This window comes from Massilia sp. DD77, assembly GCF_036961685.1.
In the GTDB taxonomy this organism is placed as follows: domain Bacteria; phylum Pseudomonadota; class Gammaproteobacteria; order Burkholderiales; family Burkholderiaceae_D; genus Telluria.
The window spans coordinates 1-57,671 of the sequence record NZ_JBAMDH010000033.1 but is presented as its reverse complement, the minus strand read 5'-3'; the positions used below and the strand labels follow the sequence as shown (position 1 = coordinate 57,671).

45 protein-coding genes and 1 pseudogene (1 of these 46 running past the window's edge) are annotated in these 57,671 nt (G+C 65.5%); 19 read left to right on the top strand and 27 right to left on the bottom strand.

Annotated features, from left to right (window positions below; all coding sequences use genetic code 11):
- From V7778_RS19270 to V7778_RS19240, 7 genes are all read right to left on the bottom strand, one after another.
- Positions 1-4,025 carry the 5' portion of an NAD-glutamate dehydrogenase domain-containing protein gene (locus V7778_RS19270; protein ID WP_335558216.1) on the bottom strand. Its footprint begins 691 nt before the window's first position, so only the first 4,025 of its 4,716 coding nucleotides appear in the window; it begins with the start codon at positions 4,023-4,025; the stop codon falls past the left edge of the window.
- Between the two features lie 189 nt (positions 4,026-4,214).
- Positions 4,215-5,555, bottom strand: coding sequence for an N-succinylarginine dihydrolase (astB, locus tag V7778_RS19265; RefSeq protein WP_335558214.1), 1,341 nt, complete (start codon positions 5,553-5,555; stop codon positions 4,215-4,217).
- A 3-nt stretch (positions 5,556-5,558) separates the two neighbouring features.
- A complete protein-coding gene (gene astD, locus V7778_RS19260; RefSeq protein WP_335558212.1) occupies positions 5,559-7,028 on the bottom strand; it encodes a succinylglutamate-semialdehyde dehydrogenase in 1,470 nt (489 codons plus the stop codon).
- Positions 7,021-8,055, bottom strand: a complete 1,035-nt coding sequence (gene astA, locus V7778_RS19255) for an arginine N-succinyltransferase (protein ID WP_335558210.1) — start codon at positions 8,053-8,055, stop codon at positions 7,021-7,023. Before astA ends, astD begins: the two co-directional genes overlap by 8 nt.
- Before the next feature lie 11 nt (positions 8,056-8,066).
- The gene (locus tag V7778_RS19250) at positions 8,067-9,095 is read right to left on the bottom strand and encodes an arginine N-succinyltransferase (RefSeq protein WP_335558208.1); all 1,029 of its coding nucleotides are present in this window, start codon (positions 9,093-9,095) and stop codon (positions 8,067-8,069) included.
- 91 nt (positions 9,096-9,186) lie between these two features.
- Positions 9,187-10,428, bottom strand: coding sequence for an acetylornithine/succinylornithine family transaminase (gene astC, locus V7778_RS19245; protein ID WP_335558205.1), 1,242 nt, complete (start codon positions 10,426-10,428; stop codon positions 9,187-9,189).
- Between the two features lie 362 nt (positions 10,429-10,790).
- The gene (locus V7778_RS19240; RefSeq protein WP_335558203.1) at positions 10,791-11,732 is read right to left on the bottom strand and encodes a GlxA family transcriptional regulator; all 942 of its coding nucleotides are present in this window, start codon (positions 11,730-11,732) and stop codon (positions 10,791-10,793) included.
- A 152-nt stretch (positions 11,733-11,884) separates the two neighbouring features.
- Here V7778_RS19240 and V7778_RS19235 point away from each other — a divergent pair, with 152 nt between their 5' ends.
- The 4 genes from V7778_RS19235 (at position 11,885) to V7778_RS19220 (ending at position 15,553) form a co-directional block, all read left to right on the top strand.
- Positions 11,885-12,364 (top strand): MarR family winged helix-turn-helix transcriptional regulator, encoded by a 480-nt coding sequence (locus V7778_RS19235; protein ID WP_335558200.1) that lies wholly within the window; start codon positions 11,885-11,887, stop codon positions 12,362-12,364.
- Positions 12,361-12,642: a hypothetical protein gene (locus V7778_RS19230; protein WP_211519966.1), complete on the top strand. Its 282-nt coding sequence runs from the start codon at positions 12,361-12,363 to the stop codon at positions 12,640-12,642. Before V7778_RS19235 ends, V7778_RS19230 begins: the two co-directional genes overlap by 4 nt.
- A 90-nt stretch (positions 12,643-12,732) precedes the next feature.
- Positions 12,733-13,566 carry an HDOD domain-containing protein gene (locus V7778_RS19225; RefSeq protein WP_335558197.1) on the top strand — a complete coding sequence of 278 codons (834 nt, stop codon included), beginning with the start codon at positions 12,733-12,735 and terminating at the stop codon, positions 13,564-13,566.
- A gap of 169 nt (positions 13,567-13,735) precedes the next feature.
- Positions 13,736-15,553 carry a DUF4214 domain-containing protein gene (locus V7778_RS19220; RefSeq protein ID WP_335558195.1) on the top strand — a complete coding sequence of 606 codons (1,818 nt, stop codon included), beginning with the start codon at positions 13,736-13,738 and terminating at the stop codon, positions 15,551-15,553.
- A gap of 604 nt (positions 15,554-16,157) precedes the next feature.
- Here V7778_RS19220 and secF read toward each other — a convergent pair.
- From secF to queA, 5 genes are all read right to left on the bottom strand, one after another.
- The gene (secF, locus tag V7778_RS19215) at positions 16,158-17,180 is read right to left on the bottom strand and encodes a protein translocase subunit SecF (RefSeq protein ID WP_335558193.1); all 1,023 of its coding nucleotides are present in this window, start codon (positions 17,178-17,180) and stop codon (positions 16,158-16,160) included.
- Positions 17,181-17,182: 2 nt separating this feature from the next.
- Positions 17,183-19,072 (bottom strand): protein translocase subunit SecD, encoded by a 1,890-nt coding sequence (gene secD / locus V7778_RS19210; RefSeq protein ID WP_335558191.1) that lies wholly within the window; start codon positions 19,070-19,072, stop codon positions 17,183-17,185.
- A gap of 51 nt (positions 19,073-19,123) precedes the next feature.
- Positions 19,124-19,456, bottom strand: a complete 333-nt coding sequence (gene yajC / locus V7778_RS19205; protein WP_442920739.1) for a preprotein translocase subunit YajC — start codon at positions 19,454-19,456, stop codon at positions 19,124-19,126.
- Positions 19,457-19,787: 331 nt separating this feature from the next.
- Positions 19,788-20,927 (bottom strand): tRNA guanosine(34) transglycosylase Tgt, encoded by a 1,140-nt coding sequence (gene tgt, locus V7778_RS19200; RefSeq protein ID WP_335558187.1) that lies wholly within the window; start codon positions 20,925-20,927, stop codon positions 19,788-19,790.
- Positions 20,928-20,936: 9 nt separating this feature from the next.
- Positions 20,937-21,959, bottom strand: a complete 1,023-nt coding sequence (gene queA, locus V7778_RS19195) for a tRNA preQ1(34) S-adenosylmethionine ribosyltransferase-isomerase QueA (RefSeq protein WP_335558185.1) — start codon at positions 21,957-21,959, stop codon at positions 20,937-20,939.
- A 105-nt stretch (positions 21,960-22,064) separates the two neighbouring features.
- Between queA and recG the strand changes: the two genes are divergently transcribed.
- The 7 genes from recG to V7778_RS19160 all read left to right on the top strand — a co-directional run bounded on the left by recG (position 22,065) and on the right by V7778_RS19160 (position 30,112).
- Positions 22,065-24,125, top strand: a complete 2,061-nt coding sequence (gene recG, locus V7778_RS19190) for an ATP-dependent DNA helicase RecG (RefSeq protein WP_335558183.1) — start codon at positions 22,065-22,067, stop codon at positions 24,123-24,125.
- 24 nt (positions 24,126-24,149) lie between these two features.
- Positions 24,150-24,608, top strand: coding sequence for a GNAT family N-acetyltransferase (locus V7778_RS19185; protein ID WP_335558181.1), 459 nt, complete (start codon positions 24,150-24,152; stop codon positions 24,606-24,608).
- A gap of 629 nt (positions 24,609-25,237) precedes the next feature.
- The gene (locus tag V7778_RS19180; RefSeq protein WP_335558180.1) at positions 25,238-25,579 is read left to right on the top strand and encodes a hypothetical protein; all 342 of its coding nucleotides are present in this window, start codon (positions 25,238-25,240) and stop codon (positions 25,577-25,579) included.
- A gap of 91 nt (positions 25,580-25,670) precedes the next feature.
- Entirely contained in the window at positions 25,671-26,180 is a 510-nt protein-coding gene (locus V7778_RS19175; protein ID WP_335558178.1) for a hypothetical protein, read from the top strand.
- 21 nt (positions 26,181-26,201) lie between these two features.
- Entirely contained in the window at positions 26,202-27,092 is an 891-nt protein-coding gene (locus V7778_RS19170; RefSeq protein WP_335558176.1) for a hypothetical protein, read from the top strand.
- Positions 27,092-28,825: a hypothetical protein gene (locus V7778_RS19165; protein ID WP_335558174.1), complete on the top strand. Its 1,734-nt coding sequence runs from the start codon at positions 27,092-27,094 to the stop codon at positions 28,823-28,825. The genes V7778_RS19170 and V7778_RS19165 overlap by 1 nt, the downstream gene beginning before the upstream one ends.
- A 6-nt stretch (positions 28,826-28,831) precedes the next feature.
- Positions 28,832-30,112 carry an MFS transporter gene (locus tag V7778_RS19160; protein WP_335558172.1) on the top strand — a complete coding sequence of 427 codons (1,281 nt, stop codon included), beginning with the start codon at positions 28,832-28,834 and terminating at the stop codon, positions 30,110-30,112.
- 158 nt (positions 30,113-30,270) lie between these two features.
- Here V7778_RS19160 and V7778_RS19155 read toward each other — a convergent pair whose 3' ends face one another.
- From V7778_RS19155 to V7778_RS19135, 5 genes are all read right to left on the bottom strand, one after another.
- Positions 30,271-30,639: a glyoxalase superfamily protein gene (locus V7778_RS19155; RefSeq protein WP_335558171.1), complete on the bottom strand. Its 369-nt coding sequence runs from the start codon at positions 30,637-30,639 to the stop codon at positions 30,271-30,273.
- A gap of 12 nt (positions 30,640-30,651) precedes the next feature.
- Positions 30,652-31,644 carry a Gfo/Idh/MocA family protein gene (locus tag V7778_RS19150; protein WP_335558169.1) on the bottom strand — a complete coding sequence of 331 codons (993 nt, stop codon included), beginning with the start codon at positions 31,642-31,644 and terminating at the stop codon, positions 30,652-30,654.
- Entirely contained in the window at positions 31,637-32,449 is an 813-nt protein-coding gene (locus tag V7778_RS19145; RefSeq protein WP_335558248.1) for a DUF3025 domain-containing protein, read from the bottom strand. The genes V7778_RS19150 and V7778_RS19145 overlap by 8 nt, the downstream gene beginning before the upstream one ends.
- A 16-nt stretch (positions 32,450-32,465) precedes the next feature.
- Positions 32,466-33,515: a dihydroorotase gene (gene pyrC, locus V7778_RS19140; protein WP_335558167.1), complete on the bottom strand. Its 1,050-nt coding sequence runs from the start codon at positions 33,513-33,515 to the stop codon at positions 32,466-32,468.
- A 94-nt stretch (positions 33,516-33,609) separates the two neighbouring features.
- Positions 33,610-34,335 carry an amino acid ABC transporter ATP-binding protein gene (locus V7778_RS19135; protein WP_335558165.1) on the bottom strand — a complete coding sequence of 242 codons (726 nt, stop codon included), beginning with the start codon at positions 34,333-34,335 and terminating at the stop codon, positions 33,610-33,612.
- Positions 34,336-34,567: 232 nt separating this feature from the next.
- Here V7778_RS19135 and V7778_RS19130 point away from each other — a divergent pair, with 232 nt between their 5' ends.
- From V7778_RS19130 to V7778_RS19120, 3 genes are all read left to right on the top strand, one after another.
- Positions 34,568-35,836, top strand: a complete 1,269-nt coding sequence (locus V7778_RS19130) for a dicarboxylate/amino acid:cation symporter (RefSeq protein ID WP_335558163.1) — start codon at positions 34,568-34,570, stop codon at positions 35,834-35,836.
- A 78-nt stretch (positions 35,837-35,914) separates the two neighbouring features.
- Positions 35,915-37,198: a metal-dependent hydrolase family protein gene (locus V7778_RS19125; protein WP_335558161.1), complete on the top strand. Its 1,284-nt coding sequence runs from the start codon at positions 35,915-35,917 to the stop codon at positions 37,196-37,198.
- Positions 37,199-37,261: 63 nt separating this feature from the next.
- A complete protein-coding gene (locus V7778_RS19120; protein WP_335558159.1) occupies positions 37,262-38,341 on the top strand; it encodes a type II asparaginase in 1,080 nt (359 codons plus the stop codon).
- 147 nt (positions 38,342-38,488) lie between these two features.
- On the opposite strand, the gene V7778_RS19115 is transcribed toward V7778_RS19120, so the two are convergent.
- A complete protein-coding gene (locus V7778_RS19115) occupies positions 38,489-40,351 on the bottom strand; it encodes an ABCB family ABC transporter ATP-binding protein/permease (RefSeq protein ID WP_335558156.1) in 1,863 nt (620 codons plus the stop codon).
- A gap of 62 nt (positions 40,352-40,413) precedes the next feature.
- Here V7778_RS19115 and V7778_RS19110 point away from each other — a divergent pair, with 62 nt between their 5' ends.
- The gene (locus V7778_RS19110; protein ID WP_335558154.1) at positions 40,414-40,851 is read left to right on the top strand and encodes an acyl-CoA thioesterase; all 438 of its coding nucleotides are present in this window, start codon (positions 40,414-40,416) and stop codon (positions 40,849-40,851) included.
- Positions 40,852-40,855: 4 nt separating this feature from the next.
- Positions 40,856-42,424 (top strand): alkaline phosphatase D family protein, encoded by a 1,569-nt coding sequence (locus V7778_RS19105; RefSeq protein WP_335558153.1) that lies wholly within the window; start codon positions 40,856-40,858, stop codon positions 42,422-42,424.
- 151 nt (positions 42,425-42,575) lie between these two features.
- Here V7778_RS19105 and V7778_RS19100 read toward each other — a convergent pair whose 3' ends face one another.
- The 4 genes from V7778_RS19100 to V7778_RS19085 all read right to left on the bottom strand — a co-directional run bounded on the left by V7778_RS19100 (position 42,576) and on the right by V7778_RS19085 (position 49,419).
- Positions 42,576-44,261, bottom strand: coding sequence for a long-chain-fatty-acid--CoA ligase (locus V7778_RS19100; RefSeq protein ID WP_335558151.1), 1,686 nt, complete (start codon positions 44,259-44,261; stop codon positions 42,576-42,578).
- Positions 44,262-44,358: 97 nt separating this feature from the next.
- Positions 44,359-46,041 carry a long-chain-fatty-acid--CoA ligase gene (locus V7778_RS19095; protein WP_335558149.1) on the bottom strand — a complete coding sequence of 561 codons (1,683 nt, stop codon included), beginning with the start codon at positions 46,039-46,041 and terminating at the stop codon, positions 44,359-44,361.
- A gap of 161 nt (positions 46,042-46,202) precedes the next feature.
- Positions 46,203-47,279 (bottom strand): aminopeptidase, encoded by a 1,077-nt coding sequence (locus tag V7778_RS19090; RefSeq protein WP_335558247.1) that lies wholly within the window; start codon positions 47,277-47,279, stop codon positions 46,203-46,205.
- Between the two features lie 25 nt (positions 47,280-47,304).
- Positions 47,305-49,419: a molybdopterin-containing oxidoreductase family protein gene (locus V7778_RS19085; RefSeq protein ID WP_335558147.1), complete on the bottom strand. Its 2,115-nt coding sequence runs from the start codon at positions 49,417-49,419 to the stop codon at positions 47,305-47,307.
- Positions 49,420-49,588: 169 nt separating this feature from the next.
- Between V7778_RS19085 and V7778_RS19080 the strand changes: the two genes are divergently transcribed.
- The gene (locus V7778_RS19080) at positions 49,589-50,782 is read left to right on the top strand and encodes a M20 aminoacylase family protein (RefSeq protein WP_335558146.1); all 1,194 of its coding nucleotides are present in this window, start codon (positions 49,589-49,591) and stop codon (positions 50,780-50,782) included.
- A 115-nt stretch (positions 50,783-50,897) separates the two neighbouring features.
- On the opposite strand, the gene V7778_RS19075 is transcribed toward V7778_RS19080, so the two are convergent.
- Positions 50,898-51,803, bottom strand: a complete 906-nt coding sequence (locus V7778_RS19075) for an NAD(P)-dependent oxidoreductase (protein WP_335558144.1) — start codon at positions 51,801-51,803, stop codon at positions 50,898-50,900.
- On the bottom strand, positions 51,803-52,504 hold the full coding sequence (locus V7778_RS19070) for a suppressor of fused domain protein (protein WP_335558143.1): 702 nt from the start codon (positions 52,502-52,504) through the stop codon (positions 51,803-51,805). The genes V7778_RS19075 and V7778_RS19070 overlap by 1 nt, the downstream gene beginning before the upstream one ends.
- A 155-nt stretch (positions 52,505-52,659) precedes the next feature.
- Between V7778_RS19070 and V7778_RS19065 the strand changes: the two genes are divergently transcribed.
- Together V7778_RS19065 and V7778_RS19060 are read left to right on the top strand one after the other, a co-directional pair.
- Entirely contained in the window at positions 52,660-53,214 is a 555-nt protein-coding gene (locus V7778_RS19065) for an acyloxyacyl hydrolase (RefSeq protein ID WP_335558142.1), read from the top strand.
- 114 nt (positions 53,215-53,328) lie between these two features.
- Positions 53,329-54,783: a DHA2 family efflux MFS transporter permease subunit gene (locus tag V7778_RS19060; RefSeq protein WP_335558141.1), complete on the top strand. Its 1,455-nt coding sequence runs from the start codon at positions 53,329-53,331 to the stop codon at positions 54,781-54,783.
- A gap of 45 nt (positions 54,784-54,828) precedes the next feature.
- Here V7778_RS19060 and V7778_RS19055 read toward each other — a convergent pair whose 3' ends face one another.
- The 3 genes and pseudogenes from V7778_RS19055 to V7778_RS19045 all read right to left on the bottom strand — a co-directional run bounded on the left by V7778_RS19055 (position 54,829) and on the right by V7778_RS19045 (position 57,423).
- Positions 54,829-55,857 carry an aspartyl protease family protein gene (locus tag V7778_RS19055; protein WP_335558139.1) on the bottom strand — a complete coding sequence of 343 codons (1,029 nt, stop codon included), beginning with the start codon at positions 55,855-55,857 and terminating at the stop codon, positions 54,829-54,831.
- A gap of 179 nt (positions 55,858-56,036) precedes the next feature.
- Positions 56,037-56,147, bottom strand: a pseudogene (locus V7778_RS19050) (DNA-binding response regulator); the annotation flags it as partial.
- Positions 56,148-56,151: 4 nt separating this feature from the next.
- Positions 56,152-57,423 carry a PQQ-dependent sugar dehydrogenase gene (locus V7778_RS19045; RefSeq protein ID WP_335558137.1) on the bottom strand — a complete coding sequence of 424 codons (1,272 nt, stop codon included), beginning with the start codon at positions 57,421-57,423 and terminating at the stop codon, positions 56,152-56,154.
- Positions 57,424-57,671 lie beyond the last annotated feature (248 nt).

The window sequence follows — 57,671 nt, the reverse complement described above, 5'->3', positions numbered from 1 at the left end:
TTGACCACTTCGGTTTCGTCGACGCGGTGCTCGGCGGCCAGGTCGCGCAGCATCAGCGGACCGCAGCGGTTGACCGCTTCGTTGGCCAGCACGGTCGCCAGGATGGCGTTGGCCAGCGGATGATCCAGCGGATCGCGGGTGGCGACCAGCTGCGCCGGGAAGTAAGGGCGCAGCAGCGAATCGGCCCAGGATTCCGAGGTCAGGTCGAGCGCCGACAGGGTGCGCTTGAAGCGGTTCTTGACGTTCGCGACCACGACCGCCAGCTCCGGCGCGGTGAGGCCCAGGCCCAGGGCCTTGCGGCGCTGCAGCTCGGCGTCGCTCGGCAGCTGCTCGAGGTCGCGGTTGACGGCGCCCTCCGACTCCAGGTTGGTGATCAGGGCGGCGTAGCCGTCCACCACCGAGGCGCTGGTCTGGGCCTGCGCTTCGCGGGTCAGCAGGTGGGTCTGCAAGGTGTTGTCGCGCAGGACCAGGTCCTCCACGGCGCCGGTCATTTCGTTCAGCACGCGGTTACGGTCGGCTTCAGGCAGCTTGCCGGCGTTGACTTCGGTATCCAGCCAGATCTTGATGTTGACTTCGTGGTCCGAGCAGTCCACACCCGCCGAGTTGTCGATCGCATCGGTGAAGATGCGGCCACCCGCCAGGGCGAACTCGATACGGCCGGCCTGGGTCGCGCCCAGGTTGCCGCCTTCGGCCACCACCTTGCAGCGCAGTTCGTTGCCGTTGACGCGGATGCGGTCGTTGGCGCGGTCCTTCACTTGCGCGTGGGTTTCGCTGGACGACTTGATGTAGGTGCCGATGCCGCCGTTGTAGAACAGGTCGACCGGGGCCAGCAGGATGCGGTGCATCAGTTCTTCCGGCGCCAGCGCGGTCTCCTCGATATTCAGCGCGGCACGAACCTCGGGCGACAGGTCGATGCTACGGGCCGAGCGCGGGTACACGCCGCCGCCCTGCGAGATCAGGCTCTTGTCGTAGTCTTCCCACGAGGAGCGCGGCAGCGCGAACATGCGCTCGCGTTCCTTGAACGAGACTTCGACGTCCGGGGTCGGATCCAGGAAGATGTGGCGGTGGTCAAAAGCGGCCAGCAGCTTGAGCTGGCGCGACAGCAGCACGCCGTTGCCGAACACGTCGCCCGACATGTCGCCCACGCCGACCACGGTGACCGGGGTGGTGTTCATGTCGTGGCCCAGTTCGTAGAAGTGGCGCTTGACCGCTTCGAACGCGCCCTTGGCGGTGATGCCCATCTTCTTGTGGTCGTAGCCGTTCGAGCCGCCCGATGCGAAGGCGTCGCCCAGCCAGAAGCCGCGCTGCACGGCGATGCCGTTGGCGATGTCGGAGAAGGTCGCGGTGCCCTTGTCGGCCGCCACCACCAGGTATGGATCGTCCTGGTCGAAGCGCACGGTGTTCTCCGGCGGGACGATGGCGCCACGCACGCGGTTGTCGGTCACTTCCAGCAGGCTGGCGATGAACAGGCGGTAGACTGCCTCGCCCTCGGCCGCCACGACTTCACGCGGGGCGCCCTGCGGCATCTGCTTGCAGACGAAGCCGCCTTTCGAGCCGGCCGGCACGATGACCGCGTTCTTGACCATCTGCGCCTTCACCAGGCCCAGCACCTCGGTGCGGTAGTCTTCCATGCGGTCCGACCAGCGCAGGCCGCCGCGAGCGACCGGGCCGCCGCGCAGGTGCACGCCTTCGAAGCGGCGCGAGAACACGTAGATCTCGCGGTAGGGACGCGGTTCCGGCGCCAGCGCCAGGTTGCTGGTGTCGACCTTGAAAATCATCTTTTCGCCGTCGTTTTGGAAGTAATTGGTGCGCACGGTCGCCATGCACAGGTCGACCAGGGCGGCCATGATTTCCTCGGTGTCGGCGTGGTTCACGCTCGACAGGCCGGCCTTGAGCGCGGCCAGCTTGGCGGTGCCCGCGGCGCGCTCGGTTTCGCCCAGCGTCGGATCGAAGCGCAGCAGGAAGCCGGTGACGAATTCCTTCACCAGGGCCGGCTGGGTGCGCAGGGTCTCGGCCATGTAGCGCACCGAGAACTTGGAGCCGAGCTGGCGCCAGTAGCTGATGTAGGCGCGCACCAGCTGCACTTCGCGCATCGACAGGCCGCCTTCGACGGTCAGGCCGTTCATGCGGCCGTCTTCGGCTTCGTTATTGAACAGCGCGGTGAACAGCTCCTCGGCCACTTCCATGATGCCCGGCTTGACCAGCTTGGCGCCGCTCTCGTCGTCCACGGCCAGCGCGGTGACGTTGTGGCGCACGCCGTCGGCGGTCTTGAACGACCAGGTCTGCTCGCGGTCGACGGCGATGCCGGCGTTCTGCAGCGCCGGCAGCAGGCGCGACAGCGAAGGCACGTTCTCGCCAGAGTAGATACGGATCGAGGCGTCGGCGGCGGCCTTGCCTTCGCCGCTGCCCGGTTCGATGCGCACGGTGACGCGGTCCTGCTTGCCGTTGTTCAGCACGGCCTGCAGGTCGCGGAAGGCGATTTCAGGCGCGGTGGAGGTGACGAAGCTGACCGGCAGGTTGGCGCCCATCTTGCGCAGGGTGCTGCGCTGGACGCCGTCCTCGATGCCGTTGGTGAGGACTGCGAAGCGGTCATGCCAGCCGTCCAGGACGGCCAGCAGCGGCTGCTGGATGTCGGTTTCCAGGTCGAGCGGATAGCGCGCGGCGTGAGCGATCAGGTAGACGCGGGCCAGCGGGCCGTCGGCCACCAGCGGCTGCACGCGCACTTCTCGCGCGCCCGAGCTGTCCTGCAGGGCCTGGGCCAGGCTGGAGCCGACGGCTGCGCTGTAGCGCTCGCGCGGCAGGTAGACCAGCACGTTCAGGTGGCGGCGGTAGACGTCGCGGCGCGCGAAGACTTTCGGGCGCGGCTGCTTGTACAGCGAGACCACCGAGCTGCACACCTGGGCCAGCCATTCCGGCTCGGCTTCCAGGGCTTCGGTACGCGGCAAGGATTCCAGGATCTCGACGAATTTTTCGGCGCGGAAGCCTTCCTGGCGCACGCCGGCGATCGACAGCACCTTGGCCACGCGGCCGCGCGCGAACGGCAGGCGCGCCAGCGGGGTCAGGGTGGCGGCGCGGGTGAACAGGCCGATGAAGCAGTGCTCGCCCAGGATCTTGCCTTGGGCGTCGGTGTCGCGCACGCCGATGAAGTCCAGCGGCTGGTCGCGGTGCAGGGTGCCTTCGACGTCGGCCTTGACGATCGACAGGGTATCGGCGCGGCGCGACAGGGTCTCGAAGTCGCCAGGGATGTTGGCCAGGCAGGTGCCGTAGATCGGGTGCGCGGTGTCCTGCAGCACGCCGATGCGGCTCGGAATGTCGCGCTCGAGTTCGCGCGCGTCCGGCTTGACCACGTAGTAGGCGTAGCCGAAGGGCTCGAAACCTTCGTTCTTGGCCCATTCGAGGAAGGCGGCCACTTCCTGGCCCTCCGGGGTGGCGGCGGATGCGGCGGCGGCGGCCACGGCGGTCATGCGGTCGCCCATGGCGAGGGCGTCGCGGTGCACGATGGCGGCGTCGTTGGCGACCATGCGGATGCGCGCGGTCAGCGCGTCCAGTTCGCCGAATTCGAGTTCGTCGCTCATCAGGATCAGGACGATCGACTCCAGCGGCGCGCCGGCTTCACCGACCGAGACCGCGGCGCCGCTGGCGTCGCGGCGCACCGGCAGCACGGCGTTCATCACGCCGGCGGCGGTCTGGCGTTCCTTGCGCAGGGCGATCACGAAGGAGTCGACCAGGTATGGCATGTCGTCGTTCAGGATCAGCAGGGCGGTCGCCTTGCCGCCACGGCCGTCGGAGTACGCCATCGAGGCGATCTGGCAGCCGGGGCCGGTGCGCTTGGCCAGCTGCGAGAAGCCTTCCCACAGCACGGGCGCCAGGCTCGCGGGCGCGGTGCCGGCCAGGTCTTCGTCATCGAGCGATCCGAGCCACGCGCCGATCAGCGCATTCACCTGTCCGGTGGAAGCGGCGGCTGCGTGGTTCGCGTTGACCAGCGAGAGCGTCTGGTTACGCAGGTCTTGCGACATGTCATTCATCTTACTTCTCCAAAGTTGTTTGCCTGGCGCGCTCCGGCTTGTGGCCCTGGCGCCGCCCTGCCGTATGGGACGGGGGTGTCCCGTCCGAATTCCCTTGGCGATCCGTCTTACCGCGAACGCGCCAATCCGTTATTAGAACATGCCCCGCGGGCCGGGTCACCCGTCCCGCATGGGCTCCGTGACGTGTCTTTACAGGTCGTACAGGCCCGGCAAGCCGAGGATGCGGGTCAGTTCCTCGAGCGCCGCGGCGCATTCGATCGCCAGCTGCGGGTCGGCCAGGTCTTTCGGCTCGATCCGGTCGCGGTAGTGCTTCTCGACCCATGCCACCAGCTTGGCATACAGGGTCTCGGTCATGATCACGCCCTGGTGCATGGCGGCCGCTTCGTCCTCGGTCAGCGCCACGCGCAGGCGCAGGCAGGCAGGTCCGCCGCCGTTGCGCATGCTCTGGCGCAGGTCGAACTCGACCAGCTCGTCGATCGGGCCGCCGCGGCCGACCATGCCGCCCAGGTAGGACGCGACAGCCGCGTTCTCGCGGCATTCGTGCGGCACCACCAGGGCCATCTTGCCGTCGGCGCGGGTCAGGAGCTGGCTGTTGAACAGGTAGCTGGCCACGGCGTCGGCCACCGGCACCTGGTTTGATGCCACGCGCACCGGCACCAGGTCGGTGTCGACCCCGGCCAGCGCGCGGCGCAGCGCGTCCACGGTGGCCGCTTCGTCGGCGAAGGCCTGCTCGTGGTAGAACAGCACGTTGCCGTTGCCGACCGCGATCACGTCGTTGTGGAACACGCCCTGGTCGATCACGTCCGGGTTCTGCGATGCGAACACGGTGCGGGCCGGGTCCAGGCCGTGCAGGCGCGCCACGGCCTGCGAGGCTTCCAGGGTCTGGCGCGCCGGGTACTTCTTGGGCGCCGGGGCCGAGGGGTCGAACTCGACGCGGCCATAGACGAAGAACTCGACGCCGGCGGCGCCATGGCTGGCGGCGAAGCGCGTGTGGTTGGCCGCGCCCTCGTCGCCGAAGGCCGGCACCGGCGGCAGCGGATCGTGCACCATGAAGCGGCTGCTGTCATGGAAGATCGCGCGCAGGGTGCGCGTGGCCTGCGCGTGCTCCTCGGAGCGGTGCAGCTTGTTGTTCAGGTTGGCGGCGGTGAAGTGCACGCGGCCGTCCTGCGAGTCGGCCGAGGGGCTGACGGTGGCGGCGTTGGCGGTCCACATCGGCGCGGCCGAGTAGGCGCAAGCCAGGATCACCGGCGCCTCGCGGTAGGCACGCGCCAGCACGTCGGCGTCCGTGCCCGAGAAGCCGAGGCGGCGCAGCAGGCGGAAGTTGGGGCGGCCCTGGGGCGGCATCACCGCCTGCGCATAGCCGCGCGCGGCCAGCTCGCGCATCTTGGCCAGGCCCTGCAGGGCGGCCTGGCGCGGGTTGGACGCGCTGCGGACGTTGTTGAAGGACGCAACGTTGCCGAACGAGAGGCCGGCGTAGTTGTGCGACGGGCCAACCAGGCCGTCGAAGTTGAATTCGCGTGCGATGCGCATGGTTCAGATCACCAGTCCTGGCGAGAGTTTCGCCGGCATTTCGAGTTCGGCCGTTTCGATCGAGGCCACCGGGTAGGCGCAGTAGTCCGCCGCGTAGTAGGCGCTCGGGCGGTGGTTGCCCGACTTGCCCACGCCGCCGAACGGCGCCGAGCTGGCCGCGCCGGTGGTCGGGCGGTTCCAGTTGACGATGCCGGCGCGGGCGCGCACCGCGAAGCGCTTCCACAGCTCTTCGGACGGCGACAGCAGCGCGGCGGCCAGGCCGAATTCGGTGGCGTTGGCCACGCGCAGGGCCTCGTCGAAGTCCTTCACGCGGATCACCTGCAGCAGCGGGCCGAACCACTCTTCATCCGGAATGCCGTTGGCGTCGGTGGTGTCGACGATGCCGGCGGTGACAAAGCCGGCGTTCGGGTCGAGCTGCTTCATCTGCAGCAGCACCTTGCCGCCCTTGGCCGCCATCTCGGCCTGGGCCTGTACCAGGCGCGCGGCGACCGCGGCGGAGACCACGGGGCCCATGAAGGGCTGTGGGTCGGCGTTCGACGGGCCGACCTGCAGCTTGGCCGCCACTTCCACCAGGCGCGCGAGGAAGGCCTGGCCTTGCGCATCGTCCTGGATGACCAGGCGGCGCGCGCAGGTGCAGCGCTGGCCGGCCGAGATGAAGGCCGACATCACGGCGTGGTGCACGGCGGCGTCGATATCCTTGATGTCCCAGACGACGAGCGGGTTGTTGCCGCCCATTTCCAGCGCCAGCATCTTGCCCGGCTGGCCGCCGAACTGCTTGTGCAGGGCGGCGCCAGTCTGGCTGCTGCCGGTGAACAGGATGCCGTCGATCAGTTCGTTCTGGCCCAGGGCCACGCCGGTATCGCGGCCGCCGTTGACCAGGTTCAGCACGCCGGCCGGCAGGCCCGCCTGCTCCCACAGCTGCACGGTCTTGACCGCGGTGCGCGGCGCATATTCGCTCGGCTTGAAGATCACGGTGTTACCGGCGATCAGGGCCGGCACGATGTGGCCGTTCGGCAGGTGACCGGGGAAGTTGTAGGGGCCGTAGACCGCGAACACGCCATGCGGGCGGTGGCGCAGCACGGCATTGCCGTCGGCGACCTTGGCGGCGGCTTCGCCGGTGCGCGCGCCATAGGACTGGACCGAGATGTCGATCTTGTTGGCCATGGTGGCGACTTCGGTGCGCGCCTCCCACAGCGGCTTGCCCACTTCCTCGGCGATGATGGCGGCCAGTTCCTCGCTGTGCTCCTTGAGCAGATCGCGGAAGCGGGTGCAGACGGCGATGCGTTCGGCCAAAGGCGTGAGCGCCCATGCTTCGAACTTGTCGCGCGCGGCTTGCGCCGCGCGGGCGACATCTTCCGCGGTCGACTGATTGCTGGTCCAGGTCTGGCGGCCGGTCGAAGGATCGATGGTTGCCAGTTCCGCGCCGCTGCCGGCGAGCCACTCGCCGTTGATGAAATTCGAGACGTTAGCCATTGACGTTCTTCCTTGGAGTGAGGGTCAGGGTACGCACCGTGTCGCCGGCGCGCAGGTGCAGCTGGGCCAGTTCCTGGGCGCTCAGCAGCACGCGGCCCGAGCCGGGCACGGCGCGGGTCAGGATCATGCGGAAATTGTCGAGCCGGGTGTTCGACACCAGCATGTGTTCGGTATCGCCGTCGGGCACGCCTTCGTCGGCCACGGCCAGCAGGCTTTCGCGCACGGCACGCAGTTCGGACACGCGGCCCTGCAGCACCGGGCCGGCGTCGAAGATGTCGACATAGCCTTCGTAGTGCATGCCTTCCTGCTCCAGCAGGCGGCGCGCCGGCTGGGTCGAGGTGTGCACCTTGCCGATCACCTCGCGCGCCGATTCCGGCAGGTAGTCGACGTACAGCGGCTGGCGCGGCATCAGTTCGGCGATGAAGGACTTCTTGCCGATCGCGGTCAGGCCGTCGACGTGGTCGAAGTCCATCTTGAAGAAGTGGCGGCCCAGGCCTTCGTAGAAGGGCGAATCGCCGTTCTCGTCCTGGTAGCCGCGCATCTCGGCGATGATCTTTTCGGTGAACAGCTGCTGGAACTGGGCGATGAACAGGAAGCGGCTCTTGGACAGCCACTTGCCGTTGAAGCCCGCGCGGTACTGTGGCAGCAGGAACAGCGAGCATAGTTCGCTGGAACCGGTCAGGTCGTTCGACAGGTACAGGGTTTCCATCCGGGTGAACACGTTCAGCTCGCGGCTGCAGTGCACCAGGGTGCCGATGCGGTAGTTGTAGAAGGGTTCGGTCAGGCCGACCGCGCCCTTGATCGCGCATACGCCGGCGATGCTGTTGTCCTCGGTATGTTCGAGCACGAACATGTAGTCGCGCTCTTCGGGCGGGATGGCCTGGGCGAACGAGGCCTCGGCGGTGCGCAGGCGCTTGCCCAGCATGTCCGGGTCCGGCTTGAGCGTGGTCATGCCGCTGCCGGCCAGGCGCGCCATGACGATCAGGGCGTCCAGGTCCGACATTTTTGCGGAACGGATTACGAGCATGGGTGGGTCTCCTAGATGCGCACGCAGATGACGTTGTCGCCCTGCGTCACGCCGAGCGCCTGCTGGGCTTCGCGCGGCAGGCACACGACCTGGCTGGTCTCGACCGGCGGGCAGGCCACCGTGACGGCGCGGAAGTGCTGTTCGGTGCTGGCCACGGCGTAGTTCACCAGCGCTTCCGGCGCGCCGGCCGGGCCGGCGGTTTCCACGCGGCGCACCTGCGAGCCGCTGAACGAGCGCAGCGAACCCTTGTGGGCCTGCAGGATCGGGCCGCCGTCGAAGATGTCGATGTATTCGTCGGCCTCGAAGCCTTCCTGGGTGAGCAGGTTGAAGGCCAGCTGGCCGCTCGGGTGGATCTGGCCCATCGCGGCCTGGGCGTCGCCCGGCAGCAGCGGCACATAGACCGGGTAGTGCGGCATCAGTTCGACGATCAGGGTGCGGTTGCGCGCGCCGCCGATGACACGCTCGGCGTCCAGGAAGTCCATCTTGAAGAACATGCGACCGAGGGCGTTCCAGAAGGCGGACTGGCCATCCGCATCCAGGCGGCCGGCCAGCGGCACGAAGAAGCGGTCGCCGAAGCGGTGCGGCGCCAGCACCGCGAACAGCAGGCGCGCGCGCGACAGCAGGGCCGCTTCCAGCCCGGCCGTATCGCGGTTGCGCAGGTAGAAGCCGGACAGCTGGGAATAGGCGGTCAGCTCCGAACACAGGGTCAACGCGTGCACGCTGTGGCTGATGTTCAGGTCGCGCGAGACTTGCTGGATGACGTCGTTGCGGAACGCGAAATAGGTGCCGTTCGAGCCGGCCGACGCGTGGATGGCGGCGGTGCCGACGACCTCGCGCGTGCGCAGGTCTTCGAGCACGAACAGGTAGGACTCCTCGCTCGGAATGTCGACGTGGGCGGCGAACGAGGCGATGGAACGCTCGACGAAGGCATGGATGCCTTCGCGCGTACGCGGCAGCGTGTGCACGCCGGGCATCGATGCCGCGGCCATCGCCTCGAGGGCGCCGATATCCGCGACTTCTACCGGACGGACAACATACATGGGAACTCCCTAACGAGATGCAGTGGAGATGCGGGTCGATGCGCGCCGGCCGGCGCGCCTTCAGCAGGCGGGCCGGCCGGAACCGGTAGGCTTAGCCTGCGAGGAAGGCGTCGGCGGCTTCGCGCATGATGCGGTCGGCTTCCGCGATCTGGGCGTCCGAGACGACCAGTGCCGGCGCCAGGCGCACCACGTCCGGACCTGCGATCAAGAGCATCAGGCCGAGCTTCTCGGCCGTCTTGGTGTAGTCCTTGGCGCGGCCCTTGTAGCCTTCAGCCACCGGCAGTCCGATCAGGAGGCCCATGCCGCGCGGCTTGCCGAACAGCTGCGGGTAGTCCTGCGACAGCTTGTCCAGGTTGGCCATGATCTTGGCGCTGGCTTCCTTGACGCGCTCCAGGAAGGCCGGCTGGCTGATGGTCTCGACGACCTTCAGGCCGACGGTGGCCGCCAGCGGGTTGCCGCCGTAGGTAGTGCCGTGCGAGCCGACGCCGAAGTGCTGGGCGATCTCGTTGGTGGTCAGCATGGCGCCGATCGGGTAGCCGTTGCCCAGCGCCTTGGCCGAGGTCAGGATGTCCGGGGTCACGCCCATCTGGGTATAGGCGTACAGCGAGCCGGTGCGGCCCACGCCCGACTGGACTTCGTCGAACACCAGCAGCGCGCCGGTCTGGTCGCAGAACTCGCGCAGCGCCTTCAGGTAGTCCGGGTTGCCCGGGATGACGCCGCCTTCGCCCTGGATCGGCTCGACGATCACGGCGGCCACGTCATTGGTGATGGCGGCGCGCGCGGCTTCGATGTCGTTGTACGGAATGTGGTTGATATCCTGCGGCAGCGGCTCGAAGCCCTCGGTGTACTTCGGCTGGCCGCCGACCGAGACGGTGAACAGGGTGCGGCCGTGGAAGGACGACAGGCAGGACACGATGCGCGACTTGTGCGGACCGAACTTGGTGTGCGCATACTTGCGCGCCAGCTTCAGGGCCGCTTCATTGGCTTCGGCGCCCGAGTTGCAGAAGAAGGCGCGGTCGGCGAAGGTGGCTTCGGTCAGGGCGGTGGCCAGGCGCAGCACCGGCTCGTTGGTGTAGCCGTTGCCCAGGTGCCAGAGGGTGTTGATCTGCTTGGTCAGCGCGTCGACCAGGACCGGATTGGCATGGCCCAGGCTCGAGACGGCGATGCCGGAGGTGAAGTCCAGATACTGCTTGCCTTCCTGGTCCCACACATCCAGGCCCGAGGCGCGCACCGGCACCATCGCGGCCGGGGCGTAGGTCGGGACGAGGACTTCGTCGAAGGTCTGCCGAGTGACAGGCCGCGTGGTGACACCCGAATCAAGCTTTGCGTTCATGGCTTCTTCCTCATCCAATCATTAAGGGGTTGTCGCGGGCAGGGTCCCGCAGGTTCGAGCCATTATAGAAACGCAGTCTGACAAGTTCTTGCAGAAGTGCGACGGGGATTTTCATTTTTGCTCGGGGAGCAATATTGTGCGGTGCAGGAGGGAGTTAATGCTTCGGCAACGTCAATGATGGCGCGCAGCGCTTGATACGTCATCCCCGCGTAGGCGGGGACCCAAGTTTGCTGGCATATCCCCTGCGTTCGCGGTCTCACTGTTCAAGGGAATTGGGTCCCCGCCTTCGCGGGGATGACGGTTCTTAGGTTCGTAACAGAGGAGAACGGCGGCGATCAGCGAGCAGCGCAGTTAGCAAGCACTCACTGCCCCAGCTTCCTCTGCCGCTCCTCCCGCGGCGTGTTCCCGAACAAGGCCCCGAACGCCGTCGAAAAATGCGAACCCGACGAAAACCCGCACATCAGCCCCACCTGCACGATCGAATGATTGGTATCCAGCAGCAACTGCCTTGCCCGCTTCAGGCGCAGCTCCAGGTAGTAGCGCGACGGCAGGCTTCCCAGGTATTGCTTGAACAGCCGCTCCAGCTGGCGCCGCGACACCCCCGACAGCTGGGCGATCTCGTCGGTCGAGAGCGGCTCCTCGATGTTCGCCTCCATCAGCGCGACCGCCTCGGTCAGCTTGGGCTGCAGGGCGCCGAAGCGCGCCTGCAGGGCCACGCGCTGGCGTTCGTCCGGGCCGCGCACGCGGTCCACGCACAGGCTTTCCTTGACCTCGGCCTGGACCGCCGCGCCGCACAGCAGCTCGACCAGGGTCAGCGCGAAGTCGAGGCTGGCCGCGCCGCCGCAGCAGGTCAGGCGGTTGACGTCGAACTCGTAGAGGTGGGGGGTGAACAAGGCCTGCTCGGCGAGCGCGTTCGCGTCCGGATACAGGGCCCAGGGCAAGGCCGTGCGCACGCCGTGCAGGGCGCCGGCGTCGGCCAGCCACAACACGCCCGCGCCCACCCCGCCCCAGAAGGGCGCGGCGCGGCAGCGTTCCACCAGGGCGCGGCAGTTGGCGGGCTTCAGGGCCGCCTCGGACTCGTCCGCCACCAGCAGCACCAGGTGCCAGTGGCGCTGGGCGTCGCCGACGAACTTGTCGGGGCTGCGCACATCGACGTGCAGGCGTTCCGGTCCCATCGCCTTGGCGGCCAGGCGCAGCGGCTGGACCAGCGCCGACCAGGTCAGCGCGTCCGGTTCGCCGGCATTGACCAGGAGGACGCGCAGCGGCCGTTCCTGTGCCAGGCGGGACAGGTCAGCAGGCTGCATCTGGGTGGATCGGCGGTGTCATCACTGGAAACCGGGCGTGGGGTGCCCGCGAAAACTGCGTAGTCCACTATCATACCGGAGAACAAAAGAGCGGTCCCGGCACCGCCATGCCGGAAGAGCAAAGCCTTGGCGGGCGGCTATAATCCTCTCTCATGGGGGAACGTTACTTAAAGAGCGTCCGGCTGCTGGCCGAGTGCATGCAGGGCTTCGAGCGCTTTTCGGGCGAGTCGGTACGCCGTCACGGCCTGACGCACGCCCAGTTCGACATCATTGCCACGCTGGGCAATACCTCGGGCATGAGCTACAAGGAACTCGGTGAACGGACCCTGATCACCAAGGGCACCCTGACCGGTGTCATCGAACGCCTGGAGCAGAAAGGGCTGGTCATGCGCGAACGCAGCAACGACGACAAGCGCTCCTTCTTCGTGCGCCTCACGGCGGCCGGCGATCAGGTATTCTGCGACGTATTCCCGCAAGTGGTCGCCCATGGAAAACAATTATTTTCGGCATATAACGAAGCCGACTTCGACGCCCTCGATGCGGCGCTCGCTACCCTGCGCGCCAGCATCGCGCAGGCCAGCCAGGCCGAGGGCGTGCCTCCCCACTCTCCCCAACTGAAGGACTCCCCTTGAAAACTTCCCTGATCGAAGGCAAGAAGCCTGCCCATTTCGATAAGCACATCATCGGCAACCTGCTGCTCGACGTCGCCCCGCTCGACGAGGTGAAGCAGGAAAAGATGCTGATCGGCGTGCGCAACGAAGCCGGCGAGATCTACCGCCTGATCGGCGCCACCAAGCTGAACAGCTTCATGAACGCGGTCGAAGAGCTGTTCGACCTGGGCCTGAGCGACGAACTGCAGGATACCGAAGAGCCGAAGGACGGCTGCGACGCCATCTTCAGCGAACCCTGATCGTCCTCGCCCGACCGCGCGCACGAAAAAAGATGCCGTAGGGCAAAATTTTTCGGCAGCGCGCCATCGGGATAGGGGTATAATTTTTCGATGGACAGACTCACCGCACTCAAGACCATCGCCGCCGAGGCCGGGCGCGGCGAGCTGAGCTTTCCCACCAAGGTGGATGCGACGCTCAAGCTGCAGCGCGCGCTGGGCGAGCCCGACTGCCACATCGAGGACGCGGCGCGCCTGGTACAGGCCGAGCCGCTGCTGGCGGCGCGCACCGTCGCCATTGCCAATTCGGTCGCCTACAACCGCGCCGGCAACGACGTCACCAACGTGCGCGCGGCCGTGCAGCGCGTGGGCTTCCGCACCCTGGGCGCGCTGGCGGCCTCGGTCATCGTGCGCCAGCTCGCCGGCGAGATTACCGACCCCGCCCTGCGCCTCAAGGCCGACCAGCTGTGGGCCCACTCCGCCCACGTGGCGGCGCTGGCCCAGGTGATCGCGCGCCGGGTTTCCTTCGTCGACCCGGAAACCGCCATGTTCGCCGGCATCGTTCATGAGGTGGGCGGCTTCTACCTGCTGTCGCGCGCCGGCAGCTATCCAGGCCTGCTCGATGGCGGCGCCGATGAATGGATCGAGCATGGCGAGGTGGCCATCGGCCGCGGCGTGCTGCTCAAGCTGGGCGTACCGGTCGCCGTGATGGGCGCGATCGAGGCCTTGTGGAACGGCATGCGCGCCTTGCCGCCGGAAACCCTGGGCGACACCCTGCTACTGGCCAACGACCTCGCACCCGTGTCCTCGCCCCTGCTCGAACGCCCCGGCGCCACCACGCCCGAGAGCGCGGCCACCATCGATTTCACCACTGGCGCCGGCACCCTGGCCCAGGTCCTCGCAGAGTCGGCCGAGGAAGTGAAGAGCCTTACCATCGCCCTCATGTAACGCTCGGCGCCGCCGTCCGGCTGGCGCCGCCTCCCCCTGCTCATCCTTTTCTCGTCACATTGTTGCCACAGAGCAACAAACATGCAGATTGATTGCGCTTTTTTGTTTCCGTATGGATATACTATTTCCACACATCAACATTAACGCGGACTTAGCCGCCGGAGTCTCCATGAGCACGCCAAGCACCCATGAATCCACCGTCAACTCCCTTTACCTCGCTTTCTACGGCCGTCCGGCCGATCCCGCAGGCATCAAATTCTGGGCGGAACAGCTGAGCAAGGCGGACGGGGACATCGACGCCATCAAGGCTTCGTTCGCCAATTCCGAAGAAGCGCGTGTACGCTTCGGCAACGATACCGCGGCCGACCGCATTACCGAAATTTACCAGCAACTCTTCAACCGCGACCCGGATGCCGATGGCCTGGATTTCTGGGTTAACGTCGTCAGCAAGGGCCATGCGTCGGTGGCCGATGTGGCCATTTCCGTACTCAAGGGTGCGCAAGGCAGCGACCAGGCCCTGACCTCGCTGCGCCAGAAAGCCGCCGACAGCTTCACTGCCGAAGTCGCGGCTGCGGGCAGCGGCTACGGGGGTATCGCCGCGGTCGAGGCGGCGCGCGTGCTGGTGCGCGCCGTCACCGCGGATGCCACCGCGAGCGATATCGATGCGCTGGTGGAAGCGAGCGCGCAGCTGGCGGACGTCGTCACCGACAATCCGGAAGTCATGGACGCCCTGGGCACCGGCGACGAACTGCTGGAGCTGTTCGACGGCGAAGAAGGCAGCGATCCGGTGGCCCTGGTGGAAACCCTGGCGGAAACCGCCCGCGGCGCCTCCGCCGATGCACACGCGCTCGCTTCGCTGATGAAAGGCGGCGGCATGTCCAACCTCCTCAAGGTACTGCCGGAAGGCATGACCTTGAAGGACGTGAAAGCGGCCATGGGCAAGGGCGGCCTGCCGGCCGCGCTCAAGAAAATGTTCCCGGATGGCGTTCCAGCCAACCCGGGCAAACCGGGCAAGCCAGGCAAGCCCGATGAGCCGACCGATCCGGACAGCGAAGACGGGGTGAGCCTCGGCTTCGACCTGGCCGATACCCCGAGCAAGCTGACCCTCACCGCCGAATCCGCCGTGACCGGCCTGGACAACGCCGATGGCCTGGCCCTGAAGGACTACGGCAGCGGCGCCGCACAAGCGACCGCGGTCGACTATACCGGCGCCGGCCTGGCGCTGGAAGGCACTACCTTGAGCTTCGACGGCGCGCTGGCCGCCGGCCTGTACCAGATGAGCTGGCTGGCGGATACCTTCAGCACCGCGGACGGCCACCTGGCGGCTGGTTCAGCGCTGTTTGCCGGCGGACAGGATGGCCTGTTCGTCCAGGAAGGCTTCAGCATCGCCAAGACCACCGCCGTCAGCGGCGACCTGGCGCGCGCCGCCACGGAACAGGTCAACGAAGCCTTCATCGGCGGCGCCACGGCGGCGAGCATCGCGACCGGCGGCGGACACGATGTGGTGGCCGACCACGGCGGCACCCTGAGCATCGTCATCGACCGCTTCGACAGCGGCGCGGCCGACCTGATCCTGGGCTTCGACAGCGGCGACGACAGCATCGAACTGACGGGCGCGGCTGCCACCGCCATCGACGCCAATGCGGATGGCCAGATCCAGTGGAGCGCCGCGGGCGAAGTCGGCGCAACGACCGAAGGCGTCTCCGTCACGGTCGACGCACAGGTCGTCATCGGGGGCACCGCAGTATCGGCAGCGATGCTGGAAGTCCTGAACGGCAAGCTCGATGTCAGCGCGCTGGCGCTGAACGCCGACTTGCTGATCCTGGCCAAGGGCGATACCGGCGCCGCCCTGTTCCAGTACGTGAACAAGGACGACGACGACCAGATCGATGCCGACGAGCTCACCCAGGTCGCCATGTTCGCCGATGGCGCGCCGGGGCAGGACGATATCGTCCTGGTCGGCACGCAGGCCGCACCGGCGCCCTGATCAGCCGGAACGCGGGCCTCGGCCCGCGCCGGACCGGAACATCCTGGCTTGAGCCCCTGCCCTGCAGCGGGCTCTTTTTTTCCCAAAAAAAAAATGCCCGCTCATGGGAGCGGGCAAAGTCCAAAACTAGGGATGTCCTGAAAGAGACAGGATCACTTTAGCGGCAAGGAGACGTTTGCTCCGTGCGATGCTTCACACTGCAAACGATTCTTCCACTGCTTGGCGCAAGCAAAAAAAAACCCGCTCCCCAAAGGGGAACGGGTGAAGTCCAAAACTAGGGATGTCCTGAAAGAGACAGCTTCAGTATAGGATCGCCTTCCCAATGCCTCCGTGCGGTGTTTCACACTGCGGGATCATTTTTCATCCTTCTCAATGTCCGTTCTTGTCCGTCTTGTGGCAGCGCAGCGATGCCGCGGTGGCTGGCGACGACAAAAAAAATGCCCGCTCTGGTAGAGCGGGCAAAGTCCAAAACTAGGGATGTCCTGAAAGAGACGGGTCCACTATAAGATTGCGCTAACAACGCTTCTGTTCGGTAACGCACCCAAGCGCAAAATAAAAATGCCGCCGCGGCGGGCCGGGGCGGCATTTCTAACGGGAAACTCGATTACACGACGGCGCCGTCGGTCTCGTCCTTTTCCTTGACCGGCTTGATCAGGTCTTCGCGCTTGACACCCAGCCACATGGCGATCGCCGCCGCCACGAACACCGACGAATAGATGCCGAAGCAGATGCCGATGGTTAGCGCGATGGCGAAGTAGTGCAGCGCGTGGCCGCCGAAGAACAGCATCGACAGCACCATCATCTGGGTCGAACCGTGGGTGATGATGGTACGCGAGATGGTGCTGGTGATCGCATGGTCGATCACCTGGGTCACCGACATCTTGCGCTGCTTCCGGAACATCTCGCGGATACGGTCGAAGATGACGACCGATTCGTTGACCGAGTAGCCCAGCACCGCCAGGATCGCCGCCAGCACCGTGAGCGAGAACTCCCACTGGAAGAAGGCGAAGAAGCCGAGGATGATGACCACGTCGTGCAGGTTCGCGAGGATGGCCGCGACCGCGAATTTCCATTCGAAGCGGATGGCGAGGTAGAGCACCACGCCGATCACCACCATCAGGAGCGCGTTCAGGCCGTTCTGGGCCAGTTCGTCGCCGACCTGCGGGCCGACGAATTCCACGCGCTGCAGGCTGACCAGTTCCTTGCCGCCCGCATCGACGCAGCTGGTGCGGCTGACCTGCTCGCCCTTGGCGCCGGTGGTCTGGAACTGCCTGGTCGTGCCCTGCTCGGACGCGCAGACGGCGTCGAAGACCTTGGCCGAGGTGCCGGCCGCCGGCGTGCCCTGCACGATCGGCAGGCGCAGCATGATGTCCTGCGCGGTGCCGAAGCTCTGCACTTCAGGCGCTTCGTAGCCGATGCCGCGCAGCGTGCCGCGGATCTTCTCCTGGTCCGCCGCATGCGGATAGCGCAGCTCCATCACGGTGCCGCCGGTGAACTCCACCGAGTAATGCAGGCCCTTGGTCACCAGGAAGAACACCGCCGCCAGGAAGGTCACCGCCGAGATCACGTTGAGGATCAGGGCGTGGCGCATGAACGGGATATCCCGTTTGATCTTGAAAAATTCCATCGTTATTCCTGATTAGCTTGTTGCTTGTTGGGCGAGGTCAGGCCTTCCGCCCACACCGTGCCGATCGACATCTTGGTCAGCTTCTTCTTGCGGCCGTACCAGGCGTTGACGAAACCGCGCGCCACGAACACCGCCGAGAACATCGAGGTCAGGATGCCCAGGCAGTGCACCACGGCGAAGCCGCGCACCGCGCCCGAACCGAACACCAGCAGCGCCAGGCCGACGATCAGGGTGGTGACGTTGGAGTCGAAGATGGTGTCCCAGGCATGCTTGAAGCCGGCCGAAATCGCCGCTTGCGGCGGCTGGCCCGCGCGCAGTTCTTCGCGGATACGCTCGTTGATCAGCACGTTGGCGTCGATCGCCATGCCCAGCGCCAGCGCGATCGCGGCGATGCCGGGGAGCGTGAGGGTGATCTGCATCATCGACAGGATCGCCAGCAGGAACAGCACGTTGGCCGCCAGCGCCAGCGCGCTGAAGAAGCCCACCAGGTGGTAGTAGGCGATCATGAAGATCGCGATCGCCACGAAGCCCCACACGGTCGAGTGCAGGCCGCGCTCGATGTTCTCGGCGCCCAGCTGCGGGCCGATCACGCGTTCTTCGATGAATTCCATCGGGGCCGACAGGGCGCCCGAGCGCAGCAGCAGCGCCAGTTCGTTGGCGTCTTCCGAGGTACCCATGTTGGTGATCTGGAAGGTCGAACCCAGTTCGCTCTGGATGGTCGGGGCCGACAGCACGCTGTACTTGCCCTTTTCCTTCAGCAGGATGGCCATGCGCTTGCCGACGTTGTCGCGGGTCGCCTGGCGGATGATGCGGCCGCCGTCGCCGTTCAGGTCGAGCGACACGGCCGGCTGCTGGTTCTGGTCGAAGCTGGCGACCGCGCTGGAGATGTAGTCGCCGGTCAGGATGATGTCCTTCGACACCACGATCGGGGCGCCGCGGCCTTCGGTGAACAGTTCCGAGTTCAGCGGAATGGCGGCCGACAGTTCGGTGCCCGGGGTCACGCTGCTGTCCACCATGCGCAGTTCGAGGGTGGCGGTGCGGCCGATGATGTCCTTGGCGCGCGCCACGTCCTGCACGCCCGGCAGCTGGACCACGATGCGGTCCGCGCCCTGCTGCTGGATGATCGGTTCGGTCGTGCCCAGTTCGTTGATACGCTTGGACAGGGTGACGATGTTCTGCTTCACGCCCTCTTCCACGGTGCGCTTGAGCGCTTCCGGCTTGAGGGTGACCACGAGCTTGAGGTCGGCGCCGTCGGCGGCGTCGGCCAGCGCCAGGTCGGTCTGGGGCGCCAGGACATCGCGCGCGGCGGTGCGGGTCTCGGCATCGCGGAAGCGCACTTCGATGTTGTTGCCGACGCGCTCGATACCGGCGTGGCGCACGTTCTTGTCGCGCAGCTGGTTGCGCACGGCGGCCTGGATGCCCTTGACCTTGGCATCGAGCACGGCGCGGGTATCGACCTGCAGCAGGAAGTGGACGCCGCCGCGCAGGTCCAGGCCCAGGTTCATGGGCAGCGCGTTGATCTTCTGCATCCACACCGGGGTGTTCTTCACCAGGTTGACGGTGACGATGTAATCGGGGTTGGCCGGGTCGCGGTTCAGGTCGCGCTCGAGGGCGAGCTTGGCCTTGAACTGTTCGTCGGTGCCGGCGAAGCGGGCGCGCACCGAGGTGCTGTGGCCGCTGCCTTCGAGGCTGGTGGCGGTGGTGGGAATGCCGGCGCGCTTGAGCGCATCCTCGACCAGGCTAGTGGTGGCGCTGGTGACGTTGATGGTCGACCGGCCCGACGTCACCTGCAACGCCGGCGATTCGCCGAAGTAGTTAGGCGCCGTGTACAGCGCGCCCAGCAGCAGCGCGATGGCGATCAATAAGTATTTCCAGACGGGATAGCGGTTCATAGTGTTCCGGCATTCATGTTGCGCAGTGCGGCGCGTGGCCGCACGGCTGGCTTACAGGGCTTTCAGGGTGCCTTTCGGCAGCAGGGTGGTCACCGCGTTCTTCTGGACCACGATCTCGGTGCCGGCTGCCACTTCGATCGTCACGTAGGCGTCGGCCACTTTGACGACGCGGCCCACGATGCCGCCCGCGGTCACGACTTCATCGCCCTTGGTGAGCGCGTCCATCATCGCCTTGAGTTCGCGCTGGCGCTTCTGCTGAGGGCGAATCATGAGGAAATACATGACCACGAACATCAGGATCAGCGGCAGGAAGGTAGTCAGGCTGCCCATGATGCCAGGGTCGGCGGCAGTGGCAGTTTGCGCGTACGCGTTGGAAATGAACACAAGAACTCCGATTGTGAAGTTAAAAAAATAAGCGGTGTATTCTAGCACCGGCTTACTGGCGCGGGCCAATCTGGAGGTAAGTAGGACTTGCAATTAAGAATTACAAGTATTGACGGAAGAATAATGATGAGGTGGTGTAAAGACGCGCAGACAGATGGGGATAATAAATTGTTAACCTAAAAACCGTCATCCCCGCGAAGGCGGGGACCCAAGTTTGCTCGCCGACCGCCTGCGTTTGACGCGGGTGGGTGAGCGAAGGACTTGGATCCCCGCCTGCGCGGGGATGACGGTATCAAGTGCGGGGTGACCAGAGGCGATGAGGTCTGCGGGCTTACACCCCACGCGCGCGATCAGCCGCGAAGCTGAGACGGAACGCATGGAAGCTATCCCCGTCGATCGCATCGCGCATCTCCTGCATGATCTTCAGGTAGAAGTGCAGGTTGTGGATCGTATTCAACCGCGCCCCCAGGATCTCGTTCGAGCGGTGCAGGTGGTGCAGGTAGGCGCGCGAGAAGTTCTTGCAGCAATAGCAGTCGCAGCTCTCGTCCAGCGGCGCCTGGTCGTCCTTGTAGCGTGCGTTCTTGATCTTGACGTCGCCGAAGCGGGTGAACAGCCAGCCGTTGCGCGCGTTCCGGGTCGGCATCACGCAGTCGAACATGTCGACGCCGTTGGCCACGCCTTCGACCAGGTCTTCCGGCGTACCGACGCCCATCAGGTAGTGCGGCTTGTTCTCCGGCAGGCGCGGGCCGACGTGGGCCAGGATGCGCTTCATGTCTTCCTTCGGCTCGCCCACCGACAGGCCGCCGATCGCCAGGCCGGGGAAGTCGATGTCTTCCAGCCCCGCGAGCGACTCGTCGCGCAGGTGCTCGTACATGCCGCCCTGGACGATGCCGAACAACGCGTTCGGGTTCTCGCCGCTCTTGAATTCGTTCATCGAGCGCTGGGCCCAGCGCAGCGACATGCGCATCGACTTGGCCGCTTCCTCCGCGGTAGCCGGGCGGCCGTCGATCTCGTAGGGCGTGCACTCGTCGAACTGCATCACGATGTCCGAGTTCAGTGCGCGCTGGATCTGCATCGAGATTTCCGGCGACAGGAACTGGCGCGAGCCGTCGATCGGCGAGGCGAACTTCACGCCCTCTTCCGTGATCTTGCGCATCGCGCCCAGCGAAAACACCTGGAAGCCGCCCGAATCGGTCAGGATCGGCTTGTCCCAGTTCATGAACTTGTGCAGGCCGCCGAACTTGTTCATCACGTCCACGCCCGGGCGCAGCCACAGGTGGAAGGTGTTCCCCAGGATGATCTGCGAGCCCACTTCCTTCAACTCGATCGGCGACATCGCCTTGACCGAACCGTAGGTCCCGACCGGCATGAAGATCGGGGTCTCGATGGTGCCGTGGTTGAGCTTCAGGCGGCCGCGGCGCGCGTGCGACAGGCCGCTGGTGTCTTTCTTCAGGAGCGTAAATTCAAGCATCGGATTTCTTTAGCGTGATTGCGTCGTCAGCAGCATGGCGTCGCCATAGCTGAAGAAGCGGTATTCGTTGGCGATCGCGTGCGCGTAGGCCTTGCGGATCTCGGCGTAACCGGCGAAGGCCGACACCAGCATCAGCAGGGTCGACTTCGGCAGGTGGAAGTTGGTGATCAGGCGGGTCACGGTCTTGAAGGTGTAGCCCGGCGTGATGAAGAGCGAGGTGTCGCCGCTGCCCGCTTCCAGCTGGCCGGACTGCGAGGCCGATTCCAGGGCCCGCAGCGAGGTCGTGCCCACCGCCACCACGTCGCGGCCGGCCGCCCTGGCGGCGCGCACCGCGTCCACGGTCTCCTGCGGAATCGTGTACCACTCGGTGTGCATCTTGTGCTCCTGCAGGTTCTCGACCCGCACCGGCTGGAAGGTGCCGGCGCCCACGTGCAGGGTGACGTAGGCGGTCCGCACGCCCTTGGCCGCCAGGCGGTCCAGCAGTGGCTGGTCGAAGTGCAGGCCGGCGGTGGGCGCGGCGACGGCGCCCGGCTCTTTCGAATACACGGTCTGGTAGCGCTGCTCGTCGAATTCGTCGGCGCTGTGCTCGATATAGGGCGGCAGCGGCAGGCGGCCGTGGGCCTCGATCAGGTCGAACACGTCGCCCTCGAAATGGAGGGTGAAGAACTCGCCGGCGCGCTCGCCGGTCGTCACGTCGAAGGCGTCGGCCAGGCGGATGCGGTTGCCGGGCTTGGGCGACTTGGAGGCGCGCACCTGGGCCAGCACGGTGCGGTTGTCGAGCACGCGCTCGACCAGCACCTCGACCTGGCCGCCGGTTTCCTTGACGCCGAAGAAGCGCGCCTTGAGCACGCGCGTGTTGTTCATCACCAGCAGGTCGCCCGGCTGGAGCTGGTCGAGGATGTCGGAAAAATGGCGGTCCGTGATCTGGTCGCCGTCAAGCTGCAGCAGGCGCGAGGCGCTGCGGTCCGGCAGGGGCAATTGGGCGATCCGCTCGGGCGGCAGGTCGAAGTCGAAGTCGGAAAGCGAGTACATTGTGTGCAATTCTGGGAAAATGGGCGCTGCCAGCTTTACAATATAGGCTCCAGCGCGTGCGGCGAACCCTCTATTTTACGCCAGCAAACGCCACATTGCCGCAATATGCCCGCTTCCAAAACCACATCCGCGCCCAAAACCCTCGAAAGCAAGCTAGCCCGGCTGGGGCTGCGCACCGACATGGATCTGGTGCTGCACCTGCCGATGCGCTATGAGGACGAGACGAAAATCGTCACGATCCGCGAAGCCTGCATGCGCGGCCTGCAAACCTGGCAGGTCGAAGGCCTTGTGGTCAACAATGAAATCAGCTACAAGCCGCGCCGCCAGCTGCTGGTGACGATCCAGGACGATTCGGGCGACCTGCTGCTGCGCTTCATGAATTTCTACGGCAGCCAGGTCAAGCAATTGGCCGAGGGGGTGCGGGTACGCGCGCGCGGCGAACTCAAACACGGCTTCTTCGGGGCCGAGATGGTCCATCCCACGTATAAGGTGGTGAACGAGGGCGCGCCCCTGCCTACTTCGCTGACGCCGGTGTATCCGTCGGGCGAAGCCCTGTCCCAGACCATCCTGCGGCGCGCCATCGCCGACGCCATGCGCCGCATCGACTGGCACGATACCGTGCCGGAAGCGATCCGCGCGCGCCTGCGCCTGATGGATTTCGCGCCGGCGGTGAAGCTGCTGCACTATCCGCCCAAGGACGCCGACGAACACGCCCTGATCGAACGCTCGCATCCGGCCTGGGAACGCATGAAGTTCGACGAGCTGCTGGCCCAGCAGCTGTCGCTGAAGCGCGCGCAGCAGGCGCGGCGCGAAAAAGGCGCGCCCCATCTGCGCGCTGTCGGCGCCTTGTCCGAGGCCTTCCTGCAAGCTCTGCCCTTCCAGCTCACCAACGCCCAGCAGCGCGTGGTGAAGGAAATCCGCGCCGACCTGCGCGAAGGCTATCCGATGCAGCGCCTGCTGCAGGGCGACGTCGGCAGCGGCAAGACCGTGGTGTCGGCGCTGGCCGCCGCGCAGGCCATCGACAGCGGCTACCAGGCCGCCCTGATGGCGCCGACCGAGATCCTGGCCGAACAGCACTTCCGCAAGATCGCCTCGTGGATGGAGCCGCTCGGCGTCAAGGTCGCCTGGCTGACCGGCAGCCTCAAAAAGAAGGAAAAGACCGCCGCCAACGAATTGATCGAGTCGGGCGAGGCGCGCCTGGTGATCGGCACCCATGCCCTGATCCAGGACACGGTGCAGTTCGCGAAGCTGGGCCTGGTGATCGTCGACGAACAGCACCGCTTCGGCGTCGGCCAGCGCCTCACCCTGCGCAACAAGGGCAGCGACGGCCTGGTGCCGCACCAGCTCATGATGTCGGCCACGCCGATCCCGCGCACCCTGGCGATGACCTATTACGCCGACCTGGAAGTGTCGGTGATCGACGAGCTGCCGCCGGGCCGCAGCCCGATCGTCACGCGCGCCATCGACCAGAACCGGCGCGACGAAGTGATCGAACGGGTGCACGCGGCGGCCCTGGAAGGCCGGCAGGTGTACTGGGTCTGTCCGCTGATCGAGGAATCCGAGGCGCTGCAGCTGCAGACCGCGACCGAGACCTACGAAACCCTGGCCGAGGCGCTGCCGGACCTGCAGGTGGGCCTGGTGCACGGGCGCATGAAGCCGCTGGAAAAGCAGACGGTGATGGACGCCTTCTCGGCCGGCGAGGTGCACGTGCTGGTGGCGACCACCGTGATCGAGGTGGGCGTGGACGTGCCGAACGCCTCGCTGATGGTCATCGAACACGCGGAGCGCTTCGGCCTGTCGCAGCTGCACCAGCTGCGCGGTCGCGTGGGGAGGGGTTCGGCGGCCTCGGTCTGCCTGCTGCTGTACCAAAGCCCGCTGGGCCAGGTGGCCAAGCAGCGCCTGATGACGATGCGCGAGACCACCGACGGCTTCGAGATCGCGCGGCGCGACCTGGAGATCCGCGGGCCGGGCGAATTCCTGGGCGCGCGCCAGTCGGGACAGGCCATGCTGCGCTTCGCCGACCTGGAGACCGACCAATGGCTGGTGGAGCGGGCGCGCGATGTAGCCCAGCACCTGCTGCAGCACGAGACGCCGGAGAACATGGCGATCGTGGATGCCCACCTGACGCGCTGGCTGGGCGGACGCGAGGAATTCCTGAAAGCCTGACCACCATTCATGAAAGAAGAAGACATGACGACACCCTTCACCGTGCGCCAGGCCGTGCTTGCCGACCTCGACCTGCTGGCCCCGATGCTGGACCAGTACCGGCAGTTCTACGGGCGTCCCAGCGATCTGACGGCGGTACGGGCCTTCCTGCTCGAGCGCTTCAATCACGGCGAATCGGTGCTGTTCATTGCCCAGGACGGCGAGTCGGTGCTCGGGTTCACCCAGATGTACCCGAGCTTCTCTTCGGTTTCCTTGAAGCGCGCGTTTGTCTTCAACGACCTGTTCGTGGCCGAGGCCGGGCGCCGGCGCGGTGTGGGCAAGGCGCTGATCGCCGCTTCCGCATCGTATGCGAAAGCTTGCGGCGCAAAGCTCCTCAGCCTGTCGACGGCCAAGACCAATGAAAGCGCACAGGCGCTGTACCGGTCGACTGGCTGGGAGCGTGAAGACACCTACGTCGAGTACAACCTGATGCTGAACGGCTAGGCGCTGCTACCCGCTTGCTGCCAACCGGCGCACGCGACTTGCAGGTAACGCGGTGGACCTGCCTCGCAACGGCGCTGCATCGACCGCACAATCCGGATGCAACGCCGGTAAAACGGAAGGGCTGCACGCACGCCGTGCATGCATTCCATCAGGCTTCGACGCCGAAAATCATCAGTACCGGCGATGGAGTTTTCCTTCACTGCACTCCCGCCACCCTCCATCCTCAACTTATTCGACCCGGCCGAAAGCCGCTTCTATGGGAAATGGGTAAGCCCACCCTCTTTTCGGCGAAAATCCCACTCAGTCAGAATAAAATACACCCCTTCCGCATACTTTATTCCAAATACTACATAAATTGGTTATTCTGCACGCGCTGAAATCAGCGCAGGCTTTTATCGGCAGTCGCAAATACCGACCGGCGAATTCTGGCAAGAAAGATCCGGCACGGCCTGATTCCCAGCCGAACGAGCCGGGCGACGCCGATTGAACCTGGCCGAATCCCGGACTTATCCATTACATTAACCAGCATGAATGGATGGCCATCAGGTTCTAACCACGGTCGATTGCGAACAGGTCGCAATTACCGACTAGAAGCGTTGGGGCGCTTTCCCCGTATTTGGAGATATGTAATGCAATTGTCGCAATCGTTTGAACAGCCGGTCATCGGCACCCTGATTCAACAACCAGCCGAACGCCGCTCCATCCGCGTTCTGAGCGATGTCGAAATGGACGAAGTCGCCGGCGCCGTTGGCGTTCCGGGCGCCGTCGCAGGCGCGGTGTATGGCGCCGTTTCCTATGGGATCGGCGCAGCCTTCTCGGGCAGCGGCTCCCTGGGCGGCTTCGCGACCGCCGTCGCTGGCGGCGCACTGGTTGGCGCCACCGGCGGCGCCCTGTCGGCTGGTGCTGCAATCTGGGGCTTCAACGCTACCGTCGCAGCGAGCACCGCAAACGGCGTCGCTTCGAACTGGTAAAACAATCGTCATTGATACGGTGATTGGCGATCACCGGATTAATGCATTCGGGGCTCTGCTATACTGCAGAGTCCCACTAAATGGATTCGGCATGTTTGACTTTCTCCTGGCTGGCACAGTTTTAGTTGCAGCGATTGGTTTCGTAGGCGTCCTTAATGGCGCCCGCAATACCAGAATATTAACAGCCGGCCATGAAATAGATATTCAAGCCGGGTTTGGCGAGTTTCACAAATTCATGACGATATTCTGCTACCTCGTCGTCTGCGGCATTCCTCTCGCCTTATTCAATATTCTCAAAGACGGCGATCCCGTTACCGACATGATGGCGATGACGGGAATCTATCTTTTGTTGCTTTACTTCATACTCAGCATTTTCAACCGCAAGGTCATCCTCACCGCCCGCGGCGCAATAGAGATTGATTTATTCGGCAATGGCCGAGCGATCGGCAATGAAGATCTCGCGGGTGCGCGCCTGCAAAAGAAGACCCTTCCCATCCGTGCCGCGCGGTTCACCACCAGGCACAGCCATATCACTGTCGATGAACAAATGATCAACTATCACCAGGTCGTCGCTGAATTACGCAACCGCGCTTCGCGGTAACCCTCACCAGGTTTCCCGGTTATGTCCTTCCCACTCGAGGCGCTAGGCAACTACATCCAGAAGCCATTCGCCCTGTCCCTGAACATCCTCGATCCGGCCTTGCCTAGGCCCGATCTGCACGCTTTTTACGACCCTCTGGGCTATTGCGTCGGCCTTGTCGTTCTGTCTCCGAAGCACATGACTCCCGACGGTGAGCGCGTGATCATTCTCGATCTCCGCATCGAGGCGCACGTTCCATTGAAGAAGTTCTTGTCTTTCCTGGCTTCGCATCTTCTTGCCGACGTATCTGTGCTGCTCTACCAGCGACGGAAAGCGGACCGTATCATCACCAAGCAAATCTCGGCCGGGCCCCGTACCCGCCGCTGGACCGCGCCTTGCGACGACAGCTTTTCCGTCGAACTGGATCCCGCGCGCGTTCCCTTCCACCGCCGTGCCGGCATCAAGGAAGAGCAGCGTGAGGCACGCGAATTCGGAATGCTGTACATGGCCCTCCTCGCAGGACAAGTCCACGCAGCCTCGGCGCCGGAGCTGCTTGCACGTATTCGTACTTGGGTGCTACTACAGCAATACAAGATCTTCGATTCGCCTTCCGGGGCCTCGGCAGGCGTGATTACCTGGGCATGGCTAGACCGCGAGGTCCTTGACGGAGCGCCGCCCCTGATCGAGCTGCATCCCAGCCGCTGGACTGACGGCGCCTCGCTGTGCATCTGCGACACCGTCCTGACGAACGAAACGCTGGCGGCGGCACAGGAGTTCATTCGAAGCGAGCTGTTCCCGGAAGAACAGGAACTCTGGGTTTATCCCCGCCATCGGCAACGCGCATTCCATGAATGCATCAAGATGGACCGCGACGCGGCAGCCGCTTGGCTAGCCGGACAGATTCAGGCAGACCAGCGGGAAAGCGCTCACTAATGCAATTCCAGTTTTTGACATCCTCGCATGCCGATGCATTGTGGGGAACCGGCAGCGGTAATCCCCTGGTTCCGATGGCGCCGATACGGCAAGCTCGCCTGCTTTGGCTGAACGCGCGCGCGGCGCCGCTCGACCCCGCATGGCAGGCCGTGAACGGCAATCTCGAGGCTTATGGTGAGCATATCCTCGCCACATGCGCGAAGCTGATCGTGGCGTCCGACAAGGATGCCTGCCGCTCCGGGGCCGACCAGGGCTACGCCGACCGCTATGGCGGCGCCGGTATCGGGCGGAACGGCGGCAGCGGGCGCGCGGCCGTCCTCGACGGCTACCACATCAAGGGGGTCGGCCGTACGCCACTGGTGAGTGAGCACACGAGCCCGGAACATGCATCCGGCGGCGCCTACCTTGAAGAATGCATTCGCGAAGTGATCCATTCGGAGATCGTCGCGACCGAATTCCCTTTCGGCGCCGTGCCGGTCCTGGCGGTGATCGATACCGGTCTTGTACAAACCTGGGCGACCGGAGGTGCGCCCAAGCGCGAGCGGCGCTGCCTGCTGGTCAGGCCCGCTTTCGTGCGTCCCGCGCATCTGGAGCGTGCGGCCGGCTATCTCGGCAGCGATCCGCGCGCAGGCTCACAGGATGCATGCCGGGTGCGTCATGCATTCGGCTGGATGCGCCAGGCCGGCGACCGGTACGCAATGGCAGATACGCTGACCCGGTTTGCTTGCCGCTGGGCTGCCCAACTCGCCTACGGTTTCGTGCATCGGCTGAGCCATGGAGGGCATAGTACGTCGAACATCTGCCTGGATGGCGGGTTGGTGGATTTCGGCGCCAGCACGGCGCTTCCATCCTGGGCCAAGACCAGGGTCATCCCTGGAGGGCAAGTCTTCGGCCATGAGTTCGCTGCGCTGACCCAGGCATTGACGCCCGCAACGTACTACTGGGCCCGCTTTGGCGATACCAGAATCTCGACACCACAATTCCAGCAAAACTTGCTGAGCCAAGCTGCACAGGAATATAACCAGACCATCCTGGTCGAAGTCTTGCGCGTACTCGGCCTGGCGCGCCAGCACATCCCGGCACTGCTTGGCTCTTCCGCTTTCCCTGAGATCGCGCGCGAAATAGGCGTGTTGATTCGTTATTTCCAGCAAGATCGCCTTGATATCCTTGAATCCACGCCGTCCCCGGCGCGTCCATGGGATCTGGCGCGGTTCTGGAGCGACAGCCCGCCACCGTACGCACGAGGCTTGCGGAAACTGCTGGACGAGTGGGCCGGACAAGGGCTTTGCCGTGATGCAATCCATGTTGCGAGGCGGCGCTGCCGGCTTCTGCAGTCCACCCGACACAGCCTGTTTCGCGAGGAAAGCAAGCGTGCGATTTTCGACGTGCTGGAAGGCGAACTGGCCGCCCCACCGACCAGGGAAAGCGTTACCGCCTTCGTCCAGCATCAGGTCGCAGTCGCCCGGCGCGACAGTGTCCATGAATTCGGCGACGCCGTTCCGACAGGATTCGCCATCGCGGATCACGCGCACTACGCCTTGTTTACCGGCATCGATGATGGATCGATGTTTGCCGTCGTGGCCGACCGCTCTCGTCAAGCCGGCACGGTCGTGGAACGTATTCCGGCCCGGGCTTGCGGACCGGACGAAGTATGGCTTGGCGACAGTTCCTCCCCCGTCATCGCCGCCTTTCACAATGGGAGCGCGACAGCCGAGGAAAGCCTGCGGTCCTGAACAAGCATGATGAAGACATACGCTGGATCAGCTTCGCTGACACTCCTGGCGGCTACCCTGCCCGCCACCGCCTTCGGGTTTGCGCTGTGCGTACAGATTTCGGCGCTCAGCTGGATACTCAGCACCAAGTACCAACTGAGCCTGCACGAGATCGGCCTCGTCTGGGCTGCGGGACCGGTGGCGGGAATCATCGGACAAATGGCGGTCGGGTCGATCAGCGACCGGACCTGGTTCGCCGGCGGGAGAAGACGGCCATTCATCCTGATGAGCGCCCTTTTGTCCGCCTCGTGCCTGTTTCTCCTGCCGCGCCTGGATCTCGTGGCCGACGTTCTCGGCATCGCGGACATCCTGCTCATCGCAGCAACGATTGCGCTGGTACTCGATCTAGGTATCAACCTTGGATTGAATCCGGCGCGGTCGCTCATTGCGGACGTCACCCGCCAAGGCCATGCGCGCGCGCGCGGCTTCATGTATATGCAGGCCATGTCGGGATGCTGGGGTGTCATTGCGTACCTGATTGGCGCATTGGCCGGCAATGATGTCCTCATCAATATTGGCGTGGCCATCCTGCTGCTCTTCACCTTCCTTCCCTGCCTGCTCATCAAGGAGCCACGCGCATTGCAGGCAAGCACGCCACACCTGCGGGAGATGCCTGTCGCAGCCCATCCCCAACTGGGGCGCATCTGGATCGCGCATGGTTTCTCCTGGCTCGCAGTGCAATCGATGTTCGTCTACACGATCGCGTTCGTGCAGCAGCACATCGTCGCCGCGCGCCCCGGTGAAGCCAATCATGCGCTCGACGCAGGACAGGTCCTCGCCATTGCCTTTGCCATCATGAACTGTGTCGGCTTCCTCGTCCCGGCGCTCGCCCTTCCGGGAATAAGCAAACGCCTGGGCCAGGTAAAAAGCCACGCGGTCTCCCTGGCGATGATGGCGCTCGCCTATTTTGGCATCGCACAGTTCGCCCGCAGTCCCGCGATGCTTTATGTGCTGATGGTCTTCGTCGGGATCGGTTGGGGCGCCATCGTCAGCCTGCCGTTCGCCATCATGAGCGAGCGCGTCGGCTCCGCGCGGACCGGCTACTTCATGGGGCTGTTCAACCTGTCGGTCGTGATCCCTCAGCTGCTCGTTACCCAGTTCGGCCGTCTCCTCGATACCGCCCCGGACAAGAGCCTGCTTTTCTCAGCCTGTGGGGCCACACTGAGCATCTCGGCATTGCTGTGGACAGGCGTGCGTGAACAGCTCACCATGACGAATCCGGAGCAGCAGGCCGCCGTTCCAGGATGAGGCCAGCCTGCGTTCAGCGGTGTGCTCAGCCCCGTAGGTCAGCCTGATGCCTCAGCCCGATCTGGCGCCGGACCTCGTCCATCACGCCCATCAGCGCCAGCGTTTCTTCCATCTTCATCGCCGGGCTCTCGATCACAATACAGCCTGGTGCTGCAGGACTAGGTGCTGATCGCGCTGGTGAAGGTCAGCCGGTTCCCGAACGGATCCTTGACCGACATGTCGCGCGAGCCCCACGGCATGTCCTCGATCTGCGGCCGCGCATAGCCGTAGCGCTTGCCCGCCAGCTCCGCATGCAGGGCGTCGATGTCGCTGGTTTCGATCCGCATCGCCGCGCCCGGGCAGCAGTCGCCATGGTGTTCGCTCAGGTGCAGCACGAAGCCGCCGCGCGATACCTGCAAATAGAGCGGCAGGTCCGGTTCGAAGCGATGCTCCCAGTCGACCTGGAAGCCGAGGAAATCGACATAGAACTCGCGCGCCTTGCGCTCGTCGAAGATGCGCAGGATGGGGGTGGCCTTCGTCAGCTGCATGCCTGCTCTCCTTTAGCGTGGGTGGTCGGCCTTGTAGCTCAGCCCGATCTGGCGCCGGATTTCGTCCATCACGCCCATCAGCGCCAGCGTTTCTTCCATCTTCATGGATGGGCTTTCGATCAGCCCTTCACGCCAGCAGCGCTGGGCCTCGATGACCTCGTGCACATAGCCGTTGCCCAGGTAAGGCGTGGCGATCGTGCGCGCGCTGCCGTCGTCCAGGGTGACGGTCACCGAGGTCGCGCGGTGGAACATGGTGTTCATGCGCACGCTGCCTTTTTCGCCCGACACGGTCAGTTCGCAGGGCGTGCGCGCCTGGAAGGAGCAGCTGCACACCGACATGCCGCCGCCCGCGTGCTTGAGCGTGAAGCCGGTCTGCACATCCACGCCGGTCGGTCCCATCTCGGCCTGCGCCCTGATCTCGGCCACAGGGCCGAGCAGCGCGGCCGCGACCGAGAGCGGATAGATGCCCAGGTCGAGCAGCGCGCCGCCGCCCAGCTCGGGATTGAAGACGCGGTGTTCCGGGCCGAAGCCGGCGGTGAAACCGAAATCGGCCACTACCTGGCTGACCTTGCCGAGCTCGCCCGACTCGACGATGCGCCTGGTCTCGATGAAGGCCGGCAGATAGCGCGTCCACATCGCTTCCATCATGAACAGGCGCTTCGAGCGCGCCAGCGTGATCATCTGCTCGGCTTCGCGCAGGTTCATGGCGAAGGGCTTTTCGCACAGTACACCCTTGCCGGCGCGTAGCGCCATCAGGGCATTCTCGGCATGCTGTGGATGCGGGGTGCCGATGTAGACCAGATCGATGCCGTCCGCCGCGGCCAGTTCCTCGTAGGAGCCGAATGCGGCAGCGGCGCCGAATTCCCCGGCGAAGGCCTCGGCCTTGTTCAGGCTGCGCGAGGCGACAGCGGCCAGCGCGGCGTCCGGCACGTCCTTCAATGCATTGGCAAAGGCCTTGGCAATCTTGCCTGTTCCAAGAATTCCCCAGCGTACTGCGTCAGCCATTGCCTGCTCCTTGTCGATCCGGCCGCTTGGCACGGAATACGGTTGTATCCAGATAAAAATCGGCGTCCTGGCCCGGCCACCAGCCCGGCACGCCCAGCGCCTGCAAGGGCGTGAAGGCGGCAGTGCTCAAGCCTTCGCGGGCCAGCTGGAACGCCACATGTTCGTCCAGCCAGCCGCGCCGCGCGTCGTGATCAAGCGCGAAGAAGGCATCCCCGGCGAACACCACGCGCACGTGGGCCGTGATGGCCTTGCGCGGCGCCACCAGCTTTTCCATCAGCGCGTGGCCGAACAGCCAGACCTGGACGTCGCGCCCGAACAGGCTGCGCTTGTGGAACAGCGCGTCCAGCCAGCGGTGGCCGCGCAGGTCATCCACCAGTGCACGTCCTTCCTCGCTGTCGCGCACCACCAGCAGGGCGGCGTTCTCGTCGAAGATGGTGGCGGCGTCGCGCGCGGGACCGCGCGACTTGCCGACGCCGGCTTGCGCGATCTGGGCCGCCTGCAGGGCGTTCAGCTCACGCTTGATACGCGGGAAGGTCTGCCATACCAGCCCGTTGAAAAAATCGTGCAGGTTGTCGCGCGTGGGCACCTGGCCGGTGGCGCCGATGAAGTCCTCGTAGGCGCGGCCCTCGGGGAGCGCGGCCTGGGGCACGAAGCGCAGCGGCAGGCCGGCGTGGTTGCGCAGGTCCAATGCCTGCGCATTGCGGTTGAAGGCGTCGACAAACGCGTCGCCTTCCAGCGCCAGCCGTTCGAAGGCCGGGCGCACCGCGTCGTACCACGGACGCGCCCAGTCGATCTGTGCCAGCATCGGCATAGACAGCGGCTTACACCATCTTCCAGTTGATGGTTTCGCCGGCGTTCAGCGGCACCAGCTGGTGTTCGCCCATCGGCACGGATTCCGGCAGGGTCCAGGCTTCGCGCTTGAGCGTGATGCTACCTTCGTTGCGCGGCAGGCCGTAGAAGGCCGGGCCGTTCAGGCTGGCGAAGGCTTCGAGCTTGTCCAGCGCGCCGGCCTGGGCGAAGGCCTCGGTGTACATCTCCATCGCGTGCAGCGCGGTGTAGCAGCCGGCGCAGCCGCAGGCGGCGTACTTGGTGTGCACCGCATGCGGGGCCGAGTCGGTGCCGAGGAAGAAGCGCTCGTCGCCGCTGGTGGCGGCGGTCACCAGCGCCAGGCGGTGTTCTTCGCGCTTGAGCACCGGCAGGCAGTAGTAGTGCGGACGGATGCCGCCGCGGAAGATCTCGTTGCGGTTGTACAGCAGGTGGTGGGCGGTGATGGTCGCCGCGATCGGGCCTTCGGCCTCGGCCACGTACTGGGCCGCGTCCTTGGTGGTGATGTGCTCGAACACGACGCTCAGGGTCGGCATGTCGCGGCGCAGCGGGCGCATCACGCGCTCGATGAACACGGCTTCGCGGTCGAAGATGTCGATCTCGGGGTCGGTGACTTCGCCGTGCACCAGCAGCGGCATGCCCACTTCCTGCATGACTTCCAGGGTCTTGTAGCACTTTTTCAGGTCGGTGACGCCCGCCGCCGAGTTGGTGGTGGCGCCGGCCGGGTAGAGCTTGACCGCGTGGATGAAGCCGGTGTCCTGGGCGCGGCGGATCTCGTCCGGATCGGTGTTGTCGGTCAGGTAGAGGGTCATCAGCGGCTCGAACTGCACGCCCTCGGGAATCGCGGCCAGGATGCGCTCGCGGTAGGCCAGCGCGTCGGCGGTCGTGACGACCGGCGGCTTGAGGTTCGGCATGATGATCGCGCGACCGAACTGGCGCGCGCTGTGCGGCAGGACACTGGCCATCGCCGCGCCGTCACGGATGTGCAGGTGCCAGTCGTCGGGACGGGTGATGGTGATGGAATCTGGGGTTTCGATGGTGGACATGGCGGCTCTCGGAGTGCGGATGCCGACATTTTACCCGCAGCGGCTACGGCGCACCGCTGCGCATTTGCACCTTGACTTGTCTAATGATACTTGTCTAATGAATAATACGGGCCAGGAAGTCGCGCGCCCGTTCCGAACGCGGGGCGTCGAAGAAGGCATCCTTGGGACTGTCCTCGACGATACGGCCGCCATCCATGAAGACGACGCGGTCGGCCACCTTGCGCGCGAAGCCCATCTCGTGGGTCACGACCATCATCGTCATGCCTTCCTGGGCCAGCCCGGCCATCACCTCGAGCACCTCGCCCACCATCTCGGGGTCGAGCGCCGAGGTCGGCTCGTCGAACAGCATCGCCTTCGGGTCCATGGACAAGGCCCGCGCGATCGCCACCCGCTGCTGCTGGCCGCCCGACAGCTGGTTCGGGTATTTGTCCTGGTGCGCCAGCAGGCCCACGCGGTCGAGATAGGCCAGGCCCCGCTCCGCCGCCTCGTCCTTGCCGCGGCCCAGCACCTTGACCTGGGCGAGTGTCAGGTTGTCGCGTACCGACAGGTGGGGGAAGAGCTCGAAGTTCTGGAACACCATGCCGATGTGGGCGCGCAGCTTGCGCAGGTCGGTCTTCGGGTCGCCCACGGAAATGCCGTCGACCCGCACGCTGCCCTGCTGGAAGGGCTCCAGGCCGTTGACGGTCTTGATCAGGGTCGACTTACCCGAGCCGGATGGCCCGCACACCACCACCACGTCCCCGCGCCCGACCTGCGTACTGCAGTCGCCGAGCACCTGGAAGGCGCCATACCACTTGCTGACATGCTCGATATCGATCATTTGTCATCCATTTGTCTTGCTCCGTCGTGTGCTTGTTGTGTGCTTGTTGCACAAGCAGTAAGCATGCTTGACAGCACTATCAGCCCCTAGGATACTGCCAAACTTGCCATAACCATCAGAACGCACTGGCCGTTTCGTCCCTCGGAAGCCAGGTATTTTGCCCGATTCACCTGCCAGCGACAGCGCCAACCGTTGCCGCTGGCTGTGCACAGGTCCACAAGACAGGAAGTTTATGAACAATCGAAATCGCCTGACCACCTATATCCTGATCGCCCTCGTGCTCGGGATCGTCGTCGGTTACCTGGTCAATGCCAACGTCAGCACGGAGCAGGCGAAGTCGTTCTCCGACGCGATGTCGCTGATCACCACGCTGTTCCTCCGCCTGATCAAGATGATCATCGCGCCGCTCGTGTTCTCGACCCTGGTGGTCGGTATCGCCAAGATGGGCGACGCCAAGGAAGTGGGCCGCATCGGCGTCAAGGCGCTGGGCTGGTTCATCATCGCCTCCGTCATCTCGCTGTCGCTGGGCCTGATCCTGGTGAACATCTTCCGTCCGGGCGACGCCATGGCCGTGTCGGGCGCGCTGCCGGCGGTGGGCACCTCGTCGGGCATCGTCACCAGCAGCCTGACCCTGAAAGAGTTCATTACCCACCTGGTGCCGTCCTCGATCGTCGACGGCATGGCCAAGAACGAGATCCTGCAGATCGTCGTGTTCTCGCTGTTCTTCGGCACCGCGGCGGCCGCCGTCGGCGCCCGCGCCACCCCGCTGATCGACGCGGTGGACGGCGTCGCCCACATCATGCTGAAGGTCACCGGCTACGTGATGAACTTCGCGCCGATCGCCGTGCTGGCGGCGGTGGCGGGCATCATCGCCAAGAGCGGCCTGGGCGTACTGTCGACCTACGGCATCTTCATGGCCGAGTTCTACTTCGGCATCGTGCTGCTGTGGATCGTGCTGATCCTGATCGGCATGGCCTTCCTTGGCCCGCGCGTGCTGCGCCTGATCGCCGAGCTGCGCAGCCCGACCCTGCTGGCTTTCTCGACCGCCTCGTCGGAAGCCGCCTTCCCGAAAACCCTCGAAGGCCTGGAGCGCTTCGGCGTCAAGAACCGCCTGGCCGCCTTCGTGCTGCCGATCGGCTATTCGTTCAACCTCGACGGCTCGATGATGTACTGCACCTTCGCGGCCGTGTTCATCGCCCAGGCCTACGGCATCGAGCTGTCGCTGTCGACCCAGCTGACCATGATGCTGGTGCTGATGCTGACCTCGAAGGGCATGGCCGGCGTGCCGCGCGCCTCGCTGGTCGTCATCGCCGCCACCCTGTCGCAGTTCAACATCCCGGAAGCGGGCCTGCTGCTCCTGCTGGGCATCGACCACTTCCTGGACATGGCGCGTTCGGCCACCAACGTGATCGGCAACGGCATCGCCACCGCCGTGGTCGCGAAGTGGGAAGGCGAGCTGGGAGAGCCGAGCAAGGATCCGGCCGTGGCGCCGCTGCGCTGAGGCGGCCCGTATCGATTGCAATACCGAAGGCCTTCCAGCGATGGGAGGCCTTTTTCATAACGAGAAGAGGAGCGAGACATGAAACAGCTGTATGCGGCAGGGTTGCTGCTTGTTGCCACCGGCGCCAGCGCCGCCACCCAGACCGTCAACTGCGGCCGCCTGCTCGACGTGAAGAGCGGAACCTGGCGCGAGAAAGTCGGCATCGTGGTCGAGAACGGCAGCGTCAAGTCGGTCGGCCCGATGAGCCAGGAAGCCAGCGCCATCGACCTGTCGCGCCACGCCTGCCTGCCGGGCCTGATCGACATGCACGTGCACCTGACCGGCGAGACCGCGCCGGTGGTCGACGCCTACCGCGACCGCCTCACCGCCGACCCGGCCGACCTGGCCCTTCGCTCGGTCAAGTACGCGCAGCGCACCCTGATGGCGGGCTTCACCACCGTGCGCGACCTGGGCGCGGCCGACGGCCTGAACGTGGCGCTCAAGCGCGCCATCGCCGCCGGCGAGATTCCCGGCCCGCGCATGTTCACCGCCGGGAAGTCGATCGCCACCACCGGCGGCCACGCCGACCCGACCAACAACCTGTCGCATTTCCTGAGCGAGAAGATCGGCACGCCAGGACCCGAACAGGGCGTGGCCGACAGCCCGGAAGAAGCCCGCCAGGCCGTGCGCGCACGCTACAAGGAAGGCGCGGACCTGATCAAGATCACCGCCACCGGCGGGGTGCTGAGCCAGGCCGCCAATGGCCAGAACTCGCAGTACACCGATGACGAGCTGCGCGCCGTGGTCAGCACCGCCAAGGACTACGGCTTCCGCGTCGCGGCCCACGCGCACGGCGCCGAGGGCATGAAGCGCGCGCTGCGCGCCGGCGTCGACTCGATCGAGCACGGTACCCTGATGGACGACGAGGTCATCGGCCTGTTCAAGAAGACCGGCGGCTGGTACGTGCCGACCATCTCGGCCGGCCGCTATGTCGCCGACAAGGCCAAGGACCCGAACTACTATTCGGCCCTGGTGCGCCCCAAGGCGGCCGCCATCGGCCCGCAGCTGCAGAACACCTTCGCGCGCGCCCACAAGGCCGGCGTGAAGATCGCCTTCGGCACCGACGCCGGCGTGTTCCCACACGGCGACAACGCCAAGGAATTCGGCTACATGGTGGAAGCGGGCATGACGCCGATCGAAGCGATCCGCGCCGCCACCGTGCACGCGGCCACCCTGCTCGACCAGGGCAAGCGCCTGGGGGCGATCGAGCCGGGCTTCGCCGCGGACATCATCGCGGTCGAAGGCGATCCGCTGCGCGACGTGAAGCAGCTCGAGCAGGTCAAGTTTGTCATGAAGGAAGGCGTCGTCTTCAAGAAGCTGTAAGACGGTTGCCGCAACGCCGTTCCCGTTACCGCGGGGACGGCTTTTTTTGTTTAGGAGAAGTCCATGCTGTTCCACCAATCCGTCCGCGCCACGAGCGCGCTGTTCGGTTTCCTGTTCCTGCTGATCACCGCGGCGCAAGCGCACACCGCCAAGCTGCCGAACGTCACCATCCTCGCCACCGGCGGCACCATCGCCGGCACCGGCGCCACCAGCACCACCACGGTGGGCTACACCGCCGCCACGGTCGGCGTGCACGCGCTGATCCAGGCCGTGCCTGAAATGACCAAGGTGGCCAATATCACCGGCGAGCAGGTGTTCCAGATCGCCAGCGAGAACATGGGCAACGAACACTGGCTGCTGCTCGCCAAGCGCGTCAACCTGCTGCTGGCCCAGCCGAACGTGGACGGGATCGTGATCACCCACGGCACCGACACGCTGGAGGAAACGGCCTACTTCCTGAACCTGGTCGTCAAGAGCAGGAAGCCGGTGGTGCTGGTGGGCTCGATGCGCCCCTCGACCGCGCTGTCGGCCGACGGCCCGATCAACCTGTACAACGCGGTCAACCTGGCCGGTAGCCAGGCCGCGATCGGCAAGGGCGTGCTGGTGGCGATGAACGACCAGATCCACGCGGCGCGCGACGTGAGCAAGGCGAACACCACCACCGCCGACACCTTCCGCGCGCAAGAGCTGGGCATGATCGGCTACATCCAGGGCGGCAAGCCCTTCTTCTACCGCGAAGTGACGCGCAAGCACACGGTGGACACTGAATTCGACATTACCAAGCTCGATGCGCTGCCGCAGGTGGACGTGGCCTATGCCTATGCGAACGTGGGCGCGGTGGCGGTGAATGCCCTGGTGGCGGCCGGCGCCAAGGGGCTGGTGCACGCGGGTGTGGGCAACGGCAGCCTGCCGGCCAAGACCAAGCCCGCCCTGGTCGCGGCGCGTGAAAAAGGCGTGGTGGTGGTGCGTTCGAGCCGTGTCGGCCAGGGCATCGTGGCGCGCAATGGCGAGGCGAATGACGACCAGCTGGACTTCGTGGTGTCGGATACCCTGAGCCCGCAGAAGGCGCGCATCCTGTTGATGCTGGCGCTGACCAGGACGAGCAGCACCAAGGATATTCAGCGGATATTCTATACCTACTAAACGTAAGACACGTACATGTAAACGTCATCCCCGCGTAGGCGGGGACCCAAGTTTGCATGCAGTTTGGTACTGCACGCCTTCTCACTATACGGCGGCATTGGGTCCCCGCCTACGCGGGGATGACGGTTTCAAGGGTGGGGGCAGGTATTACTTGAGTGCCTCATCCCGCTCCAGCTCCAACGGCGGCGACGCCAGTTCCTCATCCGGCCGCGCCAGCTGCCTTTCCCACATCTGCGCATACAAGCCGCGCGCCGCCAGCAGCGCGCCGTGCGTGCCCCGCTCCACGATCCTGCCGTGATCCAGCACGATGATCTGCTGCGCATCCGCGATCGTCGACAGGCGGTGCGCGATCACCAGGGTGGTGCGGTTCTTCGCGATCTCCTTCAGCTGCGCCTGGATCGCCTGCTCCGACTTGGAGTCCAGCGCCGACGTCGCCTCGTCGAAAATCAGGATCGCCGGGTTCTTGAGCAGGGTGCGCGCGATGGCGACCCGCTGCTTCTCGCCGCCCGACAGCTTCAGCCCGCGCTCGCCCACCATGGTCTGGTAGCCGTCCGGCAGGCTTTCGATGAAATCGTGGATCGATGCCGCCCGCGCCGCCGCGACGATGTCCGCATGCGACGCGCCCGGCTTGCCATAGGCGATGTTGTATTCGATGCTGTCGTTGAACAGCACCGTATCCTGGGGCACGATGCCGATCGCCGCGCGCAGCGACTGCTGGGTGACCTCGCGCAGGTCCTGGCCGTCGATGCGGATCGCGCCGCCGTTCACGTCGTAGAAGCGGAACAGCAGGCGCGACAGGGTCGACTTGCCCGAGCCGCTATGGCCCACCACCGCCGTCGTGGTGCCGGCCGGGATGCTGAAGTCGACGTCGAACAGGATCTGGCGCTTGGCTTCGTAACTGAACTCGACGTGCGAGAACTCGACCTGGGCGCCGCGCGTCAGCAGGGGCTGGGCGCCCGGCGAATCGGCCACCTCGCGGTTCTGGTCGAGCAGCGAGAACAGGCGCTCCATGTCGGCCAGGCTTTGCTTGATCTCGCGGTAGATCACGCCCAGGAAGTTGAGCGGAATGTACAGCTGGATCATGAAGGAGTTCACCAGCACCAGGTCGCCCAGGGTCATGGTGCCCGCGATGACGCCCTCGGTGGCGCGCCACAGGATGAGGGTGACGGCGGTGGCGATGATCAGGGACTGGCCGGTGTTCAGCACCGACAGCGAGGTCTGCGAGCGCACCGCGGCGTTCTCGTAGTTCTGCAGGCCCTGGTCGTAGCGCCTGGCTTCGTAGTCCTCGTTGCCGAAGTACTTCACCGTCTCGTAGTTGAGCAGCGAATCGATGGCCTTGGTGTTGGCCTTCGAATCCAGGTCGTTCATCGTGCGCCGGAAATGGGTGCGCCATTCGGTGACGATGACGGTGAAGGCGATGTAGGTCACCAGCGCCACGGCCGTGATGATGCTGAACCAGATGTCGTAGTTGATCGCCAGGTAGCCCAGGACCAGGGTGATCTCGACCAGGGTCGGCAGCACGTTGAACAGCGAGTACGAGATCAGCGAATTCACGCCGCGCGTGCCGCGCTCGATGTCGCGCGTCATGCCGCCGGTCTGGCGGTTCAGGTGGAAGCGCAGCGACAGCGCGTGCAGGTGGCGGAACACCTTGAGGGCGATGGTGCGCACGGCGCGCTGGGTCACGCGCGCAAACAGGAATTCGCGCAGCTCGGTGAACACCGTGGTCGACAGACGCAGCAGGCCGTAGGCGACCAGGGCGCCGAGCGGCAGCACCAGCAAGGCCTGCGGATGGGCGGGGTCGATGGCCAGCTGGTCGATCAGCTGCTTGAGCACCAGCGGCACGCCGACGTTGGCCATCTTCGCGCCGATCAGGGCGCCGAGGGCGGCCAGCACGCGCCATTTGTACACCCACAGGTAGGGGAAGAGCGTGCGCAGGGTGGCCCAGTCGTTGCGGGGCGCGCCCGAGGCGGAGGGCGGCGGCGGGAGGGAACTCGCGGATGAGCGTCGCATGGCAGGGCTTCGTGATTTATGGTTCAATTCGGGACGATTGTAGCTTTTACCGAGATTTCAAGATGACCACGCCAGAAAACACCACCCCATCCATCACCCGACTGCCGGCAGGAAAGATGCCGGAGTTGCGCGTCATGCCGGCACCGAGCGACGCCAACGTCTACGGTGACGTGTTCGGCGGCTGGATCATGGCCCAGGTCGACATCGCCGGCTCGCTGCCGGCCACCCGCCGCGCCAACGGCCGCGTGGCGACCATCGCCGTCAATTCCTTCGTGTTCAAGAACCCGGTGTTCGTGGGCGACCTCTTGTCGTTCTACGCCGATATCACCAAGGTTGGCAACACCTCGATCACCGTGTGCGTCGAAGTCTATGCCGAACGCAACCGCCTGCAGGCCGAAGTGGTCAAGGTGACCGAAGCGACCCTGACCTATGTCGCCACCGGCCCGGACCGCAAGCCGCGCCAGCTGCCGCCGCTCGATTCGCTGATCGCGCACCGCTGAGTCAATGCAGGACGCGCGCCGGCTGTTCCTGCTGCAAGGAGCGCGCTGGTCGGCCGCGCTCAGCGCGGTATCGCTCGCCACACCCGCCGGCGCCACCGGCGCCAATCCCTTCAGCCTCGGGGTCGCCTCGGGCTCGCCCCTGCCGGACTCGGTGATCCTGTGGACCCGCATCCTTGCCAATCCGCTCGACGCCTCGGGCATGCCGCCTGTCGCCCTGGCCGTGCGCTGGGAAGTGGCGGAGGACGAAGCCTTCCGCCGCATCGCTGCCAAGGGCAGCGCGACAGCGGCGCCGGCGCTCGCGCATAGCGTTCATGTGGACGTGAAGGGCCTGGTGCCGGAACGCTGGTACTGGTACCGCTTCATGCTGGGCGACGCCGTCAGCCCGGTGGGCCGCACCCGCACCGCGCCGGCGCCAGGCGCCCTGCCCGCGATGCTCAAGCTGGCCGTGGCCTCCTGCCAGCACTGGGAGTTCGGCAGCTACGCGGCGCACCGCCACATCGCCAGCAGCGCGCCGGACCTGGTGGCCTTCCTGGGTGACTACATCTATGAATGGGGGCCCTACCAGCTGCAGCATCCGCAGCGCGTCGTCCGCACCAACGAATCGTTCACCCTGGCCGACTACCGGCGCCGCTATGCCCAGTACAAAAGCGACCCGGACCTGCAGGCGGCGCACCGCGCCGCACCCTGGATCGTGACCTGGGACGACCACGAGGTCGCCAACGACTACGCCGGCGTGCGCGACGAACTGCTCACCAGGGACTTCGCAGCGCGCCGGGCGGCCGCCTACCAGGCCTTCTACGAACACATGCCGCTGCGCCTGCCGCCATTGAAGAACTTCGCGCAACTGCGCCTGTACCAGCGCCTCGACTGGGGACGGCTGGCGCGCATCCACGTGCTCGACAACCGCCAGCACCGCGCGGCGCAAGCATGCCCGCGCAAGGGGCGGGGCGGCTCGAACGCGATGTTCGCGCGCGAGTGCGCGGCGCTGCGGGATCCGCGGCGCGGCATGCTGGGGCCCGAGCAAGAAGCGTGGCTGGGTTCCGGGCTGGCGTCCTCGCGCGCCCAGTGGAACATCCTGGCGCAGCAGACCCTGATGGCGCAGTCGAGCAGCTTTCCCGTGTTCGCGCCGGGCGAGAACCGTGTCTGGACCGATGGCTGGGACGGCTATCCGCTGGCGCGGCGCCGGCTGCTTGAATCGGTGCTCAAGTCAGGCGCCAGGAATCCCGTGGTGCTGGGCGGGGACGTGCACACCTTCTATGCCTGCGAGCTGCGGCCCGATTTCTCGCGGCCGGTGTCGAAGGCCAATCCGCTGGCGGCGACGGAGTTCTGCGGCACCTCGGTGACCTCGAGTTCGCGGGCGCAGGCCAGGACCTTAGCGCATGTGTCGAACAATCCGCACATGAGGTATGGGCGTAGCGACAAGCGGGGGTACATGCTGATGGAGGTCACGCCCAAGGGGATGGTGACGCATTTCATGGGGCTGGAGAACGTGCGCGATGCAGGGTCGGGGGTGGAGCGGCTGGCGGCGTTCCGGGTGGAGGATGGGAGGATTGGGGTGGAGAGGATCGGCTAGGGGCTTATCGGGGGAACTTGGGTCCCCGCCTTCGCGGGGATGACGTTAATTGAGAATGCGTGAACAGTCGAGGATCCGATTCCGGTCACCATCCTTAAAACCGTCATCCCCGCGAAGGCGGGGACCCAAGTTCTGCCAACACAGCGTTAACTCACGCCGCCTGCGTCGCCTTCTCATCCCTCAGCTCGCGCCGCAGGATCTTGCCCACGTTGGTCTTCGGCAGCGTCTCGCGGAACTCGACGAACTTCGGACGCTTGTAGCCGGTCAGCTGCTCCTTGCAGAAGCTCATGACGTCCTCGGCGCTGAGCGCCGGGTCCTTGCGCACGATGTAGAGCTTGACCGCCTCGCCCGAGTGCTTGTCCGGCACGCCCACGCAGGCCACTTCCAGCACGCCCGGCAGGCCCGCCACCACGCCTTCGACTTCGTTCGGGTAGACGTTGAAGCCCGAGACCAGGATCATGTCCTTCTTGCGGTCGACGATGCGGGTGTAGCCGGTGGCTTCCATGATGCCGACGTCGCCGGTCTTGAAGAAGCCGTCGGCGGTCATGACCTTGGCGGTTTCGTCGTCGCGCTGCCAGTAGCCGGCCATCACCTGCGGACCGCGCACGGCGATCTCGCCGGCGGTGCCGTAAGGCGCTTCGTTGTCCTGCTCGTCCAGGATGCGCAGCTCGGTCGAGGGCAGCGGCAGGCCGATGGTGCCGGTGAACTCGGTGATATCGCAGCGGTTGGCCGCCACCACCGGCGAGGTCTCGGACAGGCCGTAGCCTTCGACGATCGGCGCGCCGGTGACCTTCAGCCACTTGTCGGCGACCGGCTTTTGCACCGCCATGCCGCCGCCCGGGCAGACCATCAGGCCAGAATGGTCCAGCTTGGCGAATTCCGGATTGTTCAGCAGGCCGTTGTACAGGGTGTTCACGGCCGGGAACACGTTGATGCGGTACCTGGACAGCTCCTTGATGAAGCCCGGGATGTCGCGCGGGTTCGGGATCAGCAGGTTCATGCCGCCGGTGCGCATGCCCATCAGGGCGCACACGGTCAGCGCATAGATGTGGTACAGCGGCAGCGCGCAGGCATATTGCGCCTGCTCGCCCGGCTTCAGGCGCGCCAGGGTCGGTGCGAACCAGGCTTCGTTCTGCAGCACGTTGGCGATCACGTTGCGGTGCAGGAGCACGGCGCCCTTCGATACGCCGGTGGTGCCGCCGGTATACTGCAGGAAGGCGATGTCGTCATGGCCGATCGTGACCGGCTTCATGGTCAGGCGCGCGCCGTCGGCGAGCACGCGGTTGAAGGCGACGGCGCCCGGCACGGAGTAGCCCGGCACCATCTTCTTGACCTTGCGCACCACCAGGTTGACCAGCAGGCCCTTCAGGCCCAGCATGTCGCCCATGCTGGCGATCACGACGTGCTTGACGCTCGTCTTGCCAACCACCTGCTCCAGCGTGTGCGCGAAGTTCTCCAGCACCACGATGGCTTCGGCGCCCGAATCGGTCAGCTGGTGCTGCAGTTCGCGCGGGGTGTACAGGGGGTTGACGTTGACGACCACATAGCCGGCGCGCAGCACGGCCGCCAGCGCCACCGGGTATTGCAGGATGTTCGGCATCATGAGCGCGACGCGCGCGCCCGGCTTCAGGCCACGGTTCTGCAGCCAGGCCGCTACGCGCTGCGACATCGCATCGAGTTCGGCGTAGGTGATGGACTTGCCCATGCAGGCGTAGGCCTTGCGGTCCGCATACTTGCGGAAGGCTTCCTCCAGCAAATGGGTCAGGGAGCGGTACTGCGTCGGGTCGATTTCCGGCACGACGCCTTTCTCGTACGATCCAAGCCAAAATTTGTCCATCTGTGCCTTACCTTCCATATTGGTTCCACTAAAAAAAGCGCAAGCCGTCCTGCCGGACGGCCCGCGCCAGCCGAATGCCGTGACGCCCGTGCTTAGGCTATGCCGCCTGCTTTTCGTCCCTCAGCGCCCGCCGCAGGATCTTGCCGACGTTGGTCTTGGGCAGCTCGTCGCGGAATTCGATGTATTTCGGCTTCTTGTAGCCGGTGAGCTGCTGCTTGCAGTAGTCCATCAGCTGCTCGGTCGTCAGGTTCGGGTCCTTGCGCACCACGAACACCTTCACCGCTTCGCCCGAATGCGGGTCGGGCACGCCGACCACGGCGCATTCCAGCACGCCCGGATGGGCGGCGATCACGCCTTCCAGCTCATTCGGATAAACGTTGAAGCCCGACACCAGGATCATGTCCTTCTTGCGGTCGACGATCTTCACGTAGCCGCCGTCGTCCATCACGCCCACGTCGCCGGTCTTGAAGAAGCCCTCCGGCGTCATGACCTTGGCCGTCTCGTCCGGCCGGTTCCAGTAGCCCGCCATCACCTGCGGCCCGCGGATCGCGATCTCGCCGACCTGGCCGTGGGGCAGCTCGCGGCCCTCGTCGTCCAGGATCGCGACCTCGGTCGACGATACCGGCAAGCCGATGGTGCCGGTGAACTCCGTCACGTCGCCACGGTTGGCGGTCGCCAGCGGCGAGGTTTCCGAGAGCCCGTAGGCTTCGGTGATGCCGGTGCCGGTGATCTGGCGCCACTTGTCGTTGACCGTCTTCTGTACCGCCATCCCGCCGCCGACCGAGAACTGCAGCGCCGAGAAATCGAGCTTGGCGAATTCCGCGTTGTTCACCAGCGCGTTGTACAGCGTGTTCACCGCAGGCAGCATGTGGAAGCGGTACTTGGCCAGCTCCTTCACGAAACCGGGGATGTCGCGCGGGTTTGGAATCAAGACGTTCAAGCCGCCGCTGCGCATGCCCCACATCGCGCAGGCCGTCAGCGCGAAGATGTGGTACAGCGGCAGCGCGCAGATGGTCACCGGCTGCTCGCCCGGCGCCATCTTCTGCAAGCCGGGCGCGGCCCAGGCTTCGGTCTGCAGAAGGTTGGCGATCACGTTGCGGTGCGTGAGGGTGGCGCCCTTCGACACGCCCGTGGTGCCGCCCGTGTACTGCAGGAAGGCGACGTCGTCCGCCTTCAGTTCGGCCGCCTTGAACGGCATGCGGCTGCCCTGCGCCAGCGCGTCCTTGAAACGCACCATGTTCGGCAGGGCGAAGTCCGGCACCATCTTCTTCACGCTGCGCACCACGAAGTTGACCAGCATGCCCTTCACGCCGCCCAGCATCTCGCCCATGCTCGCCACCACCACGTGGCGCAGCGGGGTCTTGCCCAGCACCTGCTGCACCGTGTGGGCGAAGTTCTCCAGCACGATGATCGCCTCGCTGCCCGAGTCCTTGATCTGGTGCTCGAGTTCGCGCGCGGTGTACAGCGGGTTGACGTTGACCACGGTGAAGCCGGCGCGCAGGATGGCCGCGATGGCGATCGGGTACTGCAGCACGTTCGGCATCATGATCGCCACCCGCGCGCCCGGCGCCATGCCGCGGCTTTGCAGCCAGGCGGCCAGCTTCTTCGAGTACGCATCCAGCTCGCGATAGGTCATGAACTTGTCCATGCACACATACGCGTTGCGGTCAGCATACTTACCGAACGATTCATCCAACAAATGCACCAATGAACGGTATTGATTTGGATCAATCTCCGTAGGGACGCCCGGGGGGTACGACTTCAGCCAAATTTTGTCCATTGGTTGCCTCTGTCTCGAAAATAGTTATCGTTGTGGTCGAGCGCCTGGCTGGTGCTGCGCACGCGCGCGCGCGTAGCTTGTGCCTTTGTTATCGCTGATGATGATGCTATCGGGCAGTGCTGCTACGCGCAAGCGCTTTCGGCGCGATTGGAACGGGTCCTCTACCTCGCGCCAACCATGCTGCGCTGCACCACGAGCGGCGCCGGCGTGGTGCTGGCGCCCAGCTTCTTGAGCACCCGGTGCCGGTCCGCCTTGTCGAGCTTGGCGAGCTGGTTGACTGCCTTGTAGAAGCCGTTCCAGCTTCTTTCGCGCTGCAGCAAGGCGCGGAAAGCGGGCACGAAATCGTTGTAGGTGGCAATCGATGCCAGGTGGGCGTTCGAGAGCGGCTCCTCGAAGAACTTGTCGTAGCCGGCATAGCCGCCCCAGTTCGCCTTGAGCACCTGGTAGTCGTCCTTCAGGGCCAGGAACAGGCGCGCCTTGGCGATGCGCTTGTCGCTGTCGGGGGCCATGCTCTTGTAGTTACGGTCCAGCTCGCCGCGGTACTTGAGCAGCAGCCCCAGGAAATCCTGCTTGCGCGCCGCATAGCGGTCGTAGGCGTCGCGCATGGCCGGGTTACCGAAGCGTTCCAGCCAGCCTTCCACGCCGGCTTCCTCCACGGCGCTGGCGAAGGACTCATTGAATTGCGAGTCGCCCGCCACATAGGCGACCTGGTGCGCCAGTTCGTGGAACAGCATGCGCGCCAGCTGGGCGTCCGGGTAGTTGATGAAGGTCGAGATCAGGGGATCGCTGAACCAGCCCAGGGTCGAGTAGGCCGGCACGCCGCCCACCTCGACGTCGTGGCCCTTGGCGCGCAGCTCCTTGGCGAAGGCCTGGGCCTCGGCCTTGCTGTAGTAGCCGCGGTAGTTCACGCAGCCGGCCACCGGGAAGCACCATTGCATGGGCTTGAGCGAGAGCTCGGGCGTGGCCACCACGTTCCACAGCACATAGGGGCGCTTGAGGTGGGTGTAGTTGGTATAGCTGCCGTTATCGGGCAGCTTCATTTCCTGGATCGCGTAGCGGCGGATCTGGCGCGCCGTCTCGAGACGGTGGCGCAGTTTCACGTTGGTGCCGGGATCGGCGATCCAGTCGTCGATGGAGCGCGAGTCGGTCAGCAATTCGAGCTGGCCTTGCGCGGCTTGACTGTAGTAGGAGAGGGATGAGCAGCTTGACAACATCAGGGCCGCCGCTGCGGCGGCCATCATGGGCCGGAAGGCCTGGGAAAATCTAGAGGGTTTCATCTCGCGTCGAATCTCGCGTTGCATGTGCGGTCTTTTCGACCTGCACCAACGTGTCGTAGAAAGTGGGCGCCCTGCCCATGTCGGTCAGACGCTGGCTGGTGACTTCATTGGCGTTCTTGCCATCGGAGGAGAGTTTCTTCCACCAGATGGACAAGCCCACCACCAGCCCCGGACGCGCCTTGTCGGTCACGCGTGCGCGGGCGACGAAGGAGCCGCGGTCGTTAAAAATGCGCGCCATATCCCCATGCGCGATGCCGCGTGCGGCGGCGTCGTTCGGGTGGATATCGAGGTGCGGCTCGCCCTCGGTGGCGCGCAGGCTCTGCACGTTGACAAACGTTGAGTTGAGGAAGTTCCTCGCCGGTGGAGAGATCATCGCCAGCGGATACCTTGCGGCCAGCTCCGGGTTGGAAGCGGCCGATTCATACGGTGCGGTATAGCTCGGGACCGGATCGAGTCCGTCCCGCGCCATGGTGCTCGAGTAAAACTCGCACTTGCCCGACGGGGTCGGGAAGCCGCCCTCGGCGAACGGGGCGGCCGGCATGTTCAGTTTCTGCCAGCCCTTGCGCTTGAGCGATTCCCAGTCGAAGTGAACCGCGCGCGCATCCTGCTTGTTGAAGGCCTGGGCAGCGAGCTGGTCGTCGCTCTCGCTGAAGCAGGGGTCGTCGAAGCCCATGCGCGCCGCCAGCAGGCGGAAGAATTCGGTGTTCGGCTTGGCTTCGCCAACCGGCGCCACGGCCGCGTTGTTGGCCATCATGTACAGGTGGCCATAGGCCAGGTGGGCATCGACGTGCTCGAGCTGGGTGGTGGCCGGCAGCAGGATGTCGGCATAGTCGGCGCTGTCGGTGCGGAAGTGTTCGAGCACCACGGTGAACAGGTCTTCGCGCTCGAAGCCGCGCTGCACCTGGCTCGAGTCCGGCGCGATCGCCAGCGGGTTGGCGTTGTAGACGATCACGGCCTCGATCTTCGGGCCGAATTCCGGCGAAGCCTCCTTGAGCAGGTCGTCGCCGATGGTGGTCATGTTGATCGTGCGCGGGCTGCGGCCCTTGAGCAGGTCCGGGCGCTGCAGGGCCGCGCGGTCGGTCGGGAAGGTCCCCGAGGTCGACAGCTGGACGCCGCCGGCCGGATGGCGCCAGGCGCCGACCAGGGCCGGCAGGCAGGCGATGTTGCGCACCGACATGCCGCCGCCGCGCACGCGCTGCAGGCCGTAGTTCATGCGGATCGCGGCCGCTTCGCCGCGCTTGGCGGTCTGGCCGTAGAGGCGCGCCAGCGCCACCACCTCTTCCACCGTGATGCCGCAGGTGGCGGCGGTGCGCTCCGGCGTCCATTCGAGCGCGCGCGCCTTCAGGTCCTCGAAGCCGAGCGTGTACTTGCCGATGTAGTCGTGGTCGAGCAGGTCTTCCTGGATCAGCACGTGCATCATGCCCAGCGCCAGCGCGGCGTCGGTGCCCGGCAGCAGCGCGATGTGCTGGTGGCACTTCTCGGCCGTCAGCGAGCGGTAGGGATCGATCGCGACCAGGGTGGCGCCGCGGCGCTTGGCTTCCTGGGCGCGCATCCAGAAGTGCAGGTTGGAGGCGATCGGGTTGCCGCCCCAGATCAGGATCAGTTTCGCGTTCTGGAATTCCTCGATGTCGGTGCCCATCGAGCCGCCGATGGTGTACTTGTAGCCGGTGGCGCCGGCCGTGGCGCAAATGGTGCGGTCGAGCAGCGAGGCGCCCAGGTGGTTGAAGAAGCGCAGCGACATCGAGTCGCCCTGCACCAGGCCCATGGTGCCGGCATAGCTGTAGGGCAGGATGGCTTGCGGATCGCGCGCGGCGATGCCCTTCAGGCGCGTGGCGATGGTGTCCAGCGCCTCGTCCCAGCTGATGCGTTCGAACTTGCCCTCGCCCTTGCGGCCCACGCGGCGCATCGGGTACAGCAGGCGGTCGGCGTGGTAGGTGCGGTCGACGTAGCGCGCCACCTTGGTGCACAGTACCCCGGCCGTGGTCGGATGCTCCGGATCGCCCTTCACCTCGGTCGCGACACCGTTTTCGACGGTGACGAGCAGGGCGCAGGTATCGGGGCAATCGTGGGGGCAGGTCGCACGGACTTGGGTGGCGGTCATGTTCTTTTGGAATGGAAGGCTGCAGGAAAAAACTGCGTGAAACCAATACTTTATACGATTCCCGCGGGCTTCGCGCCCTCCTTTGTCAAGACTGTTTGAGGCAGGCTACAATAGTTCAAATCATGCAATGCCAACACAACAAGCCGCATGACAAGACTAGGAGACCCTGATGAAGCTAGTGGAACCCATACTTGCTTTCCAGACCGAGTTGCAGGCTATCCGCCGCGACCTGCACGCCCACCCGGAGCTGTGCTACGAAGAAGTGCGCACCGCCGACATGGTGGCCGAGCGCTTGACGGCCTGGGGCATTCCCATCGTGCGCGGCCTGGGCCTGACCGGCGTGGTCGGCATCATCAAGGGCGGCACGTCCGGCCGCGCGATCGGTCTGCGCGCCGACATGGATGCGCTGCCGATGCAGGAGCTGAACCGCTTCCCCCACGCCTCGACCAACCCGGGCAAGATGCACGCCTGCGGCCACGACGGCCACACCGCCATGCTGCTGGGCGCGGCCCGCTACCTGGCCCAGCACCGCAACTTCGACGGCACGGTCTACGTGATCTTCCAGCCGGCCGAGGAAGGCGGCGGCGGCGCCAAGCGCATGATGGACGACGGCCTGTTCGCACAGTTCCCGATGGAGGCCGTGTACGGCATGCATAACTGGCCGGGCATTCCCGAAGGCAGCTTCGGCGTCGTGGCCGGGCCGATGATGGCCTCGAGTAACGAGTTCCGCGTGGTGGTGCGCGGCAAGGGCGCGCACGCGGCCCAGCCGCACCGGGGCGTCGACCCGGTGATGGTGGCGGTGCAGATCGCCCAGAGCTGGCAAACCATCATCTCGCGCGAAAAGAACCCGCTGGACACGGCGGTGCTGTCGATCACGCAAATCCATGCGGGCAGCGCCACCAACGTGATCCCGGACGAAGCCGAGCTGGTCGGTACTGTGCGCACCTTCACCACGGGCGTGCTGGACCTGATCGAGCGCCGGATGAACGAGATCGCCACAAGCGTCGCGGCCGGCTTCAACGCCAAGGTCGAGTTCAATTTCCGGCGCAACTATCCGCCGCTGGTGAACCATGCGGAGCAGACGGCCTTCGCCATCGAGGCCATGCGTGCGGTGGTGGGCCAGGACCGGGTCGATACGGATGTCGAACCGACCATGGGGGCGGAGGACTTCGCCTTCATGCTGCAGGAAAAGCCGGGCTGCTATGTCTTCATCGGCAATGGCGAAGGCGAGCACCGCATGGGCGGGCACGGGCTGGGGCCGTGCCAGCTGCACAATGGCAGTTATGACTTCAACGACAATTTGCTGCCGATCGGGGCCAGCTATTGGGTGAAGCTGGTCGAAATGAGTTTGCCTACGGCCTGAGCCGTAGCGTGGACGGCTTCGCCGTCCACGCGGTGATCGTTAGCGGATTCGCTTTCGCGCGCGGGCTGAGAGACGTGCGTTGAACGCGTGGACGGGAGACCCGTCCACCCTACGGTCAAGCCAGCTTGTCTGGCATCTCGCCCAGGCGCAGCCCGGGATTCATGCGCTCCAGCGCAATCAGCGCCGCCGCGTGATCCGCCTGCGGCAAATCCCCCGCGATCGCCTCGTACTGCCGCGTCACCAGCTCGGTCACCGGCAGCGCCAGACCGGCCGCGCCGGCGGCGGCCAGCACATTGTGCAAGTCCTTCAGCTGGCTCTTCACCTGTCCGCCGGCCACGAAATTCCGGTCCAGCATGCGCTGGCCATGCACCTCGAGGATGCGGCTGCCCGCGAAGCCGCCGCGGATCGCTTCGCGCACCTGGGCAGGATCGGCGCCCGCGGCCTGCGCCAGCAGCAGCGCCTCGGCCACCACATTGAGGGTTGCGCCCACGATCAGCTGGTTGCACAGCTTGGCCACCTGCCCGCTGCCGGCGGGGCCGACCAGGCGCGGCGTGCCCATCGCCGCCAGCACCGGCGCGGCCTCGTCGAAATCGGCCTGCGCGCCGCCCGCCATGATGGCCAGCTGGCCGCTCTGGGCGCCACCCACGCCGCCGGACACCGGCGCGTCGAGGAAGCGGCAGCCGTGGGCAGCCAGCAGGGAATGAAAAGCCAGCGCCTCGTCCTGCCGGGTCGAGCTCATGTCGATCCACAGGGCGCCCGGCGCGAGCGATGGCAGCGCCATGCGCATTACCTCTTCCACCACGGGACCGGCCTCCAGCATCGAGATCACGATGCGCGCGCCGGCGATGGCGTCCTCCAGCCGCGCGCAGGCGTCCAGGCCGAGGCCCGGCCCGCGCAGGGCCTCGGCCTTGGCATGGGTGCGGTTCCAGGCCCGCACCGGATGGCCGGCCTGCGCCAGCCGCGTCGCCATCGGCCCGCCCATCAGGCCGATGCCCAGGAAGGCGATGACGGGCCGCTCCATCAGAACAGCCCCAGGAACTTCTTCTTGACCGTGTTCACGCGGTCCGGGACCACCACGTCGGTCACGTTCTTGTCGTTGAACTTGTCGAGCAACTCGGGGAAGCCCCGGCGGCGCACCAGGTCCAGCTCTTCCTTGTAGAGCGGCACCACGCAATGGAAATAGACGTCCTTGCCGTCCACGTTCACGGAATGGAAAGGCTCGGGTGCGGACACCGGCGGCAGCAGGATCGCGCCTTCGAACCTGACGCCGCTCGCGTAGGGCTTGGCCGGGCTGCCGTTCGGCACCGTGTGGCCCAGGCCGATCCAGGTCGCCTGCTGGTGCGGGTAGTGGGCCAGGTGGCGCAGCAGGGCCACCGGCCAGTACCAGCGCTCGTCCTTGACCGCTTCCTCGTCCAGCTTCCAGTCGGGCGGCAGCGACATCATCAGCTCGCCGTAGGGCGGTGCGCCTTCCGGCGTCGTCATCGCCTTCCGGCTCATGCCCGAGGTGACCAGGCGCAGGAAGGGGTACTGTGGCCCGGCGGGAATCACGTGGATGTCCACCTGGACCGGGTCGGCCACGGTGTCGTGGAACACCAGCGAGGGCGCGCCCAGGTGGGCGGCGATGTGGTCCGCGACGGGGTCGTGCGGCAGCACGGCGGCTTCCACCTGGCGCTCCATGGGGGCGGCGAGGGGGTACAGGGGGGTGATGGTTGGTTCGGCCATGTTCGATCCGGTTCAATGTACGGCGGGCGCCTATGATACCTGCGCCGCATGGCTTGAGGGCCGCCAGCGCGACTTTGTTCACACAAGTACAATACCGCCTTCGTCAATAGTGCCAGACTCATTGACGAGCTCCACTTCCATTTCTAAGGCAAACCATGAAGATGATGAAAAAAATCGGCGCCGCGCTGGGCTTCATCAGCGCAGCCCTGTTCGCCCAGGCCGGCCATGCGGCCGATGGCTGGATCGATTCCGCTTCCGTCGAATTCGGCACCAATCCGCAGCAGAAAATGGCCCGCGTGGCCGTCCAGTCGGACTGGGACCAGCGCTGGTTCGCGTCCGGCGGCCGCCACCTGTCGGGCTACTGGGACGCCAACCTGGCCGCCTGGCGCCTGGAGGCCTACCGCAACGTGCCTGGCCAGAAAAAGACCATCGCCGTGGCCGGCCTGACCCCGGTGTTCCGCTACCAGGCCGACGACAAGCTGGGCTGGTATGCCGAAGCCGGCATCGGCATCAGCATGTTCTCGAAGCTGTACAAGAACGAGGACAAGGAACTGTCGACCGCCCTCCAGTTCGCCGACCATGTGGGCGTGGGCTACACCACGCCGAAGTGGGACCTGGGCCTGCGCTTCCAGCACTACTCGAACGGCAGCATCAAGAGCCCGAACGCCGGCGCCAACTGGCTGGTCGCACGCGCCGCCTGGCGCTTCTGAGCCGCTTTTAGACTCATCCTCGGGACAGGTCCGCGCGTGGCGCGGGCCTGCGCCGATTTGTGACACAATCGGCCAACACCGCCCGCTGCGGCGCGCGACCCTGCCGAGGCCCGATTGACCCCATCCAGTACCACATCCGCAAGCTTCAAGCGCTACCTGCCGTGGCTGGTCGCCACTGCCCTGTTCATGGAGCAGCTCGACGCCACCATCGTCAATACGGCCATCCCCAGCATCGCGTCCAGCCTCGGCGTCACCCCGCTCAGCCTCAAGTCGGTCGTCACCAGCTACATCCTCGGCCTGGCGGTGGGCATACCGGTCAGCGGCTGGATGGCCGACCGCTTCGGCACGCGGCGCGTGTTCTTCATCGCGATCGCGGTCTTCACCCTGGCTTCGGTCCTGTGCGGGCTGTCGCTGAACGCCGGCATGATGACCGCCGCGCGCCTGCTGCAAGGCCTCGGCGGCGCCATGATGATGCCGGTCGGGCGCCTCGCGATCGTGCGCACCTTTCCCAAGAACGAGCTGTTGGCGGCAATGAACTTCGTGATCATCCCGGCCCTGATCGGGCCCCTGCTCGGCCCCACGGCGGGCGGCCTGATCGTGCACTGGACCTCGTGGCGGGTGATTTTCTTCGTCAACGTGCCGGTCGGCCTGCTGGCGCTCTACTTCGTCTGGCGCCACATGCCGGACTACCAGGGCGAGGAGCGGCGGCCGCTGGACGTCCCCGGGCTGATCCTGTTCAGCAGCGGCACCGCCATCCTGTCCTGGCTGCTGGAAGTATTCGGCGAACACACGCTCGCGCCGTTCACGGCGGGCCTGCTGTTCGCGCTGTCGGCGGCGCTGCTGGGCGCCTATGCCTGGCACGCCTGCCGCATCAAGCATCCGCTGCTGCGCCTGACGCTGCTGAAGGTGCGCACCTTCCGCATCGCGGTGCTGGGCGGCTTCGTCACCCGGCTCGGCGTCGGCGGCCTGCCCTTCCTGCTGCCCCTGCTCTACCAGCTCGGCCTGGGACTGCCGGCCTGGCAATCGGGCCTCTTGATGATGCCGGCGGCCGCCGCCGCCATGGGCATGAAGCTGTTCGCCTCCAGGCTGCTGGGGCGCTTCGGCTACCGCCAGGTGCTGGTCGTGAACACGGTCTGCATCGGCCTGACCATCGCCCTGTTCACCCTGGTGGGAACCGGCACGCCGCTCTATGCGATCGTGGCCATCAGCCTCATGCAGGGCTTCTTCAATTCGCTGCAGTTCTCCAGCATGAATACCCTGGCCTATGCCGACATCGATCCCCAGGATTCGAGCATGGCCAGCACCATCTCGAGCTCTTTCCAGCAGCTGTCGATGAGCTTCGGCCTGGCGGCGGGGTCGATCGTGACGGCCTGGTTCCTGGGCGGCGTGCCGCAGACCGACCACGTGCAGGTGACGCGCGCCCTGCACCATGGCTTCGCCACGCTGGCCGTGCTGACCGTGATCTCGGCCCTGGTGTTCCGGCGCCTGCGCCGCAACGACGGCGACAGCATCAGCCGCGGGCAGGAGATGGCCAAGGAAGCGGCGCCGGTCACGGCGACGACCGAGTAATCAACCAATCAAGCGGCCAAATAAGCGGCCAAATAAGCGCGGCGCTTACAAACCCGCTTCGCTCAAGGCCTGCGGAATCACCTTGACCGAGCCGCGCTTCCAGACCTTCGGCTGCTTGATCGGCGAGAAATACACCAGCTTCTGGTCACGCGCCATGTAGACGCGGTAACGGTGCAGGAAATCGGCGCCCAGCACCACGATCTCGCCCGAGTGGGGCAAATCCATCACGCGCAGGTCGATGTTCTTCACCTCGAGGGCGCCGATTGCCATCTGCGCCACCGGCACCTTCCAGACCGGCTTGTCCGCATCCTGCCCCGGCAGCGGATCTTCGCGCATGGCGCCGGGTGACTCCGGCGTCAGGCCAAGGCGGGTGGCGACCGCCTTGGGCAGATAGGAATACGGGGTTGCCGTCGAGAGCAAGGCCCAGACGTCCTTACCGCCGATGCGGACGCTGAACACGAAGCGCGGATCGCGCTGCCACGGATCGACCCGCGCCGTGACCGGCACCGCGTCAGGATCCCAATAGGCGAGATGCTCCTTGAAGCAGCCGGCAGGCTTGAAGAATTTCAGGTAGCCCTCGTCCAGGGCGATTTCCAGGTCTGTCTGCAGGAGGCTGCGCGCACCCATCCGTACGCCGAAGCTGTCGTCCATGAAGTCCTCGACCATGTACTCGACATCCTTGCTCCTGGTGCGCCCGAACGAGAATTCCTCGAGCATGGCATGCAGGACGTTGTCGCGAACGATGTCCTGGCCGGTCGGGTTGCGGGCATCCTTGGCCGACATGAACCCGCTCGAGCTGCGCACGGCAATGCCGAGACGCTCCAGGGTTTTCTTGTTGAGCACGACCGACTCCGGAGCGCCCGTGCTCAGCATGACGGGAACGCTCTCGCCGTTGATGCTGGCTTTCCCGATGGGACGCAGGTCTTCGGTGAAGGTGAGCGGCATGCGCCCTTGTTCGCCCCGGTCGCATCCTGCTGGCAGCGGGTTCGCATGGGCTGCCGGCGCGCCGGCCAGCGCAAGGGAGGCGGCCAGCCCCAGCAAGGAAGCGTGAAGAACAGGGCGAATCGGGAACATCGTAGCGCTAGTGTGATTACAGAAGAACACAGTATAGATACGGGATGCCCTTGCTGGAGCGATCTTCGTGCAATTACCTATATGTCATAACGATGTCAGCCGCGACAAGACCTTCTCGCGATTGTCCAGCACGAAGCTGACGAAGGCCGGCTCCTTGACCGCCAGCCGCACCACCGGACCAGGCCGCCGTAGCCGTTGCGGGCGGCATCCAGCACATGGCCCTTGGGCTCGAAGAAGCCATACAGGTTGGCGAGGATGTCGGGATGGTCTTCGACGATGAGGATGCGCATCGGCTTATTGTATCGCCGGAGGCTGCTCCGGCGTGATGCCATGCGGGGAGACCGGCTCCTTGGCTTCGCGATGCAGTTTGACGACGATGCCGTCGTGGTCGTCGCTGATGACCACGTCGCCGTCGGGGTCAAGACCGATGCCGACCGGGGCGCCCATGCCTTTGGCCTGCCTGCGCGTTCCTGCGACGAGCGTGATGCTGGCCCCGGCGGGACCGGCGCCGTCCTTGTCGAGGAGGGCGACGACGCGATGTCCATGCTTGCGATAACCGTGATAGGTGACCAAGAGGCTGTTCTGGAAGGCGGCCGGAAACCGGTTCGCCGTGTAGAACACCATGCCCAGTGGCGCGGCATGCGCGGGCAGCAACCTGGCTGGCGATACATAGGCCTTGCACCGCGCCGCCGGATACTCCGGGCTCGCCAGGCCCTTGTCATAGCAGTACGGCCACCCGTAATCGCCGCCGCGCCGGATCGCATTCAGCTCGTCATGCGGCAGCTCGTTATCGTTCTTTAACGTGGGCATCGCGGCATGGATGCCGTCGCGGGCGTTCTCTCCTTGCCACAAGGTCTGGGTGCGGTGGTCGATCGCCATCGCCATGGAATTGCGCAATCCGCGCGCGTAGATATCCCAGCCAGTCACCTTCCCTTCCGGCCAGCGCATCGCATAGTGCCGGATGACGCCGAGCGCGTCCGGACCGGAGCGTTCGGCGCAGGTGGCGCCCGGGGGCATCGTGCCGTCCGCGCTTTCGCAATGATCAGTGGCGGAGCCGACGCTGACAAAGAGGTTTCCTTTGGCGTCGAAGACGATGGCGGGCAGCAGGTGGCGGCCTTGCGCCGGAAGTGCCGGCGTGCCGGACGTGCCGCCAATGACATCGGTGAGCACAGGTAGCGCCTCGCCCGGCGCGAAACGCGCGACGCGGCCCGCCATGCCGATATAGACCTTGCCATCCGGGCCGATCGCTGCGCTGTTGGGGCGGTCCAGGCGCTTGAATATCACGGTCTTGTTGTAGGTGGCGCCATCACGCTTGAGCCGCCAGATGCGTCCACGCCCTGGTTCCCAGCCGCCCATGTCGGTGACGATGATGTCGCCGTCGGGGAGCACGGCGAGACCGCGGGGGGCTTTCAACTTTTCTGCCACGAGGCCGAGGCAGAAGCCGGGTGCGGTCTGGACGGCGAGGCGGGGCAGGCCGTCGCACGTGGCGGGCGGTTTTGCTTCCGCTGCGTTGGCGCTGAACGACACGCAAAAAGCGATCAGGTAGAGCGGGTAGCGGGCTGGCATGGTGGTAAGTTGGATGAGGACCGGGATGGCGGAGCTTACCATTCGGCTTGGCTTGTGGATTGTGGTTTGCGAACTGAACTTGGGTCCGCCTTCGCGGGAGTCATTCCAGTGGAGGGAATGACGTGCACTGGCAGCGAGAGCTATTCGCTGCGGTGTCGTTAACCTTCAGCCTAAAGACCGTCTTCCCCGCGGAGGCGGGGACCCAAGTTGGTCGCATTGCGTCAGCGCACGTTCCGGCCGCCCAAAGC

Bases quoted from the DNA above. Each gene is read 5' to 3' on its own strand.
- V7778_RS19150 (WP_335558169.1), bottom strand. From the start codon at position 31,644: ATGGCTGACGCAGTACGCTGGGGAATTCTTGGAACAGGCAAGATTGCC.
- V7778_RS19225 (WP_335558197.1), top strand. From the start codon at position 12,733: ATGGACAGACTCACCGCACTCAAGACCATCGCCGCCGAGGCCGGGCGC.
- V7778_RS19095 (WP_335558149.1), bottom strand. From the start codon at position 46,041: ATGGACAAAATTTGGCTGAAGTCGTACCCCCCGGGCGTCCCTACGGAG.
- V7778_RS19110 (WP_335558154.1), top strand. From the start codon at position 40,414: ATGACCACGCCAGAAAACACCACCCCATCCATCACCCGACTGCCGGCA.
- V7778_RS19170 (WP_335558176.1), top strand. From the start codon at position 26,202: ATGTCCTTCCCACTCGAGGCGCTAGGCAACTACATCCAGAAGCCATTC.
- V7778_RS19125 (WP_335558161.1), top strand. From the start codon at position 35,915: ATGAAACAGCTGTATGCGGCAGGGTTGCTGCTTGTTGCCACCGGCGCC.
- V7778_RS19250 (WP_335558208.1), bottom strand. From the start codon at position 9,095: ATGTATGTTGTCCGTCCGGTAGAAGTCGCGGATATCGGCGCCCTCGAG.
- recG (WP_335558183.1), top strand. From the start codon at position 22,065: ATGCCCGCTTCCAAAACCACATCCGCGCCCAAAACCCTCGAAAGCAAG.
- V7778_RS19090 (WP_335558247.1), bottom strand. From the start codon at position 47,279: ATGGCCGCCGCAGCGGCGGCCCTGATGTTGTCAAGCTGCTCATCCCTC.
- V7778_RS19165 (WP_335558174.1), top strand. From the start codon at position 27,092: ATGCAATTCCAGTTTTTGACATCCTCGCATGCCGATGCATTGTGGGGA.
- astD (WP_335558212.1), bottom strand. From the start codon at position 7,028: ATGGCTAACGTCTCGAATTTCATCAACGGCGAGTGGCTCGCCGGCAGC.
- V7778_RS19160 (WP_335558172.1), top strand. From the start codon at position 28,832: ATGATGAAGACATACGCTGGATCAGCTTCGCTGACACTCCTGGCGGCT.
- V7778_RS19220 (WP_335558195.1), top strand. From the start codon at position 13,736: ATGAGCACGCCAAGCACCCATGAATCCACCGTCAACTCCCTTTACCTC.
- secD (WP_335558191.1), bottom strand. From the start codon at position 19,072: ATGAACCGCTATCCCGTCTGGAAATACTTATTGATCGCCATCGCGCTG.
- V7778_RS19175 (WP_335558178.1), top strand. From the start codon at position 25,671: ATGTTTGACTTTCTCCTGGCTGGCACAGTTTTAGTTGCAGCGATTGGT.
- V7778_RS19115 (WP_335558156.1), bottom strand. From the start codon at position 40,351: ATGCGACGCTCATCCGCGAGTTCCCTCCCGCCGCCGCCCTCCGCCTCG.
- V7778_RS19070 (WP_335558143.1), bottom strand. From the start codon at position 52,504: ATGGCCGAACCAACCATCACCCCCCTGTACCCCCTCGCCGCCCCCATG.
- V7778_RS19075 (WP_335558144.1), bottom strand. From the start codon at position 51,803: ATGGAGCGGCCCGTCATCGCCTTCCTGGGCATCGGCCTGATGGGCGGG.
- V7778_RS19085 (WP_335558147.1), bottom strand. From the start codon at position 49,419: ATGACCGCCACCCAAGTCCGTGCGACCTGCCCCCACGATTGCCCCGAT.
- V7778_RS19185 (WP_335558181.1), top strand. From the start codon at position 24,150: ATGACGACACCCTTCACCGTGCGCCAGGCCGTGCTTGCCGACCTCGAC.
- V7778_RS19135 (WP_335558165.1), bottom strand. From the start codon at position 34,335: ATGATCGATATCGAGCATGTCAGCAAGTGGTATGGCGCCTTCCAGGTG.
- V7778_RS19145 (WP_335558248.1), bottom strand. From the start codon at position 32,449: ATGCTGGCACAGATCGACTGGGCGCGTCCGTGGTACGACGCGGTGCGC.
- tgt (WP_335558187.1), bottom strand. From the start codon at position 20,927: ATGCTTGAATTTACGCTCCTGAAGAAAGACACCAGCGGCCTGTCGCAC.
- V7778_RS19100 (WP_335558151.1), bottom strand. From the start codon at position 44,261: ATGGACAAATTTTGGCTTGGATCGTACGAGAAAGGCGTCGTGCCGGAA.
- V7778_RS19065 (WP_335558142.1), top strand. From the start codon at position 52,660: ATGAAGATGATGAAAAAAATCGGCGCCGCGCTGGGCTTCATCAGCGCA.
- V7778_RS19080 (WP_335558146.1), top strand. From the start codon at position 49,589: ATGAAGCTAGTGGAACCCATACTTGCTTTCCAGACCGAGTTGCAGGCT.
- V7778_RS19240 (WP_335558203.1), bottom strand. From the start codon at position 11,732: ATGCAGCCTGCTGACCTGTCCCGCCTGGCACAGGAACGGCCGCTGCGC.
- secF (WP_335558193.1), bottom strand. From the start codon at position 17,180: ATGGAATTTTTCAAGATCAAACGGGATATCCCGTTCATGCGCCACGCC.
- V7778_RS19120 (WP_335558159.1), top strand. From the start codon at position 37,262: ATGCTGTTCCACCAATCCGTCCGCGCCACGAGCGCGCTGTTCGGTTTC.
- pyrC (WP_335558167.1), bottom strand. From the start codon at position 33,515: ATGTCCACCATCGAAACCCCAGATTCCATCACCATCACCCGTCCCGAC.
- V7778_RS19180 (WP_335558180.1), top strand. From the start codon at position 25,238: ATGCAATTGTCGCAATCGTTTGAACAGCCGGTCATCGGCACCCTGATT.
- V7778_RS19045 (WP_335558137.1), bottom strand. From the start codon at position 57,423: ATGCCAGCCCGCTACCCGCTCTACCTGATCGCTTTTTGCGTGTCGTTC.
- V7778_RS19235 (WP_335558200.1), top strand. From the start codon at position 11,885: ATGGGGGAACGTTACTTAAAGAGCGTCCGGCTGCTGGCCGAGTGCATG.
- queA (WP_335558185.1), bottom strand. From the start codon at position 21,959: ATGTACTCGCTTTCCGACTTCGACTTCGACCTGCCGCCCGAGCGGATC.
- V7778_RS19055 (WP_335558139.1), bottom strand. From the start codon at position 55,857: ATGTTCCCGATTCGCCCTGTTCTTCACGCTTCCTTGCTGGGGCTGGCC.
- astA (WP_335558210.1), bottom strand. From the start codon at position 8,055: ATGCTCGTAATCCGTTCCGCAAAAATGTCGGACCTGGACGCCCTGATC.
- V7778_RS19105 (WP_335558153.1), top strand. From the start codon at position 40,856: ATGCAGGACGCGCGCCGGCTGTTCCTGCTGCAAGGAGCGCGCTGGTCG.
- V7778_RS19130 (WP_335558163.1), top strand. From the start codon at position 34,568: ATGAACAATCGAAATCGCCTGACCACCTATATCCTGATCGCCCTCGTG.
- astB (WP_335558214.1), bottom strand. From the start codon at position 5,555: ATGCGCATCGCACGCGAATTCAACTTCGACGGCCTGGTTGGCCCGTCG.
- astC (WP_335558205.1), bottom strand. From the start codon at position 10,428: ATGAACGCAAAGCTTGATTCGGGTGTCACCACGCGGCCTGTCACTCGG.
- V7778_RS19155 (WP_335558171.1), bottom strand. From the start codon at position 30,639: ATGCAGCTGACGAAGGCCACCCCCATCCTGCGCATCTTCGACGAGCGC.